A 57671-nucleotide genomic window follows, 5' to 3' on the forward strand; every position below is an offset into this window, starting at 1 on the left:
TTCCGGATTCCATACGACAGACTACGGAGGAAGTTCTTGCATCGGAGGACCGTCTTTTTGATGAATTTCACGGAAAGGGAAATCTGAAAGTATTCTATTCCTTACGTGCACTGATGAACTGCTCCCCTGCACTTATTAGAGCCACTGCCGGACGGGCCACAGAGCGGAATACTTTTTTTCAGGCTCATATGAATGAATATGCCGGAGAAGTAAATTATACTCTGGAAAAATTTCAGCTGCGTCCTGTGGAATATCTGGATTCTCTCGGGGTTCTGAATGCGGATTTCCTTTCTGCCCACAGCATTATGGTGTCTGCTCACGAACGTTCTCTTCTTGCAGAAAATCAGGTAAAAGTTGTTCATTGTCCCTTCAGTAACTGCGGAAAAGGTGTGCCGGATACTCCTTCTCTTCTGGAACAGGGAATCTGCACCGGTCTTGGCACAGACGGAACTGCACATGGAGGCTTAAGTCTCTGGAATGAAATGAAGATCTTCCGTTCTGTCATGAATTCTTTCTGGGGAGTAAAAAATGCAGATCCAGCTGTAATGCCCGCAAAAACCATCCTGAAAATGGCTACTGAAAACGGTGCTCACCTTCTTGGTGAAGAAAAATCCGGTGTATTAAAAGAAGGGTTCAAAGCCGATCTGATCTCCATCAACTGGCGCCAGCCACATCTTCTTGCCACAAACAATCCGGTAAATACACTTCTGGAATGTGTCTGCGGAAATGATGTGTCTGACAGCATTGTAAACGGAAAACTTCTGATGCGAAACCGCCAGGTACTGACCCTGGATGAGGAAAAGATCCTCTGGCAGGCAGAGAAATATTTTACTTCCGGGGAGGTGTCTGAATGAATTCTTTAACGATCCTGACTCTCGTGATCATCGCAGCCGCAAATATGGCAGTTGGCGGATGCATCGGAATCTGTGGAATTGCCGGTTTTCTGCTGCCTATGCTGTACACAGGCGGACTTGGCTTTGACGTAACTTATGCGCTGGCACTCAGTTTTCTTGCGTTTCTGGTATCCGGTATTATCGGTTCTTTTAATTATTACAAAGCCGGAAATCTGGATGTAAAAATGTCTCTGAAACTTGGTATCGGCAGCCTCATCGGTGCCATTGCCGGTGTATTCCTTCAGTCCATGATCGAGAAATCCACAGCCAAAACCATCCTTTATCTGGTGGTACTGTTTTCCGGTGCTTCCATTCTGGTCCGGATGTGGAATGAAAAAAGAAAAGCAGCTTCCGCTGCCTCAAATGAAAGCCCAGACTCTTCTGAGCCTGTACGTTCAAAATCCATTGCAGACCATATGGGATTCCTGATCTTCCTTGGGATCACTACCGGAGCGATCTGTTCTCTCTCCGGTGCAGGCGGCCCGGTCCTTGTGATGCCTCTTCTGGTAGCATGCGGAGTGTCCACAAGGATCGCCGTCGGTGTGGCACTTTTTGACTCCGTGTTTATTGCCATTCCTGCATGTATCGGCTATCTTTCCAGAATTACCTGGACAGAAGTCCTTGGACTTCTGGTACTGATCGTTCTGACTCATGGGATCGGTGTATGGCTGGGAAGCCGTTTCGCGGGAAAAGTTCCTGTTCAGGGGCTGAAGATATTTGTAGCTGTATTCTCTGTATGCATTGCCATTTATATGCTGATGTAAAATATTTTTTGTTGCATCATTCTGAAAATTCCTGTATAATCAACGTAATAATCACAACTAAAGAGCGTAACGTACAAGGGCGTACAGCACATGTTTCCTGTGTCTGTACGCTCTTGTTGGTATTTCTGCAGTCCTGCAGGGATTTCGCTTTGAGAAAGGGAGGAGATTTCTATGATGAATGCAATCGGAAATGTGATAAACCAGATCGACAGTCTGGTGTGGGGCTGGTGGATGATCATTTTGCTTCTGGGTACTCATATTTTTATGACCATCCGCACCGGGGTGATCCAGCGAAAGATTGGTACTGCCATCCGCCTGTCTGTCACCAAAGATCACGATGCAGAAGGTGAAGTCAGCCAGTTTGGAGCTCTGACAACGGCACTGGCTTCTACTATTGGAACCGGAAATATCATCGGTGTCGGTACTGCTATCGCTCTTGGCGGTCCCGGTGCAGTTCTCTGGTGCTGGCTTACCGGTGTTTTTGGAATCGCCACCAAATACAGCGAATCTCTCATCGCCGTAAAATACCGTGTCAAAACCAAAGACGGACGTATGCAGGGTGGTGCCATGTATGCTTTGGAACGTGGCTTAAATATGCGCTGGCTTGGTCTGATCTTCGCGTTTTTTGGCGGTTTTGCCTCCTTTGGGATCGGATGTGCCACCCAGGTCAATGCCATCGCAACGGTATGTAACGAGAACCTCCATATCCCGCCAGCAGTGATCGGCATTGCTGTGGCTGTTCTTACTGCTCTTGTTATTTTCGGCGGGATCAAATCCATTGCAACCGTATGTGAACGTCTTGTTCCGTTTATGGCATTTTTCTATGTGATCGGATGTATCGTCATCCTGGGGATCAATTTCGATTTTATCATTCCTGCCGTAAAAACCATCTGCAAACTTGCATTTACTCCTGGTGCCGCTGCAGGAGGTCTTGTGGGACGTGGTATCATGATGGCTATGCAGTATGGAATCGCAAGAGGACTTTTTTCCAATGAATCCGGTATGGGTTCCGCGCCTATCGCCGCAGCTGCAGCCCAGACAAGAAATCCGGTACGTCAGGCTCTTGTTTCCAGTACCGGTACATTCTGGGACACCGTTGTAGTATGTCTGATGACCGGTCTCGTTCTTGTCACCAGCATTATGAAAAATCCTTCCATAGACATGGGAAATATCACTGACGGTGGTGTCCTTACCACCCTCGCATTTCAGCAGATCCCGATCCTTGGCCCTGTGATCCTGGTGGTAGGTATCATTTCCTTCGCATATTCTACTGTCCTTGGGTGGGCATATTACGGGGAACGGTGCGTAGAGTATTTTTCCGGCAAAAAAGGCCTCATCCCTTATCGTGTGCTGTACATCGCGGTAGCTGCCATTGCTCCTGTTATTTCCCTGAACCTGGTATGGACCGTAGCCGACATCCTGAATGCGCTGATGGCCATTCCCAATCTGATCGCAGTACTGCTGCTTTCCAATGTGATCGTAAAAGAAACAAAGAAATACATCAATAATCTGGATGCACGGGACGATACTCCAGTAGAAGTGATTGATAAGTAAAACATTCATAGTTATAAAGTCGTATATAACAAAGTTACAGCTCCAACTGCTTCTGATCATTACGAGGCAGTTGGAGCTGTTATTTTACAACACATCCTGTTCTTTCATCTCTTCAGACACTGAAAGATATTCCTTACTGTTCTCCACGATTCCGAGTTTTTCTTCCCAGGTAAGGTTTCGTTTGATCCTGGCCGGGCTTCCCATTACCAGTGAACCATCCGGGATCACCGTATTTTTTGTCACAAGACTTCCGGCTCCTATGATGCAGTCATTTCCGATCTTTGCACCATCCAGGATCACCGCTCCCATTCCGATCAGTGTACGGTCTCCGATGATACATCCATGGATCACCGCATTATGCCCTACAGTAACATTGTTTCCGATATGGACCGGCATATTGTGGCTTACATGAATGGTACAGTTTTCTTGGATATTAGTCTCTTCTCCGATCACTACCGGAGCATCATCTCCACGGATCACTGCATAGTACAGCACACAGCTGTCACGGCCGATCGTCACATCCCCAAGGATCACAGACTGTTTTGCGATCCTGGCGCCTTCTGCGATTTTTACATTTTTATAATTCATTTTTCCTCCTGAATCTGCTTAACCCATATTATATTTCGTCCGGATCACAATATCTGTATACTGATATTCCTTTTCCGGTGTTTTGTTGTCAAAAAGGAGCTGGAACAGAATGGTCACCGGGGAATGCCCCTGTACGGCTGCATCCTGTCCGATAAGAAAATTGATGGTTCCTTCCTTCAGCCATTTCAGATTTTCTTCCAGGAAATCATTGGCGATCACATGCATGGTTTTGTCTTTTCCAAGCTTCTGCAAAGTCTGGCAGACGCCCTTTACGCCATGGCCCGTAATATAAATACCGGTCAGTTCCGGATAAAGTTCCAGAAGTTCTTCCACGATCTTGGATGCCACCCACTCATCATCATAGGAATATCTTGTATCCACAACCTCAATTCCCGGGAAACTTTCCTTGATCTCTGTTGAAAATCCCTTCTGCCTGCTGATCAGGCCAGGATTGGCAACCTGTCCGGAAATGATGGCAACCTGTCCGCTTCCGCCTGTCATTTCTCCCATCAGGCCTGCTGCTGTACGGCCGGCCTGAAACGTATCCTGTCCCACAAAACATAACCTCTTCGTATCTTCCAGATCTGCATTAAAAGTAACTACCGGAATCCCATACTCTTCCTGATACTGGTCAATCCTCGCTCTTAACAGCTGATCTTCCGATGGTGTCAGAGCAATCCCGTTAAACCCCTCTTCCCGTAGTTCTTCCATTGCAGCCATTACTTTTTCCGGTTCCACGCCCTCGATCTCATAGATCTTTACCGTTCCGCCGAAACTCTCCACTTCTTCTTTTGCTTCCAGGACACCCTTTAAAACCTGCTGCATAAAAGGGGTCTTCATATACTGAAGGATCACACCGATACGGATCTTCCGCTTTGCCATGGCAAGGGCACGTCCTGCGCGGCTGGGCTGATACCCCATCTCCTGTGCTATCTTTTTGATCTTTTCCTCTACTTCCGGGCGGATACGGCCTCTGTTGTTCAGTGCCCTGTCCACGGTGCCTCTTGAAACCCCGGCCGCTTCCGCGATCTGCTGTAACGTTACTGCCATATTTTACCCTCCAAAACATCTCCTGTGCTTTTCGTGTTCACGTGCACATGTTTTTATTTCATTATACACATTTACGTGTTCTCAGGCAATCCCTGATTTGATTATTTTTATAATTTCCAGGCAAGTCCCCACCCACTGCTTATCTCTTTTCGCACCCCCACAAGAGACTTACTTGATTTTGTAAAAAAATGCTTCCGAAAATTTTTCCGGAAGCATTCTTATTTATCATTCTAAAACAAATTTCTGCGTCAGTCCAGAAGCTCCTGTACCATCTCCGGGGTAAAGGTCACGGCTTTCACATGATCCACCTCGATCTGATACAGCGCATTGGCCGCGATATGCTCCGCAGCCTGCTCCAGATCACGGATTCCTGTGGTGTCCTCAAATTTCCTGATCACTGCATCCAGCGCCTCATCGGTTACAATACATTCTTCCGGCTTCAGGCTCATACGTTTCAGAACCTTCGGAAGTGCAAATCTGGAGAAGATGATCTTCTTTTCCTCCGGTGTGTAATCCGGAATGTCGATCACTGCAAAACGTGACATCAGAGGAGCACTGATCTGTGCCTTGTCATTGGCTGTGGCAATCGGATAGACACCAACGGTCGGAACCATACATTCCATATAGTTATCTGTGAAACCAAGGTTATCCAGAAGTGTCAGAAGCACATCTGCCGGATTTCCGTTGCCTTTCCCTGATGCAGCCTTGTCAAGCTCGTTGATGATAAATACCAGATTGGATTCTCCTGCCATGGAAAAAGCCTCCATGATGATTCCAGGCTTGGCATTTGCGTAGACACGGGAACTTCCGGTCAGCTGTTCCGGATCGTTAATGGAACTCATATCCAGAGTTGTCCACGGCATTTTCAGGATCCTTGCAACTGCATAGGCGATCTGAGATTTACCGGTACCTGCCGGTCCTACAAGAAGCAGTCCGTAAGCAGGAAGTGTATGGGTACGGTTGATCTGGATGATCGTTTCAATGATTCTCTGTTTTACACGTTCCATTCCATAAAGTTCCTCATCCAGGATACGACGTGCTTCCTTGGGATCAATAGACTCAAAATAATTATGTTTCCACTGAATGTTCATCATAATGGAGAGTGCTCTCTGAGCATGGCGTCTTTCCTCCTGGGAAACTTCATGGGAGCGGGCAACTGCCAGGTTTCTTCTCGCCCAGAGACGGATATTATCCGGCATGGTCTTTCCGGCACAGGTCATAAAGTCGGTGATACTCTGAATGCTGGTGAGCTTCATGTCATCACCGTCTTCTTCCTCCTCATCGTCCTCATTTACTTCTGCCGGCGCACTGCTTGCAAACAGACGCTCGATCATGAACTGAAGAAATCCATCCTCTGCAGAAAGCTTGGTACCGCCGCCAAAAGCGATCTCACGGATCTTGTAAACTGCATATCCCTCTTCTGTATTCTGTCCTGAAAGACGGATGTTGATATGATTTTCTCCGAGCCATTTGATCAGACTTGTAAAACGAGAATCGATCTTCAGGATATCTGCCGGAAAAACACCGTCCTCTTCCTTGAACTCAAATGCTGTCTGCTTTGCAGGGTTGGAAAAATATCCGCAGGAATGATGTTTCCACTCTCTTTTGCTGTTATCCAGGATCAGCACCGGTTTCTCCGGTGTGGCTTTTGTCTCATTGGAACGAAACGTTGTATATGTGCACTGGCTCTTTGTCTCATTTTTGTCTGCCGGTGCTGCACTGAAATCAAAAACTGGCATGTGCTTTACTCCTCTTTCTCTGAAAATATCTTTCGCAAGGCGGATTTTTCTATTCCACTTCGCTGTATGTTCATGAACACGATTGTTTCACGGTTTGCATTCAGTGTATCACGGATTGGAAATCTCAACAACTGGTGATCTGATTTTTTATGCATTTTTTTGCATAAAACCATGATGTTTCCTCTGCGGACTTGGCTTCGTCATTTTCCCATAAGTTGTTTAAACAATTTTGCAGTTTGCCGATTGACACTGCCTGTAAACTGTGTTATCGTGCAATTATGTTTGCTTTATATTTTTTACAAAAGCTGACACAATTACAGTACCTGTGGATTTCCTGTTTGTAAAACATGCACTCCCATTACTGTAGTTGTATTTTTTTGGAGGAGGAAATGAGAAATCAACTTTCACAGCGGGATGACTTTTATCCGCAGATCGTTAAGCTTGTCATCCCTATTATCATTCAGAACCTGCTCAGTGCAGCGGTCAATTCTGCTGACGTTATCATGCTGAACTTTGTAGGTCAGTCATCCATCTCCGCAGTTTCCCTGGCAGCGAACTATTCCAATGTCCTGTTTATGGTATACTACGGTCTTGGTACAGGTGCTACCCTGCTTTGTGCCCAGTATTATGGAAAAGGGGATTACAAAGCCATTCAGATCATTGAGGGAATTGCACTTCGTTTTTCCATGATCATCTCTATTCTTGTGGCTCTGGTTGCATTTACCATGCCGCAGATGATGATGAAACTGTTCACCAACGATCCAGAACTTCTGGCCATAGGTTCTTCTTATATACGCATTATGGGTATCACCTATATCTGCTGGGGTATGACGGAGGTTTATCTGGCCGTCCTTCGAAGTATCGGGCGGGTAACTGTCAGCATGGCCATGAATATGCTGGCTTTTGGATTGAATATCCTTTTAAACGCCACTTTTATCTTTGGCCTTTTCGGAGCTCCAAAACTTGGAGCCACCGGTGTTGCCATTGCTACCGCGCTTTCCAGAACCGTGGAACTGATCGCATGTTTTATCGTTTCCGCCTTCAGTAAAAATGTACGGCTGGATCTTCGATATATGTTTATTAAAAATAAGCTGTTGTTCAGCGATTTTGTACGGCTTTCCCTGCCGGCTCTTGGCAATGATATTTCCTGGAGTGTTGGCTTTTCCATGTATTCGGTAATCCTCGGGCATCTTGGTACGGATGCGGTTGCTGCCAATTCTCTGGTTGTAGTTGTCCGTAATATCGGTACGGTTTTCTGTTTTGGTATTGCAAGCGCAGGTGGTATCCTTCTTGGAAATGTGATGGGCCAGGGAGATCTGGAGCGTTCCAAGCGTTATGCTTCCAAAACTTTGAAACTTACAGTGATCGCCGGTGCTTTTGGCGGCCTGATCGTTCTTGCTATTACACCTTTTATTATGAAGTTTGCTTCTCTGACTCCTACGGCTATGCATTATTTGAAGTATATGCTTCTGATCAACTGTTATTACGTTATGGGAACTGCAGTAAATACAACCTTGATCGCCGGTGTATTCCGTGCAGGCGGTGATACGAAGTTTGGCCTGATCTGTGATACGATCGATATGTGGGTATATGCAGTGCCCCTTGGATTCTTCGCCGCGTTTGTACTGAAGCTGCCGGTTATGTGGGTGTATTTTCTGCTCTGTACAGATGAGTTTGTGAAGTGGCCTTGGGTTATTAAGAGGTATCTTAGTGGAAAATGGGCTAAGAATATTACCCGTGAGGATATATTTGAGAATAATAAATAGAATATTGGGTGGATGTGGAGTATTGACTTTTACTGACGAAGGGACGCAGGACAGAACGTTCACGTTCGCTTCCGTCCCCTTCCGGTTTGAAATGCCAGCCCCCGACGAAGCCGCAGAACCGGACAGATACTGTCTCCCGGGCGTCCGTTCATCCACCAAACTACCGTAACCTCTTAACTAACCGTTCCGTCAACTGCTCCACCGCCATCTGCACCTCACGGATCTCCTCCGCCGAAATCCCATCTTTATGAAATCCCCCAGTACAAACCACTCTCTTTCCAAGCTCCTTCGAAATCTTCTCCGCCATCCACCGGCAGACAACCTCATCCTTATGCCCCGGAAAATTCAAAACCGAAGAAGTCGCACTCACACTACCATCTCCTGAAAGGGATTCCCTTGGTTCCGTCTGCACCACACACCCCAGATGCGGCCTCTCTCCGCCCTGCAGACAAAGAAGCACATCCTCACCAATCAATGCAGCACTGATCTCCAGCTGGCATCCAGCAGCCACCACACACTCCGTCACAATCCATTCCATCTACGATACTCCTTCGCTTCAATCCCAAACGGCTCCAGAAGCTTCGCCGCAATATGATAAACCATATCATCAATACACTCCGGCCTATGATAAAACGTCATCATCGGCGGAATGATCCTCACCCCCGGGAGCATAGAAAGCTCATAAAGATTCCGAAGATGAATTCCGCTTAAAGGCGTTTCCCTGGCAGCCAGTACCAGCGTTCTCTGTTCTTTGATCGTCACATCCGCCGCACGCAGGATCAGATTATCCGCATAACCACTGTGGATACCAGCAATCGTTTTCATACTGCAGGGCACGATCAGCATCCCCTCTGTTTTAAAAGAACCACTGGCCGGTTTTGCCCCGATCTCCTCCGGTGCACACACATGATCTGCCAGCCGTTTCACATCATCCACTTCCAGCTCTGTCTCCTGCCGGAGAGTCAGCTCTGCGCTGGAACTCATGATCAGATAAGACTCAAAATCCGGATCTTCCCGGATAATCTCCAGACATTTTACAAGGAGCGGCAGGCCACTTGCACCTGTCGCACCAACTATAATTCTCTTTTTCATTTTTTCAGCCATTTCTCCGGATCCAGTTCCATAAAACGTGCTCTGTGGAAACGATCTTTCAGATCATAAGGTACTGTACAGTCAAAAATAGTCTTGCATGCAATTCCATGGTCACGGATGCTTGGAGAAAATGCCGGATCATTGGACGGATCAAGGGGATGGCATCGAACACCCGGAATGGTGATCACATCCACATCTCCCTGGAATCTTGTGTTCATCGCCCAGAGAACATCATTCATGTCAAAACAATCCACATCTTCATCTACAAGAAATACATTTTTCAGCTCACTGAACGCGGAAAAGGCAAGAAGAGCAGCCTGGCGCTGTCTTCCCTCATCGCTTGGAGAAAGTTTTTTAAACTGAAGGACAGCCATATATTTTCCACCGCCGGCACTGCTGCAGTACACATTCTGAAGTCTTCCAGGCATTGCTTTTTCCACCATGCCATAGATACTGGCCTCTGTAGGGATCCCAGCCATGGAAACATGCTCTTCACTTGGTCCGATACAGGTCTGCATGATCGGATGCTCACGGTGTGTCACTGCCGTAACTTTGATCAGCCAGCACTGGTCACTTGCAGGTCCGGTATATCCAGGAAACTCCGGCATAGCGTATCCGGTGTTGCTGTTCTGATCTTCTTTTACACGCACACCAGGGATCACTTCTCCCTCAATTACATATTCCGCATTGGCAATGGCTCTCTCATTAACTGTCACACATTTACAAAGTTCCACCGGCTCTCCACGCAGCGCACCGGCTACAGACAGTTCATCATATCCCAGTGGTGTTGTAGGCGGCTCAAAGCAGGAACCGATCTCAATAGCAGGATCAACTCCGATACTGATAGAGATCGGAAGCTTCTGTCCCAGTTCCTCAGCACGCTCCGCCATAGCTCCGATATGTCTTGCTCCCGGTGTAAAGAAAATGGAAAGCTCATCTTTTCCCTGAATGCAGAGACGGTGAATCGTTACATCATGAACTCCTGTATCCGGGTGTGTGGCATAGCACATGCCAAGTGTGATATACGGACCTGCATCATCCGGCGTATTGGTTGGTGCTGGAACCAGTTTATAAAGGTCAAAATCCGGATCTGTTGTCTTATGCACTACCTGCTGGCACGGTGCATCCCCTTTAAAATCTACCGGTGGAATAGGATTCTCCACACTTTTACAGAGCATCTTTCCAAGATTTTCCGGCCGGGTATCAAGCAAAGCGGCAACTCTCTTTCTACTTGCCAGAAGACCGATGGCCACCTTTGCATCCGGATGTCCTTTCACATGATTAAAGATCATGGCAGGACCTTCTTTTGTAGGACGCTTTACCGTTCCGCCGGCTCCTACATAGCGGTATACCCCTGCAAGTTCTGCCATCGGATCTACTTCCACATCTGTCTCGATCAGCTGATCCGGCATCTGTTCCAGAAGTGCCAGGGCACTTCTTAAATCTCTTACTTTCTCTGCCATAAAAAACCTCCTGCATTCTCTTTATTTTCTGAAGTTATTTTATCTCTTTTTCACATGGTGAATCAATTCTTTCTATGGTATAATTGTTTCCAATATGGAATGATTAATTAAAAGGCAGGTGTTATCATGACTCTTGAACAGATCGACTATTTTATCTGTGCAGCCCAGTCCCGGACTTTTTTTGATGCAGCGGAAACCATGCATATCTCCCAGTCCTCCCTTTCCAAACAGATCATGAAACTGGAAAAAGAACTGGAACTTACCCTGTGGGACCGCAGCAAACGCACAGCTGTGCTTACTCCTGCAGGAGAGTTTTTTTACAAAGAAGCACTTAAAATTTCCAGACAGTACCATCGTTCTATGGAAGCAGTGTCCCATTTTAAGGACAGTGAATCCAAGGTCCTGCATATCGGAACTCTTCCTTTTCTCTCCCAGTACCATCTTACTTCTGTGATCCACAGTTTCTGTGCCGCACATCCGGAGCTTTCTTTTTCTCTGAAGGAGGTGGAAGATCAGGAACTTCTCTCCGGTCTTGAAAAAGATCTCTTTGACCTGATCTTTGCGCGGAAACACATGCTGGATCTGAACCTTTATACTTTTCACGTTCTCACAGAAGACCGGCTGGTTGCCGTATTTCCAAAAAATCATCCTTCTGCGTCCAAAAAAACGGTCTCTCTTACTGAACTGAAAAGAGAAACTTTTATCCTGATGCCTCCGCACACTTCCATTTATCGTTTCTGTATGCGAAGTTTTCACGATGCAGACATCCATCCGCAGATCCTGCGTACTGCCCGTGCAGAGTCTATCGTCAGTGCTGTGGAGATCGGTGAGGGGATCAGTCTCCTTACAGAAAGCAGCTTTCAGTTTTTCCGCCAGCCTTCTCTTACTGCTGTCCCGGTTAACGGACTGGAAAAATTATCGATCGGAATCGCCCATAAAAAAAATATGGCTTTCACATCTTCCGCAGAATGTTTTCTGCAGTTTGTGAAAAGCCATATGTAAACTTTTTTTATAATCCAAACAACATTCCTATTCCATGCACGATGAATGCAACGATCCACGCAGTCACACACTGGAGAAGTGCAATGCCTGCTGCCGTCCTTACGGTTCCCATTTCTCTTCGTACAGTTGCTACTGCTGCCACACAGGGCGTATAAAGCAGGGTAAAGATCAGAAATACATAGGCAGTAAACGGTGTGAACAAAGTCGTCAGCAATGCTGTTTTTCCGCCAAGAAGAACCGTCAGTGTAGATACCACGCTCTCTTTTGCCATAAATCCTGTGATCAGGGCTGTAGATACTCTCCAGTCTCCAAATCCAAGCGGTGCAAACAACGGCGCCACAAGACTGCCGATCTGTGCCAGAAGACTCTGATCTGTGCTGGTAACAAGGTGAAGACCAGCATCAAAGTTCTGCAGGAACCATACGATCAATGTCGCCGCAAAAATAATCGTAAACGCTTTCTGGATAAAACCTTTCGCCTTCTCCCAGATCAGCTGCCCTACACTTTTTGCAGAAGGAAGCCTGTAGTTTGGAAGTTCCATAACAAAAGGAACCGGTTCGCCTTTAAATTTCGTCATTTTCAGGATCAGTGCATACAAAATCCCACAGAGGATTCCCGCAAAATAAAGGCTGATCATCACAACACCACGCCACTGTTTCGGGAAAAATGCGCTGGTGAGAAGCCCGTAGATCGGAAGCTTGGCACTGCAGCTCATAAATGGAGTAAGCAAGATCGTCATCTTCCGGTCACGCTCACTGGAAAGAGTCCTCGTTGCCATAATAGCAGGCACAGAACAGCCGAATCCGATCAGCATCGGCACAAAACTTCTTCCGGAAAGTCCGATCTTTCGAAGAAGTTTATCCATAACAAAGGCAACACGCGCCATATACCCGGTATCCTCCAGGATCGACAGGAAGAAAAACAGGGTGACAATGGTCGGAAGAAAACCGATCACACTTCCGATACCGCTTAAGATTCCATCTACAACAAGAGAATGAAGTACCGGGCTGACACCGGCTGCATCAAGTCCTGCTCCGATAAGACTGATCACCCAATCTACGCCCATGGTCATCCAGTCAGACAGCCATGCGCCAAGGTAATTAAATGTCATGACAAACACAAATGCCATGATTCCTACAAAACATGGGATTGCCGTATATTTTCCGGTAAGTATGCGGTCAATGGACACACTTCTTTTGTGCTCCCTGCTCTCCGCCGGTTTTATCACAGTTTTCTCACAGAGCGTTTCTATAAAATTAAAACGCATATTGGCAAGTGCGGCTTCCCGGTCAAGTCCGCCCTCTTTTTCCATCACATCTACCAATTCTGCCAGAACTTTTTTCTGACCTTCCGGAAGATCCATCCTGCCTTCGATCAGCCGGTCTTTTTCCACGATCTTCGTCGCTGCAAAACGAACCGGAAGTCCTGCTTTCTTTGCGTAAGGTTCGATCAGATGAGCCGTCGCATGGATACAGCGGTGAACAGAGCCTACCGGATCCCCGGGTGACTGGTTTTCCGTACAGAAATCAATCCTTCCAGGTGCTTCCCGGTACATGGCCACATGGACCGCATGATCGATCAGTTCGTCGATTCCTTCATTCTTCACTGCAGAAATGGGAACTACCGGAATCCCCAGGATCTCTTCCAGTTCGTTAACCCGGATGGAGCCTCCGTTGGCTCTTACTTCATCCATCATATTCAAAGCAAGAACCATAGGAATGCCCAATTCCATCAGCTGCATGGTAAGATAGAGATTTCTTTCGATATTGGATGCATCCACAATGTTGATAATACCGGAAGGCTTTTCATTGAGCAAAAAATCTCTTGTCACGATCTCCTCACTGGAATACGGGGAAAGCGAGTAGATTCCAGGAAGGTCCGTCACCGTAGCCTCCGGATGACGCCGGATCGTTCCTTCTTTCTTGTCCACAGTTACACCTGGAAAATTCCCCACATGCTGATTGGAACCTGTCAATTGATTAAAAAGTGTTGTCTTTCCACAGTTCTGATTACCGGCCAGCGCAAATGTGATTGCCTGCCCCTTTGCAATCGGTTCTCCGATCCTGTTCTTCCGGTAATCCCTGGCTTTTCCAAGTTCTCCTACTCCCGGATGTGCAATGGAACGATGTCTCTTATCCTCACAGGGTTCTTCCGGAATCGTCTCAATCTCCGTAATCTCAATCTTTGCAGCCTCCGCAAGCCGCAGCGTCAGTTCATATCCCCGCAGTTCCAGCTGAATGGGATCTCCCATGGGAGCTGTTTTACGAAGGGATACCTCTGTTCCCGGCGTAAGTCCCATATCCAGAAGATGATGTCTTAATTCTCCCTCTCCATGAACATGGATGATTCTTCCACTTTCACCGGTGTTTAATTTATCCAGTGTCATTTCGTCACCTCATCATAAGTACAGTTTATATGGCTAATACCCGTATATGTATTATCCACTGGTATAAATGTAACATAGTTTAAGTTATTTGACAATAACTGATTATTTTCATAAGTTTTATGTAAATAACATGAATTTAAAAGTTATTTATCATTAACATTATTATTTTTTCTCATTAGAGTACAATTTTACCGTATAAAAAACAGACGACAGAAGAATCTGCCGTCTGCATTTCCATATCACTCTTATGTGTACAAAGAAAGGGACTTACTCACCGATCAGCCAGTTATACATCTCTTCATACTGACGTGCGGAATTATTCCAGGAGAAGTCTGCTGCCATCGCACGATCTACCAGTTTATTCCACTCGCGCTTCTTATCGTAATATACACTCTCCGCATAACGGATCGTAGCAAGCATCTCATGTGCATTGTAATTTACGAAGGAAAATCCGGTTCCTGTTCCCTCAAATTCATTGTACGGAACAACGGTATCTTTCAGACCGCCGGTCTCTCTGACGATCGGAAGGGTTCCATAACGAAGGCTCATCAGCTGGCTTAAACCGCATGGCTCAAACAGTGACGGCATCAGGAATGCATCGGATGCTGCATAAATTCTGTGAGACATTGCCTCATCATAGTAGATCTGTGCGGAAACCTTGCCATGGTATTTCCAGTCAAAGTGGCGGAACATATTCTCATAACGTTCCTCACCGGTACCAAGAACAACGATCTGAACTGCATCCTGGCACAGCTCATCCATGATGTAAGCGATCAGGTCAAATCCTTTCTGGTCTGTAAGACGGGATACGATACCGATCATCATGGCCTTCGGATCCTGCTCAAGTCCAAGATCTTTCTGAAGCTGGATCTTGTTCTTGATCTTCTCTTTACGGAAATTCTTGGCATTGTAATTTCTGGTGATGTTCGGATCTGTCTCCGGATTAAATTCATTGTAATCAATACCATTTACAATACCACGCAGGCTGTTGGCTCTCGCATTGAGAAGACCATCCAACTTCTCACCGTAGAACGGTGTCTTGATCTCTTCCGCATAAGTATTACTTACTGTGGTGATGGCATCCGCAAATACCATACCGCCTTTCAGGAAGTTTGCATCCTTGTATGCTTCCAGTTTATCCGGTGCAAAGTAGTAATCAGAAAGTCCTGTAATGTCCTTAACAGTCTTAACATCCCATACACCCTGGAATTTCAGGTTATGTATTGTCATAACAGTCTTGATTCCGCGGAAGAACTCATTCTCCTGGAAAGAATCGTGAAGATAAACCGGAACAAGTCCTGTCTGCCAGTCATGACAGTGAATGATATCCGGTCTGAATCCGATTACAGGAAGAACGGATAACACAGCCTTGGAAAAGAAAGCAAATTTCTCAAGATCCCATGGTGCGCTGTCATATGGTTTCGGACCGCTGAAATAATATTCATTGTCAATAAAGTAGAACTGAATTCCGTCGTACTGCATCTGCATGATTCCCACATAGCAGTTCTTGAATCCCAGATCCATATAAAAATGGGTCACATACTCCATTTTATCTTTCCATTCCTGTTTCATGCAGGCATATTTCGGTAAGATTACGCGGATATCAAAATATTTTTTGTCAAAGCACTTAGGCAGTGAGCCGGCAACATCAGCAAGTCCTCCTGTTTTAATAAAAGGTACTGCTTCTGATGTAGCAAACAGAATTTTTTTCATCTGTATTCCCCTCCCTGGGTACACCCGTTTTTATTTGTAATTATACTCCAAAATTCATTCAATTTAAAGACCGATTTTTATATTCCAGTCTGATTTTATCCGCGATCAGTGCTATGAATTCTGAATTCGTGGGTTTCCCTTTTCCGGTGCTTACGGTATATCCAAATAATTCATCAATCGTATCCATTTTTCCACGGCTCCACGCCACCTCAATTGCATGGCGAATAGCCCGTTCCACTCTGCTTGGCGTCGTCTGGTGACGCTTGGCAATGGTCGGATACAGTATTTTGGTAATGGAGTTCAGCATTTCCATATCATTTACAGATAAAATAATCGCATCTCTGAGATACTGATAACCTTTAATATGCGCCGGAACACCAATTTCGTGAATGATATTTGTCACATCGGTTTCCAGATTTCTCTCCGGTTTCCGTTCTCTCTTTTCTGCAATATTCGGTCTGCTGATCTCCCGAATTCTTCTGTCTCCAGCTCTCCGGATATGTTTAATCCGGTTCAGAAGCATGGTGTTATCAAAAGGCTTCAACACGTAATAGTCTGCTCCCAGACTGAATGCATCCTCCGTGATCCTTTCCTGTCCAACTGCGGATACTACGATAAACACAGGAACTTTACTGCCGCTGGTGTCATGGGAGAATTTCTCCATCACAGACAACCCGTCCATTTTCGGCATGATAATATCCAATATCACCACGTCCGGTTCCTTATCTTTTATAATGTTACAGATTTCTTCTCCGTTGTGTGCTTTTCCGACCAGTTCAAGGTCTTTATCTTCTTCGATCATCTGACCCAGCATATCTGCCATTTTTGTGTTATCGTCTGCAATTGCTACATTTAATTTGTCCATGAGGACATTCCCTCCTAACTTCTATCTCCTTCAATTTCCAGACCTACCCCGTATGACCGTCTGCAGAAATTAATATTCTACCCTTTTCACCCTTGTTTTCTGCCTACGGTTTCTTTTTCCCCTCTGCTGGCGACAAAATTATTATAGTGGAAATCCTATGCCGAAATCAAGATAAAAGTTGGTACTTTTCCTTATTTTCGTACGATATTTTTCGACATTTTATTTGGTTTATATCACAAAATTCACTTTACAGACACTTTTCCTCACAATGATCTACTTTTTTCTTACATAAAAAAGAGGCACTTTTCCTGTGTTTTTACAGCATTTTTCCGTGCCTCTTTTTCTGATTATGCCACATCCATCATATTTTCAATAAAAATTCCATACCCACTCGTGGAATCCTGTACAAAAACATGTGTTACCGCACCAAAGAGCTTTCCATTCTGAAGCACAGGGCTACCGGACATTCCCTGGACAATCCCGCCTGTTTTTTCCAGAAGTTCTTTGTCCGTAATCTGAATCACGAAGCTTTTGTTGGAATCTTCATGATTCAAATCGATCCTGGTGATCTCTGCCGCATACTCTTTTACCTCTCCATCTGTGCAGCAGAAAACAGATGCAGGTCCGGTTTTCAGATCCTGCTTGTACCCTATGGGAACTTTCTCCAGATTCATATTTTTCAGCTGACTGGCCTCCATCGTTCCAAAAATACCGTTTTTTCTGTTTTCAGAAATCTCTCCCAGGATATTGCCGGCTTCGTATCGAATCAACCCGGAAAGTTCTCCGGGATTTCCTTTTTCTCCTTTCCGGATTCCAAGGATCTGAGCATCATACAGATTTCCGTCTGCGATACTTAAGAGTTCGCCTGTGTCCACATCGCTGATCCCATGACCAAGAGCACCGAATCTTCCCTCTTCATCCACATAAGTTAATGTTCCGATTCCCTGCGTATCATCCCTCACCCAGATCCCCAATTTGTATTTCCCCTCCTCATCTTTCACCGGAGTTAAAGACAGAGGGATCGTTTCTTTTCCCCGACGAACCTTCAGTGTCACAGATTCCCCGTCAAGATCAGCCAGATCTTCCAGAAGATCCTGCTTACACTGGATCCGGTTCTGATTAAAAGCCACAATATAATCTCCCGGTTTTACAATGTCCCGGGCAGGTTCTTCCGTCTCGCCGCTTTCTGAGAGGATCTCACCTGTGTCAATGATCAGAACGCCTTTTGTCTGCATATAAATGCCCACTGCAGCTCCACTTACGTATACTTCTTTTGCAGTTGTATGTTTTACTTTCACATCCTTAAAAGGAATCACTCCCAACACTCTGCAGTGCAAAGTATAGCTGTCTTTTCCTGAGACTGCAATGGCATCATCAAAGCTGACAAAAGGGCGCTTAAGAAGGCTGGCCACCTCCCGGCTGTTCTCGTGATCCACCAGGATCTGATCCGGAATCTTCCGGTCCAGAATCCGGTAGCCCAGCCATCCCATCAGCATCAGATCCAGTGCAAGAAATGCCAGGATCAGATAACGGTACTTCCTTTTTCTGTTCATCATACGTCACATCCTTTGTATTTTTTTAACAAGGGGCTATTTGCAATCCACATTCGGTTAAAAAAGAGGACTGACCTTCCGGCCGTCCTCTCTTAGTATGTAACGTATGAATTATTTCAGTCTTGTATTTTTTTGTTGCTGTGCCAATTCCTTCATTTCTCTCGCATTTTCAAGAACAGCCGGTGTGATCTGGGCGCCACCCAGAAGTCTTGCAAGCTCACGAACAGATTCCTCTCCTTCAAGAGGATGGATCTGGGTGATGGTCTCTGTTCCTTCCACATGTTTCTCAATCTCAAAATGGGTATCCGCCATTGCCGCAATCTGTGGAAGATGGGTGATACAAAGCACCTGTCTGTGCTGTCCGATCACAGCCATTTTTTCGGATACTTTCTGTGCGGTACGGCCGCTGATTCCTGTATCGATCTCATCGAAGATCAGCGTATCAATCTGATCCTTATCTGCAAGGATCGCCTTGATGGCAAGCATAATCCTGGAAAGCTCTCCACCGGATACGATCTGCCCCAGCGGTTTTCTGCTCTCACCCGGGTTTGTGGAAATCTCGTATTCTACCGTATCATAACCATTGTCTGTATAATTTTTTCTGCGGTCAAAACGGATGGAAAAATCCACATCCTCAAAATTCAGCTCCTTCAGTCCGTCGATGATTTTTTCATCCAGCTGTTTACTGTATTCTTTCCGGATTTCTGAAAGTTCATGCGAAACTTCTTCGAGAACCTTTTCTGTCTGTACAAGTTTTTCTTTCAGAAACTGGAAATTTTCTTCAAATTTTTGAAGTTTTTCCAGTTTTTCCTGCTGTTCCTTCTGATAAGACAAAATTTCCGGGATCGTCTGGCCGTATTTTGCCTTCAGGCCATTGATCAAATCCAGACGTTTTTCTGTTTCAAAAAAAGTTTCTTCATCAAAAGTAAGGCTGTCCATATAAGAGGACAGATCCCGGCAGAAGTCACTGAGAAGAGAATCGATCTCTCCAAGGGCTTCCTGTAAAGGTGCAAGTTCCTTATCGTAATCCACAATTCTGGAAAACTCTTTCAATGCGTTTCCGGTCATGTCCGCGGCACCCTGTTCATATCCGGTCAGCCCGTGAACCATCTGTGCGGTTTCCATGATCCTTCTGGCATTGCTCAGTTTCCGGTAACGGTCTTCCAACATTTCATCCTCGCCCGGAACAAGAGCTGCTTCTTCGATCTCGTTGATCTCAAATTCCAGAAAGGCTTTTTCCCGGTTACGCTGTTCCTCATCCATGTCCAGCGCTTTCAGCTGATCCATACAGTTCCGATACTCCCGGTAAGCTTCCCGGACCTTCTCCCTGGCCGGAAGGATCCGTTCTTTTCCGTATACATCCAGGATCGCCAGCTGGCGGTCACCGTAAAGAAGGGACTGATGCTCATGCTGTCCGTGAATGTCCAGAAAGCAGGCTGCTGCTGCTTTCATCTGGCTGACTGTGCTTGTCTCTCCGTTGATCTTGTTGATACTTCTGCCGTCCATGATCTTACGGGACATCAGCACCTGTCCGTCCTCCGGATAGATGTCAAGCGCCGCAAGGGACTCTCTGGCTTTCGTGTTTTCAACCTGAAATAACAGCTCTACCAGGGCATAGGAAGCATTTTCGCGGATCATGCTTCTGGAAGTTTTTCCGCCCAGGATGAGCTGTATGGATCCTAACAGGATGGATTTTCCGGCTCCGGTCTCACCGGTTAAAATGTTTAATCCCGGTCCGAATTCCACCTCTGTTTCCTCTATCAGTGCAAGATTTTTTACATGCAGATGTACTAACATTGGTTTCCTTTCTGGTATAAAGTGTCTACATATTCTGTCATTTTATTTTCCACGGGATAAGATCCCGCCAAGCTTCTGTACTACTCCCGGTGCCTGCTCGGAAGTTTTTACCACACACATGATGGTATCATCTCCGGCAATGCACCCCAGAATCTCCGGCCATTTCATGGCATCAAGAGCTGCTGCCGCTGCCATGGCCATTCCGGGAATCGTTTTTACCACTACGATATTCTGTCCGATATTCATGGAAATTACTGCATCTTTCAGGACTCTGGAATATTTATCACTTAACACATCCGGTGTGTGTTCTTCCAGGATCGCATATCTGGATTTTCCGTTGCTGCCTGCAACTTTTGTCATCTTCAGAGCCCGGATGTCTCTGGATACGGTAGCCTGTGTAACCTTGAAACCGGCCTCATTCAGTCTTGCCGCAAGTTCTTCCTGTGTATCGATCTCGTACTGACGGATCAGTTCGATAATTTTTTCATGTCTTGCTACTTTCAAAATTGAACCTCCTGCATCAGCTGTTACTCATTTTCTGTCTCAGAACCTCCACAAAGCTCAGATGGTTCAGCTTGAGGATCTTTGTCCTGACTGTGGCTTTCCGGATGACGATCCGGTCACCGGTGACCATGGATATCTGGGTATCCCCGTCAAAAGATGCCACCGCTTTCTCAATGGTATTATGTCTTCCCTCGCCGATCTCCACAGTAACCGCCTCTTCCCCGGAGAGAATGATACTTCGGGTATTCATGGTGTGGGGTGCAATGGGTGTCATGATCATCATACTGGCACTTGGGGAAACCACCGGGCCTCCTGCTGACAGGCTGTATCCGGTGGAACCGGTTGGCGTGGAGATGATGATTCCATCCGCATTATAGGAATTCATATATGAATCATTGACATAATTCTTGAAACGAATCACACGGAGATGTCCCTCTCTTCCGATCACAATATCGTTTAACGCGATATCTTTTCCGATCAGCTCTTCTCCCCGATAGATCTTTCCCTCCAGCATCATTCGCTCTTCCAACTCATAATCGTCAGTCAGAAGTCGATCCAGCGCCGGATATACGGAATTTTTGTCCACCTCTGCAAGAAATCCCAGAGTTCCCAGATTGATTCCGAGAAGAGGGATATCCAGATGCACCACATCCCTTGCAGCCTGCAAAAGCGTTCCGTCTCCGCCCAGTACGATAATACACTGTGTATCCTGTGGGATCCCATCCGGATCTGTATAATGATACGGTCCTTCCATTTTTTCGGTAATTTTCTGCACGTGGCACCTGGCACCATGTTCTTCCAGATAGTCGATGATCATATTGGAAAATGTCAGTTCCGGATCCTTGGCACTGTTTGGAATTATATAAAATCTGTCCATATTGCTTCAGTCCTTTCCAAACATCAGTCCAGCTGTCCGTGGGCTTCCTTTACCACATCCTCTACGGATACATCAAGACTCATAGGCACTTCAGTTCCTTCCGGATGTTTTTTGAGGTGAAGGAGATATTCAATATTTCCCTCCGGTCCCTTGATCGGGGAAAAAGAAAGATGACAGGGTTCCATGGCAATGCTCATGGCATAATCCCGTACCTTTTCAATGACTTCCTCATGGACCTTCGGATCACGGACAACGCCTTTTTTTCCAACTTTTTCTCTGCCTGCCTCAAACTGCGGTTTGATAAGACATACGATCTCTCCGTCTTCTGTGAGAAGATTTCTTACAGGAAGAAGAACTTTTGTCAGGGAGATGAAAGAAACATCGATGGAAGAAAATGCTGCCGGCCCTTCCAGATCTTCCGGTACCACATAACGGATGTTTGTCTTTTCCATGCATACGACTCTCGGATCATTCCGGAGTTTCCAGTCCAACTGTCCGTATCCCACATCAATGGAATAAACTTTGACTGCTCCGTTCTGAAGCATACAGTCTGTGAAACCGCCGGTGGATGCGCCTACATCCATACATACTTTATCATTCAGCGTTACGCCGAAATTTTTCATGGCTTTCTCAAGTTTCAGTCCGCCTCTGCTGACATAGGGAAGCGTTTTTCCTCTTACTTCCAGCTTGGCAGTCTCCGCAAACATGGAGCCTGCCTTGTCTTCTTTCTGGCCGTTAACGTATACCTCTCCGGCCATGATATAAGCTTTTGCTTTTTCCCGTGACGGTGCAAGTCCCTGTTCCACCATCATGATATCCAGTCTTTTTTTCATGTTATCCTCCAACAGCCCGGCTTTTTATGTGCCGGGCTGTAAAATGCCCCGCAGGTCCTTATTCCCCCACAAAGGCTGTCTCTTTTATTTTCTGTTATTCCCAAGATCTTCCCAGCTCTGCTCTATGGCATCCAGGATTCCCTGTACATTTAAACCGGTTTTTACCCGTTGGCTGTCTACAGTTCCATGCTCGATAAAATGATCCGGGATTGCCAGCGGAAGCACTCTTACTTCCGGATGACAGGCTTCCATATAAGCAGATACATGTTCTCCAAATCCGCCACTTTTTACATTTTCCTCTACAGTCACAAAAAGACTGTGGTTCTGTGAAAGGCGGTCAAGAAGGCTGGTATCCAGCGGTTTTACAAAACGTACATTGACAAATGTAGCTCTTGCGATTCTGTGATCTCTTATCTCCTCACAGACTTTCTGACAGACAGAAACCATGCTTCCAACACCAAGGACAGCAATCTCACTGCCCGAGGTGATCACTTCACTTCTGCCCTTCTCAAGTGGCTCATCACGCTCTTCCATATCTGTACATGCTGTTCCCTTCGGATAACGGATCGCACAGGGACCATCCAGCTCTTCTACTGCAAATTTCAGCATCTGCTCCAGTTCTTTTCCATTCTTGGGAGCCATAACTGTCATATTAGGGATCATAGACAGATAGGAAAGATCAAAGCATCCATGATGGGTTTCTCCGTCTGCTCCCACAAAACCTGCCCGATCAATAGCAAAGATCACATGAAGATTCTGCATGCACACATCGTGGAGGATCTGATCAATTCCTCTCTGCAGGAACGAAGAATAGACCGCAAAAACCGGAATCATTCCTCCAAGAGCCAGCCCTGCCGCAAAGGTTACCGCATGCTCTTCTGCAATACCCACGTCAAAAAATCGTTCCGGGAATTTCTTACAGAACCGGTTCAGTCCGGTTCCATCGGGCATGGCAGCCGTAATGGCAACTACTTTCTGGTTCTTCTCTGCCACAGAACATATTGCGCTGGAAAAACAGTCCGTATATGTGGGCGCTGTTTTTTCTGCAAGAGGTCTGCCGCTTTTGATCTCAAAAGGACCGGTTCCATGAAAACGCTCCGGATGGGAAGATGCCGGTCCATAACCTCTGCCCTTTTCCGTAAGGACATGGACAACCACCGGTCCCTCCACTCTTTTTGCCTCATTAAAAAGCTTCATCATCTGACGCATATTATGGCCGTCTACTGGCCCCAGATAAGTCAGACCCATATTTTCAAAAAGCATTCCGGGAATGATCAGCTGCTTAATACTGCTCTTGGTTTTGCGGACCGTATCCACCACGGCTGTTCCAACATGTGGAATTTTTTTGAGCGTTTTTGTCACGCCGATTTTCATTCCCGTGTAAGTCTCCGCTGTACGCAAGGCACTTAAATAGGTGGACATTCCTCCAACATTCTTGGAAATGGACATGTTGTTATCATTGATGATAATAATAAAATTTGTCTTCAGCTCAGCCGCATTGTTTAATGCTTCATATGCCATTCCACCGGTAAGCGCACCATCTCCGATGACAGAAACCACATGATGTTTCTCTCCCCGCAGATCTCTGGCACGGACATAACCAAGTCCTGCGGAAATGGAATTGGAACTGTGTCCGGTATCAAAAGAATCACAGTCACTTTCATTTCTCTTCGGGAAGCCACTTAAGCCTCCCTCTTTGCGAAGATCCTTAAAGCCGTCTTTCCTGCCTGTAAGAATCTTATGCGTATAAGCCTGATGTCCCACATCCCAGATCAGTTTATCCTGTGGAAAATCAAGCACATTATGCAGAGCAAGGGTCAGCTCCACCACACCCAGATTGGATGCCAGATGGCCGCCTGTCTCACTTACACTCTGGATCAAAAAGCTCCTGATTTCCTCGGCAAGGCGCGGAAAATCCTCCAATGAAACTTTATGAATATCATTTGGCTTTTTAATTTTTTCCAGAATCATTCGTATCCTTCCTTCGTTCTTTCTATTTCCTGCGGCTTACTAGACTTTCCACAAGAAGATCCAGAAATTCATTCTTCCTGTCAAGACTGTTTAAAAGCTCTACCGCATGTTCAGAAAGTTCTTTAACCTTGCCGGCTGCTGCCGGGGCTCCCATGAGGCTTACATAGGTAACCTTATTGTTCTTCTCATCACTGTGGATCGGTTTTCCCAGTTCCTCCTGGGTACTGGTCACATCAAGGATATCATCCTGGATCTGAAAAGCCAGCCCGATGTTCTCTGCAGCCTGCTCCACAACTTCAAGTTCTTCCTCCGATGCCCCTGCCAGCACGGCACCGGCCATCATGGAAGCCTCGATCAGTGCGGAGGTCTTGTTCTTGTAAATATAATCCAGCATCTCACGTTCCAGAGGTTTGCCGTCATTCTCCACGTCCACACTCTGTCCTCCAAGCATACCGTTGATGCCGGTCTTATCTGCCATAATCCTCATGGCAGATATCACACGTTCTTTATCTTCAGTCAGGTCGAAAGCGGAAAGCATCACCTCATAGGCTCTGTTCAAAAGTGCCACACCGCTTAAAACACCCATAGCCTCTCCATATACCTTATGTGTGGTCAGCCTTCCTCTCCTGTAATCGTCGTTATCCAGTGCCGGAAGATCGTCATGGATCAGCGAATGCGTATGGATCATCTCCATCGCCGCCATAAAAGGCTCACAGAGCGCGCCCTCTCCTCCGAATAAACGATATGTTTCCATAATCAGAATCGGGCGGAGTCTCTTTCCGCCTGCCGTCATACTGTAATTCATGGCCTCTGCCATGGTTTTTGCAAAACCGGATTCTTCCGGAAGATATTTCCGGATCACCCGTTCCGCTTCTTCTGTTCTTTTTTTCAGTTCTTCATTAAAATTCACGAAATGTCCCATCCTCATTCATCTGAAGCATCTTTTTTTCTACAGTATCCAGTCTTCCATTTAAATCTTTAAGAAGTTCCATCCCCTGCCTGTAAAGGCAAAAGGATTCTTCCAGAGATGTTTCTCTGTCTTCCAGCTTCCGGGCAAGCAGATCAAGCTCTCCGAAAGTCTCCTCTATGGATTTTCCTTCTTTCTTTTCTTCTGTTTCTGCCATTATCGTTCTTCCTCCCTGATGCTGTCCACAACTGCTTCTATTACACCATCTGTTACTGCAACAGAAAGTCTTTCTCCTTTTTTAACCTGACTGATTTCCGTAACTGCATGTCCGTCTGTGTCGGACACAAACGCATATCCGCCATTCAGCTTCTTCAGTGGAGAAAGTCCTTCAAACCGTTGAATCCATACTGCCAGTTCATGACGTTTTTCTGTCAGTTTATGCTCCATGGAAGAGCGCAGACGTTCTTCCAGATCTGCGGCATGTTGTCTTTTCTCTCTCAGCACAGATTCCGGGTTTAAATATTTCAGCTTCGTTTCATATGCTTTCAGCCTTTCGGCAAAAAGTTCTGTTTTGCTGTTCATGGCACTCTGCAGACGTTCTCTGTATATTCGAAAACTCTCCATCACGCTGCGAAAATCATCTACCGCAAGCTCTGCCGCAGCCGAAGGTGTGGGAGCCCTCAGATCCGCCACAAAATCCGCGATAGTAAAATCGGTTTCATGGCCTACCGCCGAAATCACAGGTGTTTTACACTCAAAAATAGCACGGGCTACGATCTCCTCATTAAAAGCCCAGAGATCTTCAATAGAACCACCTCCACGGCCGACAATGATCACGTCCACCCCTGCTTCATCCAGCATTTGGATTCCTTTTACAATACTCTGTGCCGCACCTTCTCCCTGCACAAGTGCCGGATAAAGGATAATCTGCAGATAGGGATTTCTTCTTCCCGCAATATTTCGGATATCCTGCACAGCCGCACCGGTAGGCGCTGTCACCACACCAAGAGTATGAATAAAATGAGGTATGGGCTGCTTATATTCCCGGGCAAACATCCCCATATCCTCAAGTTCCTGTTTCAGTGCCAGATACCGCTCATAGAGAGCACCGGCGCCCTCCAGAGTAATCTCTTTCGCATAAAGCTGATAACGCCCGTCTCGCTCATATACATCTACAGCGCCGCCTACAACCACCTTATCTCCGTCCTTCATGCGAAAGGCAAGGCCACGACGGTGTCCCGCAAACATCACACAGCTTAATGTACCCGTCTCATCCTTCAGGGAAAAATAGATATGTCCACTGGTATGATATTTACAGTTGGATACTTCTCCCTTTACATAGACTTTCCGGAGAAAGTAGTCCTGGGTAAACATATTTTTGACATAATGGTTTACCTGGCCGACAGAATAGACATTTCTCATGCGTTCTCTTCAGGAACTTCCGCTGCTTTCTCTTCTGTGTCAGCAGCTTTCTCCTCGTTCTTCTCTTCTTTTTCGGATGCGATCTTTCCGAGGACTCCGTTTACAAAAGAACCGGAAGCATCGCCGCCAAATCTCTTGGCAAGTTCTACAGCCTCATTGATGGCTACTCCTGTCGGTACATCCTCATCATATTCCATCTCGTATACTGCCAGGCGAAGTGCTGCGAGATCCACACGGCTCATACGTTTGGTCTTCCATCCACGGCTTGCACTGTTCAGCTGTGCATCGATATCTTCCAGATGCTCCCTTACATGTGCATATTTCTTCTTCATATATTCCTGGTCCTGCTCTGAAAGTTCTCCAAGACCTTCAAAATAAAGAGAGAGCTGTTCTGTCATCTCTTCTTCTGAATTAAACTCTGTCATAAACATAAGTTTAAATACATGTTCTCTCTGTTCTCTTCTTCTCATAATTTCCTCCTAAGACGGAAAAAAGGAAAGGTTTACTTTCCTTTTTCGTTCTCCATATCCACGCTGGCAATATGAATATTTACATCTGCAACCTCAAGTCCTGTCATATTCTCGATAGCGGATTTTACTTTTTCCTGGACCTTCTTGCTTGTCTCAAGAATGTTTCTGCCATACTCGATATTCAGTGACAGATCCACGGTAACGACGCCTTCCAGAATGGTTACTCGTACACCCTTGGACAGGTTCTTCTTTCCAAGTTTACTTACCAGCTCATTGGTGATATTTCCTGCCATGGAAGCAACTCCGTCCACATCTGTTGCTGCAAGTCCTGCAACGATTGCAACAACCTCATCTGCAATGTGAACTTCACCGATTCCGCCCAGATCCTGTATCTTATATGTTGTTCTTTTTTCTGCCATGGGAAACCCTCCTACGGATATAATATTTTTGTTCGTAATTTTATACTATTATACCAAAAAATGTTATGAAATAAAAGGGCTTATTTACTGAATTCTGTCAGTACCAGATCCGGGTTTCTGTCCTCAACCATGCCGACGCTCCATGCATTGACAAAAAGAAGCAGCGGATTTCCCTTAAGATCTGTAACTTTCTTCATATCTGAAGTTCCCACGATCTTGTCTACCTTCACAGCTTCCTTGTTGGCGATCCAGCGGATATGCTCATATGGAAGTGTTTCCAGACGGATATCCACATTATACTCATTCTCCAGACGATATTTAAGGACATCGAACTGCAGAATACCGACAACACCCACAATGATCTCTTCCATACCAGTATTAAACTCCTGGAAGATCTGGATTGCACCTTCCTGGGCGATCTGATTGATACCTTTTACGAACTGTTTTCTCTTCATGGTATCGATCTGACGCACACGTGCAAAATGCTCCGGTGCGAAAGTCGGGATTCCCTCAAAGGCAAATTTCTTTCCAGGTGCACAGATAGTATCTCCAATGGAAAAGATACCCGGGTCAAAGACACCGATGATATCCCCTGCATAAGCCTCATCCACAACATGACGGGACTCCGCCATCATCTGCTGCGGCTGGAGAAGACGCATTTTCTTGTCGCCCTGTACATGGTAAACTTCCTTGGTCGCATCAAACTTGCCGGAACAGATTCTCATAAATGCGATACGGTCTCTGTGAGCCTTGTTCATATTTGCCTGGATCTTAAATACAAAGGCTGAAAAATCATCACTCATCGGATCTATTGGTCCACAGTCTGCAGTTCTCGGAAGCGGAGAGGTGGTCATCTTCAGGAAATGCTCCAGGAATGTCTCCACACCGAAGTTGGTAAGAGCAGAACCGAAAAATACCGGTGTCAGCTGTCCTTTGCTGACTTCTTCCTGAGAAAACTCCGCACTTGCGCCATCCAGAAGCTCGATCTCTTCCATCAGCTGTTCTTTCTGTTCCGGATCCATGACCTCATCTGCATGAGGATCATCAATATCGATCTCTTCGATCACACCTTCCTTGGTACCTTTCTGTGTATCAGAGAAGGTAAGGATCTTCTTTGTATTACGGTCAAAAACGCCTCGGAATTTCTTACCGGAACCGATTGGCCAGTTGATCGGACAGGTAGCAATGCCAAGCTCTTTTTCGATCTCATCCAGAAGATCAAACGTATCATTGGCATCTCTGTCCATCTTGTTGATAAATGTAAAGATCGGGATGTGTCTCATAACACAGACTTTGAAAAGTTTACGGGTCTGTGCCTCAACACCTTTGGAACCATCGATGACCATGACCGCGGAATCCGCTGCCATCAGGGTACGGTAGGTATCCTCGGAGAAATCCTGATGTCCCGGTGTATCCAGAATGTTGATACAATATCCGTCGTAATGGAACTGAAGAACGGAAGAGGTGACGGAAATACCTCTCTCCTTCTCGATCTCCATCCAGTCTGATACTGCATGGCGGGCCGTAGCCTTACCTTTTACGCTTCCGGCCAGATTGATGGCCCCTCCATACAGCAGAAATTTTTCTGTCAATGTTGTTTTACCGGCATCCGGATGGGAGATGATGGCAAAAGTTCTTCTTTTTTCTATTTCTTTCGTATACTTCGACACGTGAGCCTCCTGTATATTCTCTAATATCTCTATTTTACTATAACCTTACCTATTCTAGTATAGACAAGGCTTTGCTGTCAAGGCAATTCAGTCGTAAATTCCCTCTGTATCAATGGTGGAATCATTCTGGGCTTCTGCGGATGTCTCTGTATCTTTCTCCGACGCGGAATCTGCAGAATCATTTTCCACAGATGCTGCGGTATCCTGTGCTTCATCGCCTGTACTCTCCTCTGTATTTTCTGTACCTGCAGCATCCGATGCACTTTCATCTGCTGCTTCTTTGCTCTGGCTCAAAGGTGTAATCACAATACTCTCTGCCGCCACACCGGTTTTCCTTTTTACAATATCCTCGATCTGTGCACGTTTTGCATCTTCAAGATCCGCATCCGGCACTACCACATCCGCAGTTTCTCCCGTCAGATTTACGATCACATTCTCAAAGCCCTTCGCTTCCAGAAGAAGTTCTGCTGCCGACTCTTTTTCTGTAAGATCTGTCATGGAAACCATGGTATTGATGGCATTCTGTTTTTCTTCATCGCTGATATCCTTATTGCTGATGATCGCCTGCAGGTCCGCCTTGTTCTGAGAGCGCACCTGTTCTCTGCTGATTTTCGCCTGCGCCGCAAAATCCGACGCACCGGTAAGTACGGCTTCGCCCGGAGATGCGGTATCCATCACCTCCGACTGGGTTGTGCCATCTGCCCCGTTCTCATCCAGAAGGGCTGTTTCATCGGTCAGGTCATAATTCACATCGTCCAGGATACTGCTGCTGTCGGTGCTTGCCTCCTTATCTTTAAATCCCAGATCCACATCTGCGAAATTCAGATACCCGGCCACCGCGATCAAAATGGCCAGCGAGGTGATGATTACCTGGTTTTTCTTCATGATCTTTTTCACTTCTACTCTCCTCATTTCATTTTCATTACTCTAATTTTATGGGCGTCAATCTGAAATAATGCCATAATTGCCTGCTGAATATTCTGAACTGTCACTGCGCTGCCCGCTCCCTGGGCAGCTACCAGAACACCGGTAACTTCATTTTTGCTGCTTATGGAAAAACTGTCCGTATTTCTTTCTTCCCCGGTCATAATGATCACTTCCACCTTTCCGACTCCTTCCACATTGGAAAGTAGTTCCTCCAGGCGACTCTCCAGTCTTGTTTTTTCGGCCGCCTGGGTATTGATACTCTTATTGCTTTTCTGGGTTACCGGAAGCCCTGCCACCAGAAGAAGGATCCCCAGAAGAAGTACGATTCCCCACTCCTTCCACCCCATCGCTAGGATCCAGGATCTGATACTGATCTTTTCCGAGTCCGCAGATCCTTTCACACCCATCTTGTACCGCCTCCTTCTGCTTTTCTGTGATCTTCTCAGAAAGCCTTATAATCACCCGGAGATTTTTCTCCATATCCACTTCAATTTCCCTGCAAAAAATCTTTTGTTCATTTAAAATTTCCTCCACCTGTTTTTTCAACTCACTTTCATAAGCTTCTTTCAGAAAGGTTTCCCGGATCCCCTGTGCTTCCGCTTCCATCCGATCCTGTTCTTCCTGGCTGTAGTTTTCCCGGAAACCTTCCAGAAGTTCCTGACTTTTTCCCACAACAGCAAAAACAGGCGTACAGATAAGAAGTATCAGGAGAAGGCCCATAAACAGACGGACATACTGTTCATACCGCTTATCCGGCAGAATATGCAGGATCGCCGTAGTAAGCACATGAAAAAAAGCCAGATTTTTCATCCACTGATAGATTTCCTGCCTCATGATCAGATTCCTCCTGCCATCAATATCAGAAATGTCAACATACACAAAACTTCCGCTGTAAACAGGATCCGCATCAGAAGTCCGCACCCTTCTCCCATGGTACTGAATACTTCTACAAGCCGTTTATCAGACACCGGCTGTGCCACTGCCGCCAGAAATCTGTATACAAGTGCCAGCAGTCCGTAACGGATCACAGGGCCGGCTCCAACCACCAAGAGCACAAGAAGAAACACCACTCCCAGACTATTTCTTACAAGAACTGCTGTCGTAAGCACCAGTTCTGTTACTGCATTAACTGCATTTCCTACCCCAGGAAGTGCACCGGCAGTTTTTCCGATGGCACTTCTTTTCAGAGAATCCATCACCGGAGTTACCAGTCCCCGCACTACCTGCAGCCCTGCGACAACTCCCAGCAGCGTCCGAAGGCCCCAGGAAATCAGAGTCTCGATCAGTTCTGCCATTTTTCCCAGCATCTCTTCCCTGGAAAGATGATTTACAAACTTAAGAAGTATATACAAACTGACTCCAGGAAGCAAAATACTCTCCAGTATCCACTGAAACAGCCACACCAGAAGAAGTACTCCCTGATAAAAAACAGCGGCCGTAGATGCTCCGGATGCGGCAGCCACCGCCATAAAATACACCGGCGACAGCTCTTTCATAAATTCCGTAATCCACCGCAGCATAGAAAGCAGAGATGCACTTAACCCGGAAAAACTGTTCATCAGCAACGTAAAAACAAGAAGATACACAACATAAAAACTGATCTCCCCGATCTGTCCATTGTCAAAAGCACCTGCAAATCCGGAAAAAACTGCCGCAAATAAAAGAAGAAGCAGTAATTTTACAATCAGTTCTTTCTCTTTTTCAAGGCCGGAAAAAAGGAGACTGTGCAGAAATTCCCGCACACTCTCCTCCGAAAACATTTCTTCACCGGACAACAATCTGTGGAAAGCTTCTGTGACAGAAAAGCTGTTCTCACCAAGCATTTCATCTACCATGGACTGCAGATCCGTAAGTTCCAGCTGTTCTGTCAGCTGTTCTTCTGCTGCCGCATAAACAGGCTGTCCTGACAAAAAACATACCCAGAATATTCCTGCAATCCAGATTGTTATCAGCAACACTACTGTTCGTTTTTTCTGCCTTCCGTTCATGCCAGAAATCCCTGTATTGTGTCCAGAAGTGCCAGCAGCACCGGCATGCTCAGAACCATCACCGACAATCTGCAAAACAGATCGATCTGTGCCCCAGTAGAAGCATACCCTGCATCTTTGCATATACCGGATGAAAACTGTCCGATATATGTGATCCCGATCATTTTCAACAATGTAGTGATGTAACTTCCATCAACCGGAAGACTTTCTTTCAGCTTTTCGAGAGACTGAAAAAGATATCCGATCTTTCCTACCGCCAGCCCCAGGATCACCAGGCCAATTCCCGTAGTAAGCAGACTTGTATATTCAGGAGCCCGTGATTTCAGAAGGATTCCCAGAAGCACACCAACGGTTCCCAGAATAGAAATTCTTAAAATATCCACGTTTTCTCCCTCCTTTACAGAACAAAAAGCTGCTGGATATTTTCAAAGAGTTCATAGATATACGGTACGATCCAGAACAGCACAATCAGAAGTCCCGAAAGACTTACGAGAAATGCCTGTTCTTCTCTTCCGCTGTGCTTCAGGATCTGGGAAAGAACTGAGACCAGGATCCCTACTGCTCCGATCTTAAATATGATACTGACCTCCAAAAGCTCCCTCCTTTTTCTTCAAAAGCCCGTCCCATCTTATTTGTCCAGACAGAATCTTTACACCAAAAGCACTGCCAGAAGCAATCCTCCCAGAATTCCCAGACTCCGGTACAGTCTCTTTTTTCCGGAGGCTTCTTCTTTCAGCCGGGAAATCTCCTCTTCCAGATTTTTCTCATACAGAGAAAGCTGCTTTATCTGCATTTCCAGATCCATATATCCAAGATATTCTCCGACAGAAAAAAAAGCGTCCTTTTCCCCATGGGTAAGGCAGCTTTTTTTCAGGGAATTTTCCGCACATTCCCTGCATATCTGTGAGAGTTTTTCTCCTTTTCGCGCTTTCATTCTGTCAGCGGCAGTTATGAGAAATTCTCTGTATTTTCCATTCATTCTTCCGGCGGCTCCATAAAAAGCATCCGGCAGCGATGCATTCCCGCAGCGGATCTCCCCTTTCAGGCAGATCACCATCCTAAGCAGCATCTCCAGGGTATATATTCTTTCCGAAACCCTTATGCTTTCAGAAACTCCCAGCCCGGCTCCTGCAGCTACCACCAGAATACATCCTACAATCCGGTACATATGCATTTTCCGTTTTCATCATAAATTGCTTCCACAATTCCCGCACGGTCATGTTTCCCAAGAAAAATATATCTCTGGAAAACCCGCGCCTCCCACAGTTTCCGGAAAAACGGCTGTGCCAGTGTTTCTTCCATAGAATCTCCATGTGCAGTTGCAATCAGACGACATCCACAGTGGATGACAGATTCCACAGCTTTGAAATCTTCCTCTTTTCCAAGCTCATCTACAGCTACCACAACCGGCGACATGGACCGGATCAGCATCTGCATTCCTTCTGCCTTGGGACATCCGTCCAGAATATCCGTACGCATTCCCAGATCATTCTGCGGAATTCCCTGATAACAGCCGGCAAGCTCGCTGCGTTCATCTACCACTCCTACCGTAACACCGGAAATGTTCCCCCAGCCATTGCTCATCTGGCGGATGATATCCCGAAGAAGCGTCGTTTTCCCGCATCTGGGTGGGGAAACGATCAATGTGTGCATGATCTGCTCTCTTGTCTGAATATAAGGCATCACACTTTGGGCACATCCCTGGATCTCATGAGCCAGCCGTACATTGATGCAGGAAATATATTTCATTCCCCGGATCCGGTTTCCGTCCAGGATTACTTTTCCGGTAACTCCTACACGATGTCCGCCCTGTACACTTAAGAATCCCTGACGTATTTCATCTTCATAGGCATACAGAGAGTACCCGCTGACATACTCCAGTGTCTCCTTCAGATCCTCCCGTGTCACCAGATAAGGTTCTGTGTCTTTCTGCCGCAGAAAACATTCTCCCCCATCGTAGGTAAGAAACAGGGGCCTTCCCACACGGAGACGTATCTCATATAATTTATCATAATCAAGGTCTGCATCCACCAGAAGCTGGCGGACATTACTGGCAAACAGGTTCTGAATCTGGTTTGCGTCCATTTTTTCACCTCTTACACTTAAATATATTGCGGACGTGCCGGATTTAGTACCCCTTGTCTCCTTCGAAAAAGATCTGTTTCTCCCTTATTCCGACAGGAAAAACAGACTTTCTTCCTCATCATAGGCTTCCATCTTCGGAAGACTCAGCTTCAGTACACGGTCCACAATATTTACGGAGGACGCACGGTATGCATAGGCGCAGGATTCAAACATTACATAGAGATTGTCACCTTCCACCACGATCTGTTCCAGTCTCTCCGGAAAACGGTAAGTTCTGGCCGAATTTTCGTTTACATACAGACGCTTGTCGGACTGTTCATAAAATACCAGTCTGGATGGCAGGATTCCAAAAGAATGGGAGATCAGCAGTTTGTCATTGTAAAAAGCGATCCCCTGAACCTGCTCCGATATAGTAGAATAATCCAGCGGAACTGCCATTTCAAAATCCATGCCCAGTTCCTCATCCATGGTATTGATTAGATTTCCATCTGCGTCAACTCCGTATCGTGCAATTACACTTTCGTTATATTTTTCAAAGCAGCCTACATACAGACACCCTTCGTAAAAAGTCATAAACGAGTCCCTTACAATTCCATAAAGGCTGACTGTCTGGAAAGTATCCACCGGCAGGTGACTGTCATCATAATCATAGGCTTCTATTGTATCCATCTTTATACTTACTGCCTGTGCGATTCCGTTGATATTGGAAGAATACCACAGAATCTTATGCTCCGGGTCGTAGGCAAGGCCTCCCACATGAGGCTGTCCAGGCAGTATTATTTCTTTTATAAAATTATGCTTTTCTTTATCGATCACATAGATGACCGAATTATGTTTCTGTGTGCTGCAGTAGGCACTAACCATCACATAATCATCGGTAACTGCCAGTCCCTGAGGAGTCATGGACGTACACATGGCCGGTGTCGCACCTTTTTCCGTAAGCAACGTCCTTGTATTTTTCAGTCCGGGAATGACATAAGTTCCATATTCTTTCTCTTTTTCTCTCCCGTCAAAGGCAAAATAGGAAAATGCCTCTTTCTGGGAAAGCATCTGTTTCTGGCCCCGCAGCGTATACACCGCAGCACCTCTGTTTGTCACCACAGCTTTTGTGGGCAGTTCTGTCTTTGCCCTGTAAACAAACGCATATAAAAAATAACACATGCACAGCACAAAAACAACTGCCAGAATCTTCAGAAGGAAGATCCGGAAGCTGCGTTTCATCTCTTTGTTCATTTCATCGTCTCTATTCGCTATCTCAAAATGATGTCTTCGTATTCAAACCGTAATTCCAGGCTGTCTCTGGACCAGATCGCTCCACTGTATCCTGGCTCCATCTCAAGCATGATGTAATTTCCCTTATCCATGGGAATGGTTCTCAGATCTCTGGACAGACCCTCTCCAGTCCATTTGATATAGGCCTCCCTCAAAACCCACTGGGTAAAAAAGGCCTTTTCCATATCATCCGCATCCAGAATTTCCCTCACCATATCTGCAGGCACCATTCTTTCAAGAATTCTTTCGTAATTTACTTTCTTGTGAATCTGCACATCAATGCCCACTTCTTCTCCTGCAAACAGGCACATCACATATTTTCCGGAATGGGTGATATTATAATGAATTCTGGGAAGCAGGGTAAAAAACGGTTTCCCATGCTCCCCTTTTGCACGGGGTTCAAAGGCAAGTTTCCGGCCAAACTCTTTCTCGAGCCCGATCTCAAGAAGCTTTTCTCCGATCATGTGCTCCATGTTCTTGTTGTCATATTCGTCTTTTATTTTTGTATAATATATGATCCCGTTCATAATCCGGCCTCCTCAAGGAACCGGGAAGGCTCCCGTTCCTTCTCATACTGCTGTCTCACATAACACAGGGAAAGTTTTTTCTTTGCCCGCGTCATCCCAACGTAGAAAAGTCTCCGTTCTTCCTCAAGGTGTGCCTCCAGAACTGCCTTCCGGTAAGGCATACTGCCCTCATTGACATTCATAATATATACCCTGTCATACTCCAGGCCTTTTACTGCGTGAAGGGTAGATATCACACATCCTTCCCTTTTTACGTCCTGTTTCTTCGCCTGTTCTTCCAGTTTTCTGGTATATTCATCCATATAGGCCAGCCATTCTTCCAGTGTTTTCATTCCTCTGGCACTTTCGTGTATCCGGTTTAAGGTTTCCCAGAGCTCTTCTGTTTTTATTTTACGATACCTTGCGTATTCCTGCAAGTATTCTTCATATCCCATACCATTTCGGATAAAATTAATGGCAGCATAAGGGGCCATTGTTTTCAGGATCCGGAGATGTGTTTCTAGCGTTGTGATCCGGTCACCCATCCAGTCCTTATCTTTATAAAATTCTCCAAGAACTTTAAAATCTATATTTTTTTCGGTAAGAGCCTCTCTGGCTATGTAGCGGTTGGGACGATTCATAATTTCCAGAAATGTACTTCTGCTCCGGTCCCCCTGTGCCATCTTCAGATAGGCGATCATATTCTTGCAGATCCAGTGTCGGAACAGATTGGGCAATTTCTCTTTCATGGTAAAAGGAACCCCGTATTCCATCAGAGCAGCAACCAGTCCCTCTGCTTCCTGGTTGGTCCGAAAAAGAAAGGCCGTATCTTCAATATCTTCCCCTTTTTCCATCCGGTTTTTTAAGGCTCCTGCTGCTGCCATATACTCATCCCTGGGGTTTTTAAACTCTTTTACCACTACAGGTTCTCCCGGTTCATTGGGCGTGAAAAGTTTCTTTACATAACGGTTTTCATTATGATCAATTACCTTCATAGCTGTATTTAAAATATTTCCGCTGCACCGGTAATTAATATTCAGAAGCACTGTTTCCGCATTTTTAAAATCTTCCGGAAAATTCAGCATAATCTCCGGACGTGCCCCACGGAAATGATAGATAGACTGGTCATCGTCTCCCACCACAAACAGGTTATTTTCCGGAGCTGCCAGCATTTTTACAATATCATACTGAAGATGATTGATATCCTGAAACTCATCCACCAGAATATACTGAAATTTTTTCTGCCATGCAGCCAGGATATCTTTTCTTTTACGCAGAAGTTCATAGCAGCTTAAAAGCATGTCATCAAAGTCAAGCTTTCTTCTTTCGTTCAGAACTTTCCTATACCCTTTAAAAATCTGCCGGAACACTTCATCCGGACAGCAGGAAGAATAATAATGTTCCAGCGAAATTCTTCCCCCTTTGACAACGCTGATCTCTTTTGCCAGATCTTCCACAAAATCCCCCTCTTGGGACTGTTCTGTGGCACAGTTTACTGCCAGCTCTCTTAAGATCGCATATTTTTCCTCTTCAGAGAGAATATTGCTTCCATTGAGACCATATGCCTGTTTCAGGATTCCGTAAAATACACCATGAAAAGTTCCAAATGTAACGCCTGTCCTCGGAACTCCGGTAAATTTCAGAAACCGTTCTTTCATTTCTACAGCTGCTGCCCTGGAAAAAGTCACAACAAGAACAGAGGAAGCCGGTATCTTCCCTTCATGAATCATATGTGCTGTTCTTTCTACTATGACGGAAGTTTTCCCCGAACCGGGGCCTGCCAGAACCATCATCGGTCCTGACAGGTGGGCGATCGCCCTTTTCTGAGATGGATTTCGTTTCATAACTGGATGATTGACCACGCACTTATTCGCGCTCAAGTTTTTCGATTGCCGCATGTACACGTTTCAGTGTCTCGTCCTTGCCAATGATTTCCATGATCTCTGTTGCACCGGCCGGTGTCATCTGCTTGCCGGATACTGCTGTACGAAGCGGCCACATTACATAACCGTTCTTATAGCCATGCTCCTTTACAAAAGCACTTAAAGATGCATACAGCGGATCGTTGGTGTAATCCTCCTGTGCTTCCAGTACAGGAAGTACTTCTTTGAGAACTGCAAGGGAAGTCTCCTCTGTTGTTTTCATTTTTTTGTGACGGTACATTGCACTGTCATACTCCGGAACTTCCTCAAAGAAGTCTACAAGGTCCGGAATATCCGGGAATACTTCGATTCTGGTCTGAACCATACCTGCGATCTTCCTGAGATCAAAGTCTTTCTTCAGTACTTCTTTCAGATATGGAAGTGCTCTCTCATAGAATGCATCCGGATCCATCTTCTTGATGTACTCACCATTCATCCATTTCAGCTTGGCAATATCGAAAACTGCCGGTGATTTGTTGATATGGTGATAGTCAAATGCTTCCACAAGTTCCGGAAGTGTGAAGATCTCACGGTTATCTGCCGGGCTCCATCCAAGGAGTGCAACATAGTTGATCACTGCCTCTGTAACGAATCCCTGGTCGATCAGATCCTCATAGGAAGAATGGCCACATCTCTTGGAAAGTTTCTGATGTGTCTCATCTGTGATCAGCGGACAGTGAACATAGGTCGGAATATCCCATCCGAATGCTTCGTAAATACGGTTGTATTTCGGTGAAGAGGAAAGATACTCATTACCTCTTACCACATGTGTGATTCCCATAAGGTGGTCATCAATAACGTTTGCGAAGTTGTATGTGGGATATCCGTCGGATTTAATCAGGATCAGATCTTCCATCTCCTCATTGTTGACTGTGATATCGCCGTAAATAACATCGTGGAATGTTGTAGTTCCCTCTGTCGGCATATTGAAACGGATAACATGAGGCTCACCTGCATCCAGACGGCGCTGAACCTCTTCTTTGGAAAGGTGAAGACATCTCTTGTCGTAGATGGAGATCTCCTTACCTGCAACTGTACGTTTCATGCTCTCCAGCTCTTCCTTGCCACAGAAGCAGTAGTATGCATCTCCCTGCTCGATAAGCTGTTTCGCATATTTCAGGTACATACCGGTTGCCTGACGCTCGCTCTGTACATACGGACCGAAACCGCCGTCTTTATCCGGTCCCTCATCATGGAGAAGTCCGGTTTTCTCAAGGGTACGGTAAATGATATCTACTGCTCCCTCCACATAACGTTCCTGGTCTGTATCTTCAATACGGAGGATAAAATCTCCGCCTTCATGTTTTGTGATCAAATAAGCATAAAGAGCTGTTCTTAAGTTACCCACATGCATTCTTCCTGTAGGACTCGGTGCAAATCTTGTTCTGATCTTTGTCATTTCTTTTCTCCTCGTTTTGTTGTTTCTCATTATAAGTGATATTATATACCTAAATCCTTCAAAATGTCCATAGGTTTTCCGACGGAATCCCCCCGTCTTCCCTGTACACAGAAAAATCCCCTGAGACACCATTGTCCCAGAGGATCTCTTAATTCCTGCTTATGCTTCCACGCCTTTGTTTTTAAGGTACTCGATTACGTCTCCGACTGTATTCAGATCTGTAAGCTCCTCTGCCGGGATCTCAACGTTGTACTCATCCTCAAGAGCCATAACCAGCTCAAACAGATCAAGAGAATCTGCTCCAAGATCATCCTTAAAAGATGTCTCCGGTGTAATTATAGACGCCTCACAATTTAACTGCTCTGCAAGCATTTCTTTCATTTTTTCTAACATGTCTTATTTTCTCCTTTAATCGTTACAGATCGAATCTGTTTCCTCTTTTTGAGCAAAGTATATAGTCTGCAAAAACAGTTGTCAAGAGGATTTTCCCAAAAAATGGCTCCAGAGCAAAAATATTTTGATTTTAAAACTATTTTACTCTTGAAATTTTATCTGACGGGCCACACTGAGGGCAATTGCCATCTCCGACATCAGGAATACGATCGATGTTCCTCCGTAGCTGATAAAGGGCAATGTAACACCTGTATTCGGCATCAGATTCAGCACAACGGCAATGTTTAAGATTACCTGAAGTGCAATATGTATAAAAATTCCCGTAACGATCAGAGAGCCGAACAGATCCGGGGCATTCTGTGCAATAAAGAACAGTCTGTACAGAAGATACCCGAACAGGATCAGCACAAAAATACCTCCGAAAATCCCAAGTTCCTCACAGATAATGGAAAAGATCATATCGTTCTGAGCCTCAGGAACGCTTCCCAGTTTCTGGATACTGTTTCCAAGTCCCCTTCCGAAAAAGCCACCGGAGCCGATCGCATACAGTGCCTGTAACGTCTGATATCCGCCTTCATCGGAATATTTCTCAGGCTGAAGCCATACCAGTACTCGCATAATACGGAAGCTGTTACTGCTCTTGGTTGTCGCAACCAGAAACAGCACCCCAATCACGATCAAAACGATACCGACGATTCCTATAATGATAAAGGGGCGCATTTTCGGATGTGCCACAAACACCATTCCCACCGTAATTCCCAGAATGATCATGGCGGTACTTAAGTTATCGGTAAGCACATAGGCAGCCAGCGCAAGTCCTGCTCCCGGAAGGCCCAGAATCATACAACTTTTCAGGGTTTTTACCTTTCGTCCCATCTTCCCGATCATGTAGGCCATCATGATGATGACCGCAATCTTGGCCACCTCGGCAGGCTGAAAGTTAATCGGTCCGATATACAGCCATCTGGTTGCACCATGAGAAGAACGTCCCAGCGGAGTACGAACCAGGCCCATAAGGATCAGCGAAGCTACATACAGTGCGGTTGTAAAAGGAAGAAGGATATGATAATCCAGTATTTTTGAAATAAACAGCGCTCCGATCAGACATGCAGCACTGATCAGTGCCTGTTTCTTAAAATAAAACATATCATTGCCGTAATTCACTTCTGCCATATAAGAACTGGTACTGTACAGCATCACCAGTCCAAAACATACCAGAAGCACAATGACAGCAACAAGATTATAATCATAGTAATCCGATTTTGTATTCTGCTTTTTTAAATTGAGCAGAGGATTTTTCATTTTATCACCATCGCTTTCTGTATCTGCGAAGAAATTTCTGATATCGTAAAAAAGAAAGTAAAAAAAATTCCCGGAAAGCCGCATAAATGCTGTCTTTCCGGGACGTTCCATAAATGGACCTGAGGGGAATCGAACCCCTGTCCGAAAGCCTATCCCTTAAGGCATCTCCCATCACAGTCGCTGATTTAACATTCCCTCGGCAGCACGCCCACCGACAGGCTTACTGCTTCAGTAGCTTCATAATACATCTACCGGGGCAAAGCTTACCCGGCAAGGTTTCTCACATGGTCGACGCCAGATTCCCGATGTGTGAGTGCAACGGGGCTGACGAGCAGCTTAGGCTGCTAACGCTAACTTTTCGTCTGCGTTTATATTTAGTTCCCGGTTGGTACGCAGTCCAGGAGTCTGCGGATGGCTTCCCTAACTTCAAAGCCCCCGTCGAAACCAGTACAAGCCCTTGTATAAAAAAGACTTCTGATGACTTCATTCTCTTCAAGTCATCTCTGGTGGACAGACGAACTCTAAGCCAGTTGTTTTTTGACTGGATTTAATTATACCAGAATGTTTTTTCGTGTCAAGGATATTTGCAAAAAAGGTTCCGGGCTGTGCACGGTTTTTCTTACCCTCACAGCCTGGAACCCAAGTCTGAAACTGTCAGCCTTATATGCTCTGCATCATATTCATTCGCCGTCTTTTACTTTCAGACAGATGATATGTTTCTCTTTGTCATATCCGTTAATACGGACCTTCATTCCCTCTTTTGTCTCTTCGCACTGTACATTAAGTGTTGAATCCAGTGTCTCTGCACTTCCTTTTACGCCCGGAATCAGCACTGTATTCTCTTCCTGGGAAAGTCCCTCTATAAATACATAAAGATCTTTTTCTTTTGCTGTAAAAAACAGCTGTACACCATCTCCTGCTGTTTCCGGAAGATGTGCGGAACAACTGGTATCATAAATACCTTCTCCGTTGATCTCCAGCCATTTTCCAAGCGCAAGAAGACGTTTTTCCTGCTCAGCCGGAATAGTTCCGTCTGGTTTCGGGCCGATATTGAGAAGCAGGTTTCCGTTATCAGATACTGTTGCAACCAGAAGATGAATCAGATCCGGAACACTGATCAGCTGATCATCTCCTTCATTTTCATTGTATCCGAAAGAAAGTCCCATACCGCGGCACATTTCCCACTTTTCCTTGCGATTAGCTTCGCCCTGTTTGTATTCTTTTGTGCTGAAGTCATGATACAGTCCATTAAACCGGTCATTGACCACGCCTTCCTCCACCACATTATAATAATGTGCCAGGAAATACGGCATCATATGCTCACTCTGCTTTGGCCATCCAATATCATTCCAGAATACGGACGGGTGATATTTGTCTACCAGCTCTTTCATCTGGTTGTAAGAATAGTCTGCATACTCAAAAGTCGGGCAGGCATTTCCGAAATTGTCCTCTTCCTTGAAAATCGGATCATTGGCAAACTGCCAGTCGATCAGCCCTGAATAATAAAGTCCCATTTTCAGACCTTCACTGCGCACAGCATCTGTCAGCTCTCCTGTGATATCTCTCTTCGGACCAAGTTCTTCACAGTTGAAATCTGTATATTCACTGGGATACAGGCAGAAACCATCATGATGCTTCGTTGTCAGCACAACATATTTTGCCCCTGATTTGCGGAAAAGTTCTGCCCACTTCTGTGGCTGCCAGTTCTCAGCCTTCCACATTGGCAGGAAATCTTCATAAGAAAAATCCTTGCCGTATTTCTCAATGTGATGTTCATAAGAAGGTCCTTTTCCAACATTTATGGAATTATAATACCACTCCGCATAAGGATTGTTGCAGAACCATTCTTCATTGGTCTCCACCGCACCAAGCTCCCATGTTCTTGGCGCGAAGGCAGGAACTGAATAGATTCCCCAGTGGATAAAAATTCCGAATTTACAGCCGTCATACCATTTCGGTACCTCATGCTCATTTACAGAATTCCATGTTCCTGTATATTTTTTTGACATTTTTCATATCCTCCTTGATATTATCCGCATCAGCCCTTTACAGCACCGGCTGTCATACCTGCGATCACCCATTTCTGTGCAAAAATGTATACCAGGATTACCGGCAAAGAAACCAGTACAACGTCTGCGCATACAAGATTCCAGCTTCTGCTGAACTGTCCGTAGAAATTGTATACAGAAAGAGGCAGCGTCCACTTGGAAGAAGAATTCAGAAGATACATCGGAATCTGAAGCTCATTCCATACCCACATAAAATTCAGAACGCCTGTTGTTGCAAGAACCGGTTTCAGAAGCGGCATGATCACTGTGCAGAACAGTCTTCCGCCTACTGCACCGTCCATAACTGCTGCCTCATCCAGTTCTTTCGGGATTCCTTTAATAAATCCGCTGAACATCATTGTTGTAAACGGCATGTACAGAGAAGAATATACAAGACAGAGACCGATTCTTGATCCGTAAATCCCCATTTTCTGCATCAGCTGGATAGTTGGAAGTGCAGCAAAAGGTGCAATGATTCCAAGAGTGATGATCTTATACCCGATCCTGCATCCTTTTGTATCTCTTCGTACAATGATAAAGCTTAAGAATGCAGAAAGAGAAACGATCAGTGCCACTGATATAAAGGTGATAAACACACTGTTCCCGAGAGAACGCATAAAATCTTTTTCCAGAACTGTTATGTAGTTTTCCGGATGCCACTCACTTGGCAGGCTGATATTCATATAAGCAGCTTCGCCTTTGTTTTTAAAGGAAGTGAGAAGCACCATCAGCATCGGATAGATCGTCACGATGCTCACAAGCCAGAGAATGATCTCCAGTATCAGATTGATCCTAGTTTTTTTCTTATTCATATTATAACACCGTCTCCCATCTTGATGAAAACTTCTGATATACAACTGAAACAATGACCAGAAGCACTGTGAATACAAGGTTGACAGCTACAGATTGTGAATAACGTCCTGCAGACATTTCATTCATCATCAGCGTTCCGAAACTCTCAGTCGCATTTCCTGGGCCGCCGCCTGTCATAACGTAAATCAGATCGAACATTTTCAATCCATAAATCAGACTGAACAGAATATTAACGTTTACAGTAGGCATGATCAGCGGAAGTGTGATATGGCGGAAAAGCTGCCACTCAGATGCACCGTCAAGCTTACCTGCCTCCAGATAATCAGAAGAAACTGACTGCAGACCCGCAAGTGTGATGATGATCGCATATCCCACATTTCTCCATACCTCAGCTACGCAGATAGCAAAAACTGCTGTGCCTCGTTTTCCCAGCCACTGTATATTTGCAATTCCCATAAGGTTCAGGATATTATTGATCGTACCGTGACGTGTCTGAAATACAGCACTGAAGATAAGGCCTACAACAAGGCAGGAAAAGATAGACGGGATAAAATAAACCGTTCTCAGAGCAGTCCGTGTTTTGATCTCACGGTTCAGGATATAGGCAAATACAAAGCCCAGAAGTGTTACGGTAATGGTTTTTACGCCTGCGTAGATCAGGGTATTTACAAAGGCTACCGGCACTTTCGTACTCGTAAGAACTGACATGATATTTTCAAATCCCACAAATTTCAGATTGGTTGTTCTGGCTGCACTCCAGTTGGTAAATGCATAGTAATAACCCACAGTGGACGGTACAATAAAGAAGATAAAAAATACCACAGCAGGGATCAGTGCCAGATACAGCGGATATATTTTTTTTCGATTCATGAATTTCCTCCTTAAACAATTTCAGGTTTGAAGTTTTACCCTCAAACCTGAAACCATCTTTAAAACGGATGTTTATTTACTGGGCAAAAGACTCAAGTGTTGCAACTCTGTCATCATCGATCAGTTTTACACATTCTTCTACGCTGATGTCTCCGTTCATAAGCTGAAGCAGAGCCTTGCCACCTTCCTGCTGGTTGAAACCAACGATCTTCGGCTGTGCGGAAGATGCACGGATCAGTTTATCTACGCTGTCTTTGTTTCCATCATACTGAGTGGAATTTACATTGGTTGTCTCCTGTTTGAATACTGCTGCTGTGGAAACACCATCAAATGCCTGGTTGTAATTCTCCGGATCTGCCATAAAGTTTACGAAATCACTGGCAGCCTCTACATTATCACCATTTTTGTTTACAAGCATCAGGTTTACATTTCCGCCTTCATAGGTTCCCTCATCGCAGGTTCCCATAAATACAGGCATGATTCCGAAATCATCACCTACATAATCATAAGATTCACTGTCATAATCTGTGTCAAACCAGGTATCCCAGCAGAAGAGCATTGCAGCTTCACCTGTTCCAAGAACCTCACTTGTGTAATCCCATGTATCAGATGCAAAGTTCTTTCCAAAGTATCCTTTATCTGCTGCTTCTTTAAACCAGGTACACATATCTGTGAATTCCGGGATATCTGCGTAGGACATTTCTCCTGCATTCAGTTTTTCGATATATTCCGGATGCTCCTCAAGTACAGGATCCAGTGCGAACTGATAAAGGATTGGCCATGCATCAGCTGCTGCAAGGTAAATCGGCTGTACTCCGTTCTCCAGAAGTGTATCACAGGCTGCATTGAATTCTTCCTGTGTTGTAGGCTGCTCAATTCCCAGTTCCTCGAAGATCTTTGTGTTATAGAAGCAGCCGGAGTTGGATGCTTCCCAGAACGGAAGTCCGATCACTTTGTCATTGTAGGTTGCCTGTGGAAGAACTGAGTCCTGAATATCGGACACCCAGTCAGCATCGGACCAGTCTACAAAATTCTCTTCCGGATTAAAGTTTTTCAGGTTGCTGTTTCCGAAATGAATGTAAAGATCCGGGATATCACCTGTTGTAAATTTTGTCAGTGCAATGGTCTCTGCATTATCTGTATCAAGACCCTGCTGGTCAATCTTGTTTCCGGAAGACTCTTCCCACAGAGAAATGATCTTCTGCATGTACGGTTTTGCAAGGTCATCTGCATTTCCGTAAAGTGTCAGTGTTACTCCATCTGCTGCGCTGGCGGTTACCACGCTCCCGAATACAGATACCGTCATGCACGCTGCCATAAGTGCTGCAAACATTTTTTTCTTCATTGTAAATTTCCTCCCTTTGTTTGTTTTTTCGTTCTTAATATGGTCATATTATATAAAACTGCCTTCGGAAAATCCATGGACTTTTGTTTAATCCAACATGTACTTTTTTCCTTTTTTACATTCTTCCATCTATTTGTACAATTTTCCTTGTTTCTTTTTCGCTGTTCATATAAAATAGATACAAGAAATCTTCCGGAGGAACGATCATGAAATTCCATGAATTTTCTTTTCAAAAAAAGCTGTTCATTTCCTGCATCCTGCTAAACTCCCTTCTGCTTGTCGGTTTTTCGCTGTTTTTCTATTATTATTCGGCAAATTCCCTGCGGGAGAACATGCGCAGTACATTAAGCGGCAGTGCATCCATGATACAGAACAATCTGGACACCCTTCTCAATGATGCAGATAATACGCTGAAAGAGCTGCAGCTAAACGCCTCACTCCTTGATACTGCCAGAAATATCCCTGAGGGCGAAAACAACTACCTGCCTACCCATATCACAGCCAGATCTGCTTTTCAGGACCGGTTCCGCACTACCTTGATGTCTTCAGACCTGGATATATCCCTTAATTATGTCAGCAAATATTACGACCATCTGGGAACTTCTTCCCCAAACGGTACCAGTTATACAAAAAAAACCGTTCTGGAGAACAATCCCTATCTTACAGACGTTATAGATAACATTAATTATGTTTTATATGTCCCTCCTCACAAGGATTACTGGAAAAACAACCGAACTGTAATTTCTGTTGTACGTTCCATGCGGGATATTTATCATCAGTACGGACTTCTTATTGCTGATTTTGATATGGATACCCTGACCAGACAACTTCTCTCCGGTTTTGATACTCCTGAAGATTATGATATCACCATTCTGGATGATGCTGATAATCTGGTTTACACAAGTGCATCCTCACTGAACCGCAGGACTTTTCTGGCCAGCTGGCGTTCCGCTTCCGAGATTTCTCCTGACAGTGGCAGCTTTTCCTACGGAAATCTTTCTGTTTCCAGCTATCACCTTTCCGATAAGACCGGATGGACGGTGATCCTCAGTGAGAATTCTTCCATATTTGCAGCCTCCATAAAACGGCTTCTCATAATCAGCACATTGCTTTTTGTAATCATGTTCATAATTATGTCCACCTTCCTTATGGTACTGACGCGAAACCTCACACAGCCACTTCGACAGCTGACAGATAAGCTGACAGTTCTTGATCCCGGGGAAAATATTTCTGCTATTCCCGGAAGCAGCGATAATGAGATCATCTTTCTCACCAATGCGATCCAGGGATATCTTTCTGAAATTTACGACCAGAACCAGCGTCTTGCAGAACAACGGAAACGGACATTGATTGCCCACTATGACGCCATGGAAGCGCAGCTGAACCCGCATTTTCTGTACAATACTCTTTCTGTCATCGGAATGACAGGGCTGGCCTCTGGAAATATGGATGTTTCCAACATGTGCACAGAGCTTTCCCAGCTTCTTCGCTATTCCCTCTCCTACACAGGGCAGTCCGTTATTTTGTCCCAAGAGATCGACAATGCAAGACATTACCTCTATATTATGAAGATACGCTACGAAGACGATCTGGAATACGAATGGCAGCTTGATGAGTCCCTGAATTCCATTACTGTGCCAAAGCTGATTCTTCAGCCTCTTATTGAAAACTGTTTTCAGCATGGCTTCCACCAGGCCGGCGTGGAGATTCCTCCTCCCTGGAAGATTTCCATACGTTCCCACTGTGACGACACCCGGTGGTATCTGTCCATCTCCAACAACGGAGCTCCGTTTCCTGAAGAAAAGCTTACTGCTCTTCACCAGAAACTCTCCGGCTTCACCTTTACCGGAAACCAGGATATGGATTACGAAAACACCTTTCGCCATCAGGGCTATGGCCTGGAAAATACCATTCTCCGTTTTCATATTTATTACCGCGGCGAAGAATATTTCCATGTTTCCAAAAATGATTCTGACAACCTTACGACCGTCACCATCGGCGGCCCGTTAAAGCCCGAAAAATTATTCAGCCGGAGCACTTCCTGACAGGGAAGCCTCCGGCTTTTTTCCTTAAACTTTATTTACTCCTGATCTGATAGATCGCGTCTTTCTCTGTATCAAATACGTATCTTTCTTTTTCATCTATGATCACAGGAACTTTTATTCCATCTTTGGATATCTCCAGTTCCTCTCTGCATCTGAGAACTGCTTTTTCCCCATGTTTCGAAAGAAGCCACCCATGAGAAAATCTGCCCTTTTCCCAGGTCATATCCACCTCAAAACCGCCTTCTGCACAAATACCTGTGACGCTTCCCTCCTGCCAGTTTTTCGGAAGAGCCGGAAGCAGGAATATCTCATCCAGATGGCTCTGGAGCAGCACCTGGGCAATTCCGCACGCTCCGCCGAAATTTCCGTCTATCTGGAATACCCACGGAATACCTGAAATCCGCTCAAGTGGCGGATGCAGATCAAACATATTCGGTGCTGTCAGTTTATTGAGAAGATAATCGATATATTCCTCTGCTTTATCTCCATTTTGAAGTCTTGCATACAGATTGATCAGCCATGCACAACTCCAGCCTGTGTGACCGCCACCAAATTTCATTCGTCTCTCCAGAGATTTCTCACATGCTTTTACCAGCTCCGGATTCTCATATTCATTAATCTGGTTTGCCGGAAACAGGGGATATAAATGCGAAAAATGTCTGTGCCCAAGTTCCCACTCCTCATAATCTTCTCTCCATTCCAACAGCTGACCGTATTTTCCAACCTTGTACAAAGGGAGCTTATCAAGAGTTTCATGCACCCAGTCTTCCTGAGATGCTTTTTTCCCAAGGATCCTGTTTCCTTCCAGATAGGCATGAAAAATATCTCTCAGGATTCCGGTATCCATGGTACAGCCTGCGCAGGCACTTCCCGTTGTTCCATCTGCCTGATAATAGGTATTCTCCGGAGAAACAGAAGGACACACCACCATTTCACCCTGATCTTCGATCATGAAATCTTTAAAAAACAACACGCACTCTTCCAGAACCGGCATCATCCTCTCCAGAAAAGCCTGGTCCATGGTATAGCGGTAATGCTTCCAGATATGTGCTGCCAGCCATGCGCCGCCCATTACCCAGTATGACGCTGCCAGTGCCAGATCCTGCGGTGCTGTGTCTGCCCAGATATCTGTGTTATGATGTGCCACAAAACCTCTGCATCCATACATTTCCCTCGCTGTTTTCTTTCCATTCTCCACCATTCGTTCCAGCAGGTCAAAAAGCGGCTCATGACACATGGAAAGATTACAGATCTCTGCTGGCCAGTAATTCATTTCTGTGTTGATATTGATGGTATATTTGGAATCCCAGGTAGGCTCCAGCTTCTCACACCAGATTCCCTGAAGATTGGCAGGAAGTCCTCCCGGGCGGCTGCTCGCCATAAGAAGATATCTTCCGTATCCATAATAAAGAGCTGCCAGCCCTTTGTCTTTTTTACCTTCCCGGAGTCGTTTCAGGCGTTGATCTGTTGGAAGTCCGGACAGACCTTCATCCTCTTTCAGTTTCAGAACAGAACGGTCAAACACCTTGCTGTGTTGCTCCACATGTTCTGCCAGTATTCGGTCAAAATCCTCTGCTGTGTAAGAAGCCAGCTGTTCTTTGAGGTAGCTGTATGGATCCTCGACCTTCTTTTTTCGGTAAGGGAAAGTAGTCACTCCGTTTACATAAAAAATCACCCTGGAAGCATTTTGGATCACCAGGTGTTCTCCGATCACCTGTACACTTCCGCCTTCTGACACCGCGCGGGCCTGAATGCAGAATTCACTTCCACCCTTTCCCAGATCTCCATCAATATAAATACTGTCCTCACCGGCTTTTCCTGCACAGTTGTAAAATCGTCCCCTTGTTATCAGAACAGACATGGCAAGACCTTCTTCTCTGTCTGTGGAAAACTCCGCTGCCATCAAATCTTCTTTTTCAGAGATCAGACATCGCATTCTGTACTGTGCTCCATTATGTACAAACGAAGTACTTGCAACACCTTTTTCCAGATCCAGCTCTCTTCTGTAATTCTGGATCTCTCCCTCTTCGTGATCTATGCTGTAATTCACATCACACATGGTCTGATACGGCCGTTCGCTCTGAGGTGTTCCAGACAATGCAAAAAGTTCCAGTTTCTGAGCTTCCCGGATCTTTCCTTCCAGCACCAGTTTCCGGATTTCCGGGAAATACTTCGCCGCGTCCGGATTGATGCGGTCAAGCGGTCCTCCATAGACAATACTCTCCTCATTCATCTGGATCTGTCCGCAAAAAGGTTCACCGGATATCATAGCTCCCATCCGGCCATTACCAAGAGGCAATGCTTCGATCCAGCTTTTTGCTGCTTCTGTATACCATAAACAGTTCATATTCTTCCTCCCTGTTTTTTTTCCTATCATATCATACCTTCTGTATATACAACATGGAGAAAAAGCGACTTTCGTATGGACTTTTTTCTTGTTTTCAGGTCTATTCATGCTATAATTAGAACATATGCAAAAAATTTCTTTCACATATAAAGGAGAAATTATGATACACGTACTTATCATCGAAGATGAACCGGCCATTGCCAGGGGGCTTTCTCTTCTCATCACCAAAAATTACCCGGATTTTCAGATTTCCGGTATCTGCAAAAACGGCAGGGACGGTCTTCAGAAAATTCTGGAACTGAAACCGGAACTGGTTTTCACAGACATTACCATGCCTGTGATGAACGGACTGGATATGATCGAAGAAGTGCAGAGGAACCACCTTCACACCCGCTTTGTGATCCTCACCGGATATGCTGATTTTGAATATGCCAGAAAAGCCATCCATCTTGGCGTCTCTGATTATCTGCTTAAACCTATTGACCTCAAAACTCTGGATGACATCCTTCTCTCCTGCCTGGAACAGCAAAAATCCGAAACCCGGCTGCTTCAGAAAGAATATCTGCAATGTGCTGTCCGAAGTGACAAACTTTCCGCAGGTGATCCTGATTTTATGAATGGTTTTCACTGTTCTTTTGTATTTGTTTTTCAAGGCCCGCTGTGTTCCAGTGTTTACGGTGAAACTATCCCCGATTCCAGGTTCCGTCCTCTTTCCCCGGAGATCCTTTTCCAGCTGGAGCAGGAATACCCTGTTTACATTCATCTTCTCTACGGACGGCACCAGAACGAACAGGTTTATGCGCTGGTCTATGCATCTTCCGATCAGCCGGATCTTTTATCCCTTGCAGAAAAGATCCAACATTTATTATCCGCAAACACAGAAGACCAGGAATCAGATATCTGGCTGAATACTATCCTGGCACGAGCCTCTGACGGATCTTCTGTAACAGATCTTATCAAAGATACATACCTTTTTGCCCTGTTCCACAACTGTTTCGGAAGCAGTTCCATAAAAATCTGCAGCTCCGTTTCAGATCAGAAGATACTTATTTCCCAGGAAGTCAAGCAGCTTTGTGCAGGGATTTCTTCCAGCTCTGACCAGGATTGTTTCTACCATATGATCCATTCTCTGATCACTCTGGAAAACAGAAAAAATATCTCCCAATTCCAGCTGACTGCTGATCTCAGGTACTACATCTCTGCTGTGATCCAGAACTGCCACAGGGACATTGTCTATCCTGATGTTGCAGAGATCGTTTCCACCTGCTATTCTTACGAAGAACTGGAACGGGAACTTCAATATGAAACTGACAAGATCTGCGGTTTCCACAGCAAAACACCAGGTGAAGAACTCCCTTCTCTTGCACGCCAGGTACGGAACTATCTGGACCGGAATTTCACTCAGCAGATCACAACGAAATCCTTTCAGGATATTTTTGGTTACAATGAAAAATATATCTCCACACTTTTTAAATCAGAATTCGGGATCTCTCCCAGCAAATATATCAGTGAACTGCGCCTGAAAATGGCAAAGACATTAATGCAGAACAACCCGGATATCCTCACCAAAGATGTGGCTGAAATGGTAGGATTCTCCGATGCTTTTTATTTCAGCCGGGTATTTAAATCCCACGAAGGAATGTCACCCAGCCAGTTTCTGAAAAATCTCAGAAAAGATTAAATGTATTAAAAAAACCCGCTTGCGCGGGTTTTTTTATTGTATCGCATTATACACGGGAGAGATACTCTCCTGTTCTTGTATCGATTTTCAGTTTGTCGCCCTGGTTTACGAACAGCGGAACCTGAACCTGTGCACCTGTCTCAACAGTTGCCGGTTTGGTAGCACCCTGTGCTGTATTTCCTGCGAATCCTGGCTCTGTCTCAATAACCTCAAGCTCTACGAAAAGAGGTGGCTCGATTGCGAATACTTCGCCGTTATGAGAGCAAACCTTAACCATCTCGTTATCCTTAACGAATTTCAGAGAATCGCCAACCTGCTCCTCTGTAAGACCAACCTGGTCATATGTCTCTGTGTTCATGAAGTAGTATAAACCACCATCCTGATACAGATACTGCATATCTACACGCTCAATACGTGCAGCCGGGAATTTCTCTGTAGGACGGAAAGATTTCTCCACTACAGATCCTGTAATAATGTTTTTGTATTTTGTTCTTACAAAGGCTGCGCCTTTTCCTGGTTTTACATGCTGGAATTCAACGATCTGACATACGTTTCCATCAATTTCAAGTGTGATACCATTTTTGAAATCACCTGCTGAAATCATAAATATTTCCTCCTTAATATATGCGGTTCTTTTTCGCTATGGATTATTCTATAATACCTTTTGTCATTTTTCAACTGTTTTTTTGTTTAAGCCCTTAATTTTTCTTCAATTTCTGCAATCAGTTCGTCAAAAGGCTTCACTCCTGTGACAACTTTAATGTCTGCAAACTTCTCATAAACAGGATCTCTCTGCTTGAGAAGTTTCTTGATCTTGTCCTCTTTGTTCTCAGCTCCCTCCAGTGTTGGATTGTTGCTTCCTTCCAGACGTTTGATCAGTGTTGCCGCAGATCCCTTCAGATAGATGATCGTCCCCATATTCTGAAGATATTTCTGGTTCTGCTCCTGCAGAGGCAGTCCAGCGCTGACAGAGATTACCTTACGCTCACCATCTGTAGACAGCTCTTTAACTGCCATTGTCTCCAGTGCACGATAAAACGGCTCTCCAAAGCGTTCAAATACCTCCTTTACCGACATGTTCATTTTCTTCACGATCAGTCTGTCCACGTCAATAAACGGAAGTCCCAGGTCCTTCGCCAGCCTCTTTCCAACTCGTGTCTTTCCTGAACCCATAAAGCCGATAATTACAATATGGTTCATGAATTCTTCCCCTCCTCTTTTTGGTAAAAATATAGTACTATTTTTTCCAGATAGCGTTTCAGCACAATCTGAATTTCCTCTTTTGGATGAATCGGTTTTACAAGAATCGTACGGATCCCCGCCCGCTTCGCTCCGTAAATATCCGTAAACAGCTGATCCCCCACAAAAATTGTCCGGTCAGGTTCTGTCTGGATCACCTGACAGGCTTTTTTGTAATTCTTCACAGCCGGTTTATGGGCATTTTCTATAAAATTTCCCTCTACGGCCTTGGCAAAAGGCTCTACGCGGGGTTTCTGGTTGTTGGATACAAAACAGTATCGAAACCCGATCCCCCTCAGCTTTTCAAACAGTTTCCTTGCCCGTTCATCTGCCGGTGCGCCGTGCGGGACAATGGTATTATCAATATCAAAAAGAAGCCCTCTGTATCCTTCTCTGTAAAGCTTCTCATAGTCAATTACATACGCAGAATCCAGATATTCATCCGGAAAAAAACTTCTGAACATCTATTCCACCTCAGTTTTCTTTTTCCAGGTAATCATAAAGTTCACCCAGACGGTCTTTCATTACTTCATACCCATGCTTGTAAAATCCGCTTAATGCTTCCGCATTCTGTTCCGTACGGGAAACGGTCTCGATTTCCGGTCGGATCACAAAAATATGACCTTCTTTTTCCCATTTTTCAATCAGTTCCAGGGTCTTATTATACACCTGATAACGGTTGAGCAATGTATTTAAAAGATTCGGATACTTCTTAAAAGCAGCCACATATACGGCTTTGCTTTTACCTGGTTTTTTCTTACGGTATTCCTGATTTCTGGTAAGAATGACCACATTTTTCCGGTGGCCTTTTTTCATGGCATGGATAAGAGGTATGGAATCTGCCGCCCCTCCATCCAGATACAGCTGCCCGTCTATCGTTACCATCGGGCTCATTCCCGGAATGCTGCTGGACGCTCTGCAGATATCCATAAGTCTCTGTCTGTCCTGCTTTTCGGACAGATACTCTGCTTCTCCTGTAAGACAGTTCGTCACAACCATCTCACATTCAATATCCGATTTAAAGTACTCGTCAAAATCAAATGGGAAAATCTCATTGGGATACCTGTCAAAGATCATATCCATGTCAAACAGACTTTTCTTATCCAGAATATTTTTCAGACTGATATAACGGTATTCCTTATTTTCCACGATCATGCATCTTCTGGTACGCCCTACCTGCCCGGATACATAATCAATGGCATTGCAGGCGCCCGCTGATACTCCCACTACATATGGGAATTCCACTTTCTGTTCCATCAGGTAATCCAGTACTCCTGCAGTAAAAACACCTCTGTTTCCACCGCCTTCCAGTACCAGTGCTGTCTCATTATATTCTGTCATTTTCCATTGCCTTTCCTATCGCTCACCAAGAGGAATATACTCTGCTTCCGGAAGAACATTCTTATATGCAGGACGGATAATTTTATCCACATTGATAAGCTCTTCCATACGATGTGCACTCCAGCCTACAATACGTGCAATGGCAAACATCGGTGTGTAGAGTTCCAGGGGCAGATCCAGCATACTGTAAACAAATCCACTGTAAAAGTCCACATTGGCACTGACACCTTTATAGATCTTACGCTCCTCTGCAATAACCTTTGGCGCAAGGCGCTCTACCGTAGCATACAGCTGATAATCCTTCATTCTGCCTTTTTCTCTTGCAAGCTGCTCCACATACCCCTTAAATACTTCTGCACGTGGATCGGAAACAGAATAGATCGCATGTCCCATACCATAGATCAGCCCACGTTTATCAAAGGCCTCCTTGTGAAGAAGTTTCTTAAGGTAAACACTGACTTCCTCTTCATCACTGTAATCATGCACATGCTTACGCATATCATTGAACATTTTTACAACTTTGATGTTGGCGCCACCGTGTTTCGGGCCTTTCAGAGAACCCAGGGCTGCCGCAATTGCGGAATACGTATCGGTTCCGGAAGAAGAAACCACATGTGTAGTAAAGGTAGAGTTGTTACCGCCGCCATGCTCCATATGAAGGATCAAAGCAATATCCAGAATCTCCGCCTCCAGTGCCGTATATTTCTTATCCGGTCTTAAAAGGCGCAGGATATTTTCTGCTGTGGAAAGTTTCTTCTTCGGCTGATGGATATAAAGGCTCTTACCTTTCTCATAATGATTATAGGCCTGATATGCATAAACAGATAACAACGGGAAAACACTGATCAGATTGATACACTGACGGAGCACATTCTCCAGTTCAATATTATCCGGATCTTTGTCGTAGGAATAAAGTGTCAGCACACTTCTTGACAGAGCATTCATAATATCTCTGGATGGCGCCTTCATAATGACATCCCTTACAAAATTCCGCGGCAGCTGGCGCTGATTCGCAAGAATCCCGGAAAATTCATTCAGTTCTTCCTGATTCGGAAGTTTTCCGAAAAGAAGCAGATAGGTTACTTCCTCAAAACCAAAACGCCGGTCATTGATGAAGCCTTTTGTCAGATCCTTAATATCATATCCCCGGTAAGAAAGCTTACCTGCACAGGGAACCTCTTTCCCATCCACGATCTTGGTTGCCTGGACATTGGAAATCTGGGTAAGTCCCGCAAGGACACCCTTTCCATTCAGGTCACGCAAACCTCGCTTGACATCGTACTTGCCATATAAAGACAGATCCAGTTTATCATTCTCACGACAGATCTGCGTAAGTTTCTCAATCTCAGGTGTCACTTTCATGTTGAATTTGCTCATCCGTTATTTCCCCTTTCGATTTCTGTTTTATTGCTGTCCGATAACGGTCCCTCCTCATTCCCCTCTCAAGCAATTCTGGTCTTATTTCATATATCCCGGCCCTGATGACCGGGATATTTCAGATATGATTATAGCATTTTTTTCCGTTTTGGTCTATGCCGAAAATATTTGTATTGGTGATCAGACCTGCTTATATGTAGCAAAGAACTCTTTCATCTTCTTCATTGCCTTATCCAGCTGACGGATATCCGGCAGATAAACAATACGGAAATGATCCGGCTGGTTCCAGTTAAAGCCTTTACCCGGAACGATGAGAACCTGCTTGTCATGAAGGAAATCCAGGGCAAACTGCTCATCATTATAGATATTGAATTTCTCGGTATCGATCTTCGGGAATATGTAAAATGCCGCACGCGGCTTTACAGCGGAAATTCCCGGAATATCATTCAGAGCCTTATAGATAAACTCTCTCTGCTCGTAAACACGTCCGCCTGGCTGGATATACTCATTGACGCTCTGATATCCGCCCAGTGCAGTCTGTACAATAGACTGTGCCGGAACATTGGAGCAAAGGCGCATGGAAGAAAGCATGTTGATTCCTTCTATATAACCTTTGGCCTTGTTCTTGGCTCCGCTTAAGATCATCCATCCGATACGGAAACCTGCGATCATATGAGACTTTGACAGTCCTGAAAATGTCACGCAAAATACATCCGGCGCAAGAGAAGCGATGGAAGTATGTTTGTATCCATCCATAACAAGGCGGTCATAGATCTCATCGGAAAAGATGATCAGCTCATGCTCTCTTGCAATGTCCGCGATCTGCTCCAGGATCTCCTTCGGATATACGGCACCTGTCGGGTTATTTGGATTGATGATAACGATCGCTTTGGTCCTTGGTGTGATCTTACTCTTGATATCCTCGATATCCGGATACCAGTCAGACTGTTCGTCACAGATATAATGAACTACATTTCCACCTGCCAGAGTTGCAGTAGCTGTCCACAACGGATAATCCGGAGCCGGGATCAGGATCTCATCCCCGTTATCAAGCAGCGCCTGCATACAAAGGTTGATCAGCTCACTGACACCATTTCCTGTATAAATATCATTAATGGTAACTCCCGGGATCCCGCGAAGCTGGGCATACTGCATGATCGCCTTTCTTGCGGAAAAAATACCCTTGGAATCGGAATATCCCTGTGAAGTACGTACATTACTAAGCATATCCAGGATCACTTCCTGCGGTGCGGAAAATCCAAACGGATACGGGTTACCGATATTCAGCTTCAGGATCTCCATCCCATCTTCTTCCATTCTGGCAGCCTCATCCACAACCGGTCCACGCACGTCATACAATACATTATCAAGCTTTGATGATTTCCCGAATGTTCTCATAAAAACCACTCCTCTTCTCATTTTCACTATTATTTAACCATTTTATTTTCATAGTCAAAAAATATCTATTTCTAT

At 45.2% G+C, this 57671-nt stretch carries 53 protein-coding genes and 1 other RNA gene (1 of these 54 only partly in view); 7 read left to right on the forward strand and 47 right to left on the reverse strand.

Features of this window, described 5'->3' with window-relative positions; genetic code table 11:
* From G5B06_RS05025 to G5B06_RS05035, 3 genes are all read left to right on the forward strand, one after another.
* On the forward strand, positions 1-854 hold the 3' portion of the coding sequence (locus G5B06_RS05025) for an amidohydrolase family protein (RefSeq protein ID WP_173761950.1). It extends 469 nt beyond the left edge of the window; the window shows 854 of its 1323 coding nt (coding positions 470-1323); the start codon falls outside the window, past its left edge; the stop codon is at positions 852-854.
* Positions 851-1657: a sulfite exporter TauE/SafE family protein gene (locus tag G5B06_RS05030; RefSeq protein WP_180215105.1), complete on the forward strand. Its 807-nt coding sequence runs from the start codon at positions 851-853 to the stop codon at positions 1655-1657. Before G5B06_RS05025 ends, G5B06_RS05030 begins: the two co-directional genes overlap by 4 nt.
* Before the next feature lie 174 nt (positions 1658-1831).
* Positions 1832-3211 (forward strand): alanine/glycine:cation symporter family protein, encoded by a 1380-nt coding sequence (locus tag G5B06_RS05035; RefSeq protein ID WP_418408151.1) that lies wholly within the window; start codon positions 1832-1834, stop codon positions 3209-3211.
* An 84-nt stretch (positions 3212-3295) separates the two neighbouring features.
* Here the strand turns inward: G5B06_RS05035 and G5B06_RS05040 are convergent, their stop codons facing one another.
* From G5B06_RS05040 to G5B06_RS05050, 3 genes are all read right to left on the reverse strand, one after another.
* A complete protein-coding gene (locus G5B06_RS05040; protein WP_173761949.1) occupies positions 3296-3799 on the reverse strand; it encodes a gamma carbonic anhydrase family protein in 504 nt (167 codons plus the stop codon).
* An 18-nt stretch (positions 3800-3817) separates the two neighbouring features.
* On the reverse strand, positions 3818-4849 hold the full coding sequence (locus G5B06_RS05045; protein ID WP_148446612.1) for a LacI family DNA-binding transcriptional regulator: 1032 nt from the start codon (positions 4847-4849) through the stop codon (positions 3818-3820).
* A 248-nt stretch (positions 4850-5097) separates the two neighbouring features.
* Entirely contained in the window at positions 5098-6588 is a 1491-nt protein-coding gene (locus G5B06_RS05050) for an AAA family ATPase (RefSeq protein WP_173761948.1), read from the reverse strand.
* Positions 6589-6977: 389 nt separating this feature from the next.
* On the opposite strand from G5B06_RS05050, the gene G5B06_RS05055 reads away from it, so the two are divergent.
* Entirely contained in the window at positions 6978-8354 is a 1377-nt protein-coding gene (locus tag G5B06_RS05055) for an MATE family efflux transporter (RefSeq protein WP_173761947.1), read from the forward strand.
* Between the two features lie 160 nt (positions 8355-8514).
* Here G5B06_RS05055 and G5B06_RS05060 read toward each other — a convergent pair whose 3' ends face one another.
* From G5B06_RS05060 to G5B06_RS05070, 3 genes are read right to left on the reverse strand one after another with little or no spacing between them, the layout of a single operon-like run.
* Complete coding sequence (locus tag G5B06_RS05060) at positions 8515-8892, reverse strand: hypothetical protein (protein ID WP_173761946.1); 378 nt, start codon at positions 8890-8892, stop codon at positions 8515-8517.
* Entirely contained in the window at positions 8877-9446 is a 570-nt protein-coding gene (locus G5B06_RS05065) for a UbiX family flavin prenyltransferase (protein ID WP_173761945.1), read from the reverse strand. The genes G5B06_RS05060 and G5B06_RS05065 overlap by 16 nt, the downstream gene beginning before the upstream one ends.
* Positions 9443-10909 (reverse strand): UbiD family decarboxylase, encoded by a 1467-nt coding sequence (locus G5B06_RS05070; protein WP_173761944.1) that lies wholly within the window; start codon positions 10907-10909, stop codon positions 9443-9445. The genes G5B06_RS05065 and G5B06_RS05070 overlap by 4 nt, the downstream gene beginning before the upstream one ends.
* A 126-nt stretch (positions 10910-11035) precedes the next feature.
* Here G5B06_RS05070 and G5B06_RS05075 point away from each other — a divergent pair, with 126 nt between their 5' ends.
* On the forward strand, positions 11036-11911 hold the full coding sequence (locus tag G5B06_RS05075) for a LysR family transcriptional regulator (protein ID WP_173771475.1): 876 nt from the start codon (positions 11036-11038) through the stop codon (positions 11909-11911).
* Between the two features lie 7 nt (positions 11912-11918).
* On the opposite strand, the gene feoB is transcribed toward G5B06_RS05075, so the two are convergent.
* The 34 genes from feoB to G5B06_RS05245 all read right to left on the reverse strand — a co-directional run bounded on the left by feoB (position 11919) and on the right by G5B06_RS05245 (position 46168).
* Positions 11919-14297, reverse strand: a complete 2379-nt coding sequence (feoB, locus tag G5B06_RS05080; protein ID WP_148446625.1) for a ferrous iron transport protein B — start codon at positions 14295-14297, stop codon at positions 11919-11921.
* A gap of 267 nt (positions 14298-14564) precedes the next feature.
* The gene (glgA, locus tag G5B06_RS05085; RefSeq protein ID WP_148446627.1) at positions 14565-16010 is read right to left on the reverse strand and encodes a glycogen synthase GlgA; all 1446 of its coding nucleotides are present in this window, start codon (positions 16008-16010) and stop codon (positions 14565-14567) included.
* A 58-nt stretch (positions 16011-16068) separates the two neighbouring features.
* Positions 16069-16875 carry a sporulation transcription factor Spo0A gene (gene spo0A / locus G5B06_RS05090; RefSeq protein ID WP_148446629.1) on the reverse strand — a complete coding sequence of 269 codons (807 nt, stop codon included), beginning with the start codon at positions 16873-16875 and terminating at the stop codon, positions 16069-16071.
* 347 nt (positions 16876-17222) lie between these two features.
* Positions 17223-18431: a SpoIVB peptidase gene (spoIVB, locus tag G5B06_RS05095; protein WP_243278896.1), complete on the reverse strand. Its 1209-nt coding sequence runs from the start codon at positions 18429-18431 to the stop codon at positions 17223-17225.
* A gap of 108 nt (positions 18432-18539) precedes the next feature.
* On the reverse strand, positions 18540-20225 hold the full coding sequence (gene recN / locus G5B06_RS05100) for a DNA repair protein RecN (protein WP_118063040.1): 1686 nt from the start codon (positions 20223-20225) through the stop codon (positions 18540-18542).
* 42 nt (positions 20226-20267) lie between these two features.
* Positions 20268-20729, reverse strand: a complete 462-nt coding sequence (gene argR, locus G5B06_RS05105; RefSeq protein WP_118063042.1) for an arginine repressor — start codon at positions 20727-20729, stop codon at positions 20268-20270.
* Positions 20730-20745: 16 nt separating this feature from the next.
* Complete coding sequence (locus G5B06_RS05110) at positions 20746-21606, reverse strand: NAD(+)/NADH kinase (protein ID WP_148446633.1); 861 nt, start codon at positions 21604-21606, stop codon at positions 20746-20748.
* 23 nt (positions 21607-21629) lie between these two features.
* Positions 21630-22439 (reverse strand): TlyA family RNA methyltransferase, encoded by an 810-nt coding sequence (locus G5B06_RS05115; RefSeq protein ID WP_173761943.1) that lies wholly within the window; start codon positions 22437-22439, stop codon positions 21630-21632.
* Between the two features lie 84 nt (positions 22440-22523).
* Entirely contained in the window at positions 22524-24410 is a 1887-nt protein-coding gene (gene dxs / locus G5B06_RS05120; protein ID WP_173771477.1) for a 1-deoxy-D-xylulose-5-phosphate synthase, read from the reverse strand.
* Positions 24411-24432: 22 nt separating this feature from the next.
* Positions 24433-25320, reverse strand: coding sequence for a polyprenyl synthetase family protein (locus G5B06_RS05125; protein WP_148446637.1), 888 nt, complete (start codon positions 25318-25320; stop codon positions 24433-24435).
* The gene (xseB, locus tag G5B06_RS05130; protein ID WP_148446639.1) at positions 25310-25534 is read right to left on the reverse strand and encodes an exodeoxyribonuclease VII small subunit; all 225 of its coding nucleotides are present in this window, start codon (positions 25532-25534) and stop codon (positions 25310-25312) included. The genes G5B06_RS05125 and xseB overlap by 11 nt, the downstream gene beginning before the upstream one ends.
* Entirely contained in the window at positions 25534-26739 is a 1206-nt protein-coding gene (gene xseA, locus G5B06_RS05135; protein ID WP_148446641.1) for an exodeoxyribonuclease VII large subunit, read from the reverse strand. The genes xseB and xseA overlap by 1 nt, the downstream gene beginning before the upstream one ends.
* Positions 26736-27209, reverse strand: coding sequence for a transcription antitermination factor NusB (gene nusB, locus G5B06_RS05140; RefSeq protein ID WP_148446643.1), 474 nt, complete (start codon positions 27207-27209; stop codon positions 26736-26738). The genes xseA and nusB overlap by 4 nt, the downstream gene beginning before the upstream one ends.
* A 32-nt stretch (positions 27210-27241) precedes the next feature.
* Positions 27242-27628: an Asp23/Gls24 family envelope stress response protein gene (locus tag G5B06_RS05145; protein WP_015524453.1), complete on the reverse strand. Its 387-nt coding sequence runs from the start codon at positions 27626-27628 to the stop codon at positions 27242-27244.
* A gap of 80 nt (positions 27629-27708) precedes the next feature.
* A complete protein-coding gene (locus G5B06_RS05150; RefSeq protein WP_118063046.1) occupies positions 27709-29298 on the reverse strand; it encodes a peptide chain release factor 3 in 1590 nt (529 codons plus the stop codon).
* 87 nt (positions 29299-29385) lie between these two features.
* Complete coding sequence (locus G5B06_RS05155) at positions 29386-30195, reverse strand: SpoIIIAH-like family protein (protein WP_118063049.1); 810 nt, start codon at positions 30193-30195, stop codon at positions 29386-29388.
* An 11-nt stretch (positions 30196-30206) separates the two neighbouring features.
* Entirely contained in the window at positions 30207-30572 is a 366-nt protein-coding gene (locus tag G5B06_RS05160; RefSeq protein ID WP_243278895.1) for a hypothetical protein, read from the reverse strand.
* The gene (locus tag G5B06_RS05165) at positions 30487-31059 is read right to left on the reverse strand and encodes a stage III sporulation protein AF (protein ID WP_148446647.1); all 573 of its coding nucleotides are present in this window, start codon (positions 31057-31059) and stop codon (positions 30487-30489) included. Before G5B06_RS05165 ends, G5B06_RS05160 begins: the two co-directional genes overlap by 86 nt.
* A gap of 2 nt (positions 31060-31061) precedes the next feature.
* On the reverse strand, positions 31062-32213 hold the full coding sequence (locus G5B06_RS05170) for a stage III sporulation protein AE (protein WP_173761941.1): 1152 nt from the start codon (positions 32211-32213) through the stop codon (positions 31062-31064).
* Entirely contained in the window at positions 32210-32596 is a 387-nt protein-coding gene (locus G5B06_RS19365; protein ID WP_173761940.1) for a SpoIIIAC/SpoIIIAD family protein, read from the reverse strand. Before G5B06_RS19365 ends, G5B06_RS05170 begins: the two co-directional genes overlap by 4 nt.
* 14 nt (positions 32597-32610) lie before the next feature.
* Entirely contained in the window at positions 32611-32805 is a 195-nt protein-coding gene (spoIIIAC, locus tag G5B06_RS05180) for a stage III sporulation protein AC (RefSeq protein WP_021976821.1), read from the reverse strand.
* A 57-nt stretch (positions 32806-32862) separates the two neighbouring features.
* Entirely contained in the window at positions 32863-33381 is a 519-nt protein-coding gene (locus G5B06_RS05185; protein WP_173771479.1) for a stage III sporulation protein AB, read from the reverse strand.
* Positions 33366-34298, reverse strand: coding sequence for a stage III sporulation protein AA (gene spoIIIAA / locus G5B06_RS05190; protein WP_148446655.1), 933 nt, complete (start codon positions 34296-34298; stop codon positions 33366-33368). The genes G5B06_RS05185 and spoIIIAA overlap by 16 nt, the downstream gene beginning before the upstream one ends.
* An 84-nt stretch (positions 34299-34382) precedes the next feature.
* Positions 34383-35531, reverse strand: coding sequence for a YncE family protein (locus G5B06_RS05195; protein WP_173761938.1), 1149 nt, complete (start codon positions 35529-35531; stop codon positions 34383-34385).
* 17 nt (positions 35532-35548) lie between these two features.
* Complete coding sequence (locus tag G5B06_RS05200; RefSeq protein WP_148446659.1) at positions 35549-36097, reverse strand: 4'-phosphopantetheinyl transferase family protein; 549 nt, start codon at positions 36095-36097, stop codon at positions 35549-35551.
* A complete protein-coding gene (locus tag G5B06_RS05205) occupies positions 36094-37920 on the reverse strand; it encodes an ATP-dependent helicase (protein WP_173761964.1) in 1827 nt (608 codons plus the stop codon). The genes G5B06_RS05200 and G5B06_RS05205 overlap by 4 nt, the downstream gene beginning before the upstream one ends.
* A gap of 22 nt (positions 37921-37942) precedes the next feature.
* On the reverse strand, positions 37943-39397 hold the full coding sequence (gene gltX, locus G5B06_RS05210; protein ID WP_148446663.1) for a glutamate--tRNA ligase: 1455 nt from the start codon (positions 39395-39397) through the stop codon (positions 37943-37945).
* A gap of 159 nt (positions 39398-39556) precedes the next feature.
* The gene (acpP, locus tag G5B06_RS05215) at positions 39557-39790 is read right to left on the reverse strand and encodes an acyl carrier protein (protein WP_021976814.1); all 234 of its coding nucleotides are present in this window, start codon (positions 39788-39790) and stop codon (positions 39557-39559) included.
* Positions 39791-39931: 141 nt separating this feature from the next.
* Positions 39932-41092 (reverse strand): FtsW/RodA/SpoVE family cell cycle protein, encoded by a 1161-nt coding sequence (locus G5B06_RS05220; protein ID WP_173761937.1) that lies wholly within the window; start codon positions 41090-41092, stop codon positions 39932-39934.
* 111 nt (positions 41093-41203) lie between these two features.
* Positions 41204-41549, reverse strand: a transfer-messenger RNA (tmRNA) gene (gene ssrA, locus G5B06_RS05225).
* A gap of 223 nt (positions 41550-41772) precedes the next feature.
* Entirely contained in the window at positions 41773-43101 is a 1329-nt protein-coding gene (locus tag G5B06_RS05230; RefSeq protein ID WP_148446667.1) for an alpha-L-fucosidase, read from the reverse strand.
* 29 nt (positions 43102-43130) lie between these two features.
* Entirely contained in the window at positions 43131-43952 is an 822-nt protein-coding gene (locus G5B06_RS05235) for a carbohydrate ABC transporter permease (RefSeq protein WP_148446669.1), read from the reverse strand.
* Position 43953: 1 nt separating this feature from the next.
* Positions 43954-44823 (reverse strand): carbohydrate ABC transporter permease, encoded by an 870-nt coding sequence (locus G5B06_RS05240; RefSeq protein ID WP_148446671.1) that lies wholly within the window; start codon positions 44821-44823, stop codon positions 43954-43956.
* A 76-nt stretch (positions 44824-44899) separates the two neighbouring features.
* Positions 44900-46168 (reverse strand): ABC transporter substrate-binding protein, encoded by a 1269-nt coding sequence (locus G5B06_RS05245; protein ID WP_148446673.1) that lies wholly within the window; start codon positions 46166-46168, stop codon positions 44900-44902.
* Between the two features lie 206 nt (positions 46169-46374).
* Between G5B06_RS05245 and G5B06_RS05250 the strand changes: the two genes are divergently transcribed.
* A complete protein-coding gene (locus G5B06_RS05250; RefSeq protein ID WP_173761936.1) occupies positions 46375-48213 on the forward strand; it encodes a cache domain-containing sensor histidine kinase in 1839 nt (612 codons plus the stop codon).
* 31 nt (positions 48214-48244) lie between these two features.
* Here the strand turns inward: G5B06_RS05250 and G5B06_RS05255 are convergent, their stop codons facing one another.
* On the reverse strand, positions 48245-50560 hold the full coding sequence (locus G5B06_RS05255; protein ID WP_148446677.1) for a glycosyl hydrolase family 95 catalytic domain-containing protein: 2316 nt from the start codon (positions 50558-50560) through the stop codon (positions 48245-48247).
* Between the two features lie 160 nt (positions 50561-50720).
* Here G5B06_RS05255 and G5B06_RS05260 point away from each other — a divergent pair, with 160 nt between their 5' ends.
* On the forward strand, positions 50721-52241 hold the full coding sequence (locus G5B06_RS05260) for a response regulator transcription factor (RefSeq protein ID WP_173761935.1): 1521 nt from the start codon (positions 50721-50723) through the stop codon (positions 52239-52241).
* A 46-nt stretch (positions 52242-52287) separates the two neighbouring features.
* Here G5B06_RS05260 and efp read toward each other — a convergent pair whose 3' ends face one another.
* The 6 genes from efp to G5B06_RS05290 form a co-directional block, all read right to left on the reverse strand.
* Positions 52288-52845: an elongation factor P gene (gene efp / locus G5B06_RS05265; protein ID WP_015524430.1), complete on the reverse strand. Its 558-nt coding sequence runs from the start codon at positions 52843-52845 to the stop codon at positions 52288-52290.
* Between the two features lie 86 nt (positions 52846-52931).
* Positions 52932-53441, reverse strand: coding sequence for a shikimate kinase (locus tag G5B06_RS05270; RefSeq protein ID WP_148446681.1), 510 nt, complete (start codon positions 53439-53441; stop codon positions 52932-52934).
* Positions 53438-53944 (reverse strand): YqeG family HAD IIIA-type phosphatase, encoded by a 507-nt coding sequence (locus G5B06_RS05275; RefSeq protein WP_021976810.1) that lies wholly within the window; start codon positions 53942-53944, stop codon positions 53438-53440. The genes G5B06_RS05270 and G5B06_RS05275 overlap by 4 nt, the downstream gene beginning before the upstream one ends.
* 10 nt (positions 53945-53954) lie before the next feature.
* Entirely contained in the window at positions 53955-54821 is an 867-nt protein-coding gene (locus G5B06_RS05280) for a patatin-like phospholipase family protein (RefSeq protein WP_021976809.1), read from the reverse strand.
* Positions 54822-54836: 15 nt separating this feature from the next.
* The gene (locus G5B06_RS05285; protein ID WP_173771481.1) at positions 54837-56198 is read right to left on the reverse strand and encodes a citrate/2-methylcitrate synthase; all 1362 of its coding nucleotides are present in this window, start codon (positions 56196-56198) and stop codon (positions 54837-54839) included.
* 180 nt (positions 56199-56378) lie between these two features.
* Positions 56379-57596, reverse strand: a complete 1218-nt coding sequence (locus G5B06_RS05290; RefSeq protein WP_173771483.1) for an aminotransferase class I/II-fold pyridoxal phosphate-dependent enzyme — start codon at positions 57594-57596, stop codon at positions 56379-56381.
* Between the last annotated feature and the right edge of the window lie 75 nt (positions 57597-57671).

The sequence above is a fragment of the Blautia luti genome (assembly GCF_013304735.1).
Taxonomy (GTDB): Bacteria; Bacillota; Clostridia; order Lachnospirales; family Lachnospiraceae; genus Blautia_A.

Bases quoted from the DNA above. Each gene is read 5' to 3' on its own strand.
- dxs (WP_173771477.1), bottom strand. From the start codon at position 24,410: ATGATTCTGGAAAAAATTAAAAAGCCAAATGATATTCATAAAGTTTCA.
- G5B06_RS05220 (WP_173761937.1), bottom strand. From the start codon at position 41,092: ATGAAAAATCCTCTGCTCAATTTAAAAAAGCAGAATACAAAATCGGAT.
- G5B06_RS05185 (WP_173771479.1), bottom strand. From the start codon at position 33,381: ATGTACCGGATTGTAGGATGTATTCTGGTGGTAGCTGCAGGAGCCGGG.
- G5B06_RS05290 (WP_173771483.1), bottom strand. From the start codon at position 57,596: ATGAGAACATTCGGGAAATCATCAAAGCTTGATAATGTATTGTATGAC.
- nusB (WP_148446643.1), bottom strand. From the start codon at position 27,209: ATGAGAAGAAGAGAACAGAGAGAACATGTATTTAAACTTATGTTTATG.
- G5B06_RS05040 (WP_173761949.1), bottom strand. From the start codon at position 3,799: ATGAATTATAAAAATGTAAAAATCGCAGAAGGCGCCAGGATCGCAAAA.
- G5B06_RS05240 (WP_148446671.1), bottom strand. From the start codon at position 44,823: ATGAATCGAAAAAAAATATATCCGCTGTATCTGGCACTGATCCCTGCT.
- recN (WP_118063040.1), bottom strand. From the start codon at position 20,225: ATGTTAGTACATCTGCATGTAAAAAATCTTGCACTGATAGAGGAAACA.
- G5B06_RS05245 (WP_148446673.1), bottom strand. From the start codon at position 46,168: ATGAAGAAAAAAATGTTTGCAGCACTTATGGCAGCGTGCATGACGGTA.
- G5B06_RS05145 (WP_015524453.1), bottom strand. From the start codon at position 27,628: ATGGCAGAAAAAAGAACAACATATAAGATACAGGATCTGGGCGGAATC.
- G5B06_RS05235 (WP_148446669.1), bottom strand. From the start codon at position 43,952: ATGAATAAGAAAAAAACTAGGATCAATCTGATACTGGAGATCATTCTC.
- G5B06_RS05200 (WP_148446659.1), bottom strand. From the start codon at position 36,097: ATGAACGGGATCATATATTATACAAAAATAAAAGACGAATATGACAAC.
- G5B06_RS05160 (WP_243278895.1), bottom strand. From the start codon at position 30,572: ATGGGGTGGAAGGAGTGGGGAATCGTACTTCTTCTGGGGATCCTTCTT.
- G5B06_RS05045 (WP_148446612.1), bottom strand. From the start codon at position 4,849: ATGGCAGTAACGTTACAGCAGATCGCGGAAGCGGCCGGGGTTTCAAGA.
- G5B06_RS05060 (WP_173761946.1), bottom strand. From the start codon at position 8,892: ATGGAATGGATTGTGACGGAGTGTGTGGTGGCTGCTGGATGCCAGCTG.
- G5B06_RS05280 (WP_021976809.1), bottom strand. From the start codon at position 54,821: ATGACAGAATATAATGAGACAGCACTGGTACTGGAAGGCGGTGGAAAC.
- G5B06_RS05165 (WP_148446647.1), bottom strand. From the start codon at position 31,059: ATGAGGCAGGAAATCTATCAGTGGATGAAAAATCTGGCTTTTTTTCAT.
- G5B06_RS05075 (WP_173771475.1), top strand. From the start codon at position 11,036: ATGACTCTTGAACAGATCGACTATTTTATCTGTGCAGCCCAGTCCCGG.
- spo0A (WP_148446629.1), bottom strand. From the start codon at position 16,875: ATGGACAAATTAAATGTAGCAATTGCAGACGATAACACAAAAATGGCA.
- xseA (WP_148446641.1), bottom strand. From the start codon at position 26,739: ATGAGAAATGTCTATTCTGTCGGCCAGGTAAACCATTATGTCAAAAAT.
- G5B06_RS05230 (WP_148446667.1), bottom strand. From the start codon at position 43,101: ATGTCAAAAAAATATACAGGAACATGGAATTCTGTAAATGAGCATGAG.
- G5B06_RS05110 (WP_148446633.1), bottom strand. From the start codon at position 21,606: ATGGACAGATTTTATATAATTCCAAACAGTGCCAAGGATCCGGAACTG.
- feoB (WP_148446625.1), bottom strand. From the start codon at position 14,297: ATGACACTGGATAAATTAAACACCGGTGAAAGTGGAAGAATCATCCAT.
- G5B06_RS05250 (WP_173761936.1), top strand. From the start codon at position 46,375: ATGAAATTCCATGAATTTTCTTTTCAAAAAAAGCTGTTCATTTCCTGC.
- xseB (WP_148446639.1), bottom strand. From the start codon at position 25,534: ATGGCAGAAACAGAAGAAAAGAAAGAAGGAAAATCCATAGAGGAGACT.
- G5B06_RS05070 (WP_173761944.1), bottom strand. From the start codon at position 10,909: ATGGCAGAGAAAGTAAGAGATTTAAGAAGTGCCCTGGCACTTCTGGAA.
- acpP (WP_021976814.1), bottom strand. From the start codon at position 39,790: ATGTTAGAAAAAATGAAAGAAATGCTTGCAGAGCAGTTAAATTGTGAG.
- G5B06_RS05055 (WP_173761947.1), top strand. From the start codon at position 6,978: ATGAGAAATCAACTTTCACAGCGGGATGACTTTTATCCGCAGATCGTT.
- G5B06_RS05050 (WP_173761948.1), bottom strand. From the start codon at position 6,588: ATGCCAGTTTTTGATTTCAGTGCAGCACCGGCAGACAAAAATGAGACA.
- G5B06_RS05030 (WP_180215105.1), top strand. From the start codon at position 851: ATGAATTCTTTAACGATCCTGACTCTCGTGATCATCGCAGCCGCAAAT.
- efp (WP_015524430.1), bottom strand. From the start codon at position 52,845: ATGATTTCAGCAGGTGATTTCAAAAATGGTATCACACTTGAAATTGAT.
- G5B06_RS05195 (WP_173761938.1), bottom strand. From the start codon at position 35,531: ATGAACAAAGAGATGAAACGCAGCTTCCGGATCTTCCTTCTGAAGATT.
- G5B06_RS05065 (WP_173761945.1), bottom strand. From the start codon at position 9,446: ATGAAAAAGAGAATTATAGTTGGTGCGACAGGTGCAAGTGGCCTGCCG.
- G5B06_RS05270 (WP_148446681.1), bottom strand. From the start codon at position 53,441: ATGAACCATATTGTAATTATCGGCTTTATGGGTTCAGGAAAGACACGA.
- G5B06_RS05260 (WP_173761935.1), top strand. From the start codon at position 50,721: ATGATACACGTACTTATCATCGAAGATGAACCGGCCATTGCCAGGGGG.
- G5B06_RS05035 (WP_418408151.1), top strand. From the start codon at position 1,832: ATGAATGCAATCGGAAATGTGATAAACCAGATCGACAGTCTGGTGTGG.
- G5B06_RS05115 (WP_173761943.1), bottom strand. From the start codon at position 22,439: ATGAAAAAAAGACTGGATATCATGATGGTGGAACAGGGACTTGCACCG.
- G5B06_RS05285 (WP_173771481.1), bottom strand. From the start codon at position 56,198: ATGAGCAAATTCAACATGAAAGTGACACCTGAGATTGAGAAACTTACG.
- spoIVB (WP_243278896.1), bottom strand. From the start codon at position 18,431: ATGATGAACAGAAAAAGGAAGTACCGTTATCTGATCCTGGCATTTCTT.
- gltX (WP_148446663.1), bottom strand. From the start codon at position 39,397: ATGACAAAGATCAGAACAAGATTTGCACCGAGTCCTACAGGAAGAATG.
- G5B06_RS05170 (WP_173761941.1), bottom strand. From the start codon at position 32,213: ATGAACGGAAGGCAGAAAAAACGAACAGTAGTGTTGCTGATAACAATC.
- spoIIIAA (WP_148446655.1), bottom strand. From the start codon at position 34,298: ATGGACGCAAACCAGATTCAGAACCTGTTTGCCAGTAATGTCCGCCAG.
- glgA (WP_148446627.1), bottom strand. From the start codon at position 16,010: ATGAAAAAAATTCTGTTTGCTACATCAGAAGCAGTACCTTTTATTAAA.
- G5B06_RS05205 (WP_173761964.1), bottom strand. From the start codon at position 37,920: ATGAAACGAAATCCATCTCAGAAAAGGGCGATCGCCCACCTGTCAGGA.
- G5B06_RS05275 (WP_021976810.1), bottom strand. From the start codon at position 53,944: ATGTTCAGAAGTTTTTTTCCGGATGAATATCTGGATTCTGCGTATGTA.
- G5B06_RS05255 (WP_148446677.1), bottom strand. From the start codon at position 50,560: ATGAACTGTTTATGGTATACAGAAGCAGCAAAAAGCTGGATCGAAGCA.